Below are 57,671 nucleotides of genomic sequence, written 5' to 3' on the forward strand. Positions count from 1 at the left end.
CGATTGAAGCAAATACAAATAAACTTGCTGCTTATTTGCAAGGCCACTCTCAAGTAGTAGCTATCTACTATCCGGGTTTGCCGAATCACCCAGGTCATGCAATTGCTAAAAAACAAGCGAGTGGTTTTGGTGGTATGATATCCTTTGATGTAGGAAGTAGGGAAAAGGCTGAGCAAGTGATTGAACGAATTAAGTTCTTTACATTAGCTGAAAGCCTTGGTGCGGTGGAAAGCTTAGTTTCTGTTCCAGCCCAAATGACACATGCCTCGATTCCTAGAGAGCGAAGACTTGAGTTGGGAATATCAGATGGTTTAATTCGTCTTTCTGTAGGAATTGAAGACGCTAATGACTTATTGGAAGATATAGAGCAAGCATTACAATAGAACATAGGGATGCCGTTCATTCTTGGACAGCGTCCTTTTTTGTAGTCTAGTAAATTATAAAATTAGCCGATGTGGATAAATATGGACGTGTTGAGCTTTTTATTCTTCTCGTTATTGAAAAACTTTCGCGTTTCATGGATGTTGCTTCTCTCCATGTGCTAAAATAAATATAAAGAAAATTACCAAATGGAGGAACAAATATGAGTGAACAGGCTTTGAATTATTTAAAAGATAACCGTGAAAGGCTACTTGCTAAACTAACCGATTTTCTTGCTATTCCAAGTGTGAGTACAGATAGTGCGCATAAAGATGACATCGAAAAAGCAGCGGACTTTATTGTTACATATCTAAAAGATATTGGTTTTGAAAATGCTGAGAAACAAGCAACGGCTGGACATCCACTTGTTTACGCTGAATATAATGGAGCTGGTCCAAATGCCCCAACTGTTCTTTTTTATGGTCACTATGATGTACAGCCTGCAGATCCCCTTGAATTGTGGGATAGTGATCCTTTTAAACCTGAAGTACGGAATGAAAGATTATATGCACGTGGTTCAAGCGACGATAAAGGACAAGTGTTTATGCATTTAGCAGTATTTGAAGCATATATGAAAACAGAAGGTAAACTACCTTTAAATGTAAAGGTTTGTATTGAAGGAGAAGAGGAAATTGGAAGTGAGAGTTTGTATGAAGTTCTTCATAAGAAGAAGGAACAGTTTAATGCAGATTTTGCCGTAATATCTGATTCAGGTATGGTAGCTAAAAACCAACCAACTATTCTATATGGATTAAAAGGGTTTACTGGGATTGAAATAACAGTTACCGGTCCTGATCATGATTTACACTCGGGAATGTATGGCGGAGCCATACGTAACCCAATTATGGCTTTGAGTCATATCCTCTCTTCTATGAAGGATAAAAAAGAAGTCGTTACCGTGAAAGGTTTTTATGATGATGTGGAGCCATTAACGTCAGAAGAGAGAGAGCTTATTGAGAAGGTTCCTGGTGAAGATTATACGAATGCAACAGGTGTTGATCAGACTATTTCTGAAAAAGGTTATACAGCAAAAGAACATACAATGGGAAGACCAACATTAGAAATAAATGGAATTTATGGTGGATATCAAGGAGAGGGTACGAAAACGATTATTCCTTCTACAGCGGTTGCGAAAATAACCTGCCGTTTAGTACCTGGACAAGATCCTGTTAGAATACAGAATCTACTTGAAGATCATATCAATAAAGTGGCCCCAACAGGAGTGACGGTAGAAGTAACAAAAGAAAAGCTCTCTGCAAAGGCGTACAAAGTTGAACCGAACCATCCGCTAATTAAAAAAGCAGCAACTGCCTATACAAAAGCATTCGGTAAGGAGACTATATATGTAAGAATGGGAGGCTCAATTCCAGTTGTAGAATGGCTGGAGGATATCTATAATTTTCCAATTGTATTGTTAGGATTTGGAACTCCAGATGATCGACTTCATTCACCGAATGAAAGTTTTCCAATAGATAGCTTCGATAAAGGAATGGAAACCCTTATGTATTACTGGAATGAAGTGGGATATTAAAAATAGTATAAGCGGAGTTTCGTATGAATTACTTACACTTCATGTGCTAGAAATGGTGGAAGGGAGGAGTATTCATGAAATATGCTATTGTGACGGGAACATCACGGGGATTAGGTGAGGATATTGCAAGACTACTTTTAGAGCATGGGGTTCATGTTATTGGTATTTCTCGTAGTCCATCTCAAGCTCTAGTAAACGTAGCACAAAAAAATCATAGCACTTATACGCAACTACACGGTGATCTTGGAAACATAAATGAACTGGAGCAGATGAATACGCAGCTAAAGGAGTATTTACTTCATCGGAGTATTACGGAGCTTTATTTGGTAAATAATGCAGCAGTTGTTCAGCCTGTTAATCAAGCGAACCAGATAGCTGCGAATAACTTATCCTACCACTTCCATGTAAATGCGATTGCACCAATGGCTTTAACCAATTCTCTTATAGATTATGCAAACAATAATGGAATTCCCATGATTGGGCTGACAGTGACATCAGGAGCTGCAGAAAGGCCAACATATGGATGGAGTGCTTATTGTAGTTCCAAGGCAAGCATAAACATGTATACACGAACTGTTGCTCTAGAGCAAGAACAACTAGGTAGTAAAAATAAAATAGTTGCTTTTAGTCCAGGTATAATGGATACAGAAATGCAAGAATCGATACGTTCGAGCTCGAAGGATGAATTTGCAGATATTGAAAGATTTGTAGCCTTCAAACAAAATAACCAGTTAAGAAGTACCAAGAACGTAGCAGCGATTCTGGTGGAATTAATCTTGGAAAAAAATCAGATAGAAAATGGAAAGATTTATAACATCGGTGATTTTCTTTAAAGTTAGACGCCCATATCGCCTAAATCCCCTTCCATATTTCACTTTTTCGCATAAAATGGATTATCTTGTGAAAGAGGAGGCGAATGAAATGAGTGAAGGCGGATCTGCATATGGCGGAGGATTTGCGCTATTAGTCGTATTGTTCATATTATTGATTATAATTGGAACTGCTTATACAGATGGTGGTGGCTATGGCGGCTACGGTGGTTACGGCTGCTGCTAAACATAAGTATCCGCCCGTTTAACGGGCGGATACTTATGTTATCCCGCATATAACTGGCAGTAACTGTCCAATTGGCTCCAGGGCCTTTTAGGTCATACCCTTGTGGTACTAACCATCAGTGGGGGATAAACAAAATCCACTTTGTAGATTGTTTACTTTACTACAATGAATTGGTTTGACGTAACTTTAAACGGAAAAGTATTCCAATTGTAATTATTGCAATGATTAGCCCTAATAATAAGCTAAACACTGTAAGAATGAAGCTTAGAATTGATGTGTTCCATAAAATTAACACAAGTGCGCCAAAAATACCAAATGTAATACATATAGCTGTTAAACCGATTAACCGAGATTTGAAAACCTCTTGTTCATCTGTCCAATTTAATTTTGGTTGTATAAAATCCAAATAAGTTCCTAACATGCTTGTAAACCAGTTAGCGACCAGCATTAATAATAACCAGATGAGACTGTAAGTTAAGGGTAACTGTAATAATCCTATACCTACAATTAAAAGTAGTGTAATGGTAATTAAGTTGATGATCCAAGCAGTTGAAATTTTATAAAGTAATATCTGTTTCATAGAAAGGGGAAAGTAAAATTGAACAAACCAATTTTTTCCATCCCTTGATACTGATGAGATCGCAGTCGCATTAGAACCAATTAGAACAACAGATGCCAGAAATAATACTAGAATGGACTGTTTTTCTGAAAAATTGTTCATGAGAGTAGCAAGACCTTGTGTTCCTGAGTCCATAATAAATATAATGAGAAGAAAGACTGGACCAAATAAGCTCTGAATAACGCATTGCATTAAAAAGGTAGGTGTACGAAATATGATTCGTAATTCTGTTTTAATATAGGATAGCCATACAGCTTGCTTCTTTACATTTTTTGCTGATTTTTTCTTGGGAAGTGTTAGCTTTCTTCCTACTCCACCAGATCCTAGCATCCCTTTTATATAAAAACGTTGACCGATCCATAAAAAGAGCATAAAGCAACCAACTGCAAGAACAACTGTCATGAGAAAGTAGATAAATCCCTCCCATGTACTAGCATCTGTTAAAGCTTTTGTTTGTAAAAAAGCAGGTGGATAGTAATTCGTTATCTTAATAAGTAGCCCGTCTTTTTCCTTTAACAAATAAGTTAAACGTTGAAGCATTGCCTGAGAATCTGTATTTAAACGGACAATCACATTGATAAAGATTATAAACGCCAATGTAAGTATCCCTGTAATAACTTTAGAGCGATCCTTGTTTTTAGAAATGTTTATAAATCGCATTGCTACCATTAAGATGATGGCTGCAAGCGTAAATGGAACCATTGGCACGAGTAAGAAAATAGGTACCCCTTGAAGGTAGTAATGTATAGGTGCTTCACTAACATTTCCATACGCATAAAACCAAGGAATGAACAGAAAGCCAGAAGTAATGTATAAATATATAAACGGATTAGCAGACTTTCCTAATATCAATTGGTATGGCTGAAATGGAAAAGGAATAAAGGACTTAATGTCTTCTGCAAAGAAAAATGCATTTAGAATAGTTACTAAGCTCATGATAAATAGGATCGTATGAAGACCTATGAATAAGAGACCTAAAATGACCGATTCCTGACCTACTGATTGTAGTGTCTGATATAATGCTGATACGGTAGCATTCGTAATGGTAATATATAAATATAAGAATGGGATAGAAAAAAGAATGATTGGAACCAACAGCCATATTTGTGAATGGTTTGCTCCTGCTTTTGAATATTGCATTTTTAAGATTATCTTTACTAGAAGCCATGTCTTATTCATCATTCGTTAACTCCAAGAACACAGCTTCTAACGACTGATCTGTTTGGTATTCTTCATGGAGTTGCTTCATGTCACCGTAGAAAAGGAGTTTTCCTTTATTAATAATAGCAACCATATCACATAATTGTTCCACTACTTCCAGACCATGACTTGAAAAAAACACAGTGTTACCTTTATCCGCATGCTGACGCATCATATCTTTTAATGTATATGCCGATTTTGGGTCGAGTCCTGTCAGTGGTTCATCCAATATCCAAATAGATGGATCATGCAGTAAGACACCTGTTACGATTATTTTTTGTCTCATTCCATGTGAATATGTTTGGATATAATCTTGAAGTGACGTATGAATTTGAAATTGTTTTGTCAATGTATCAATTCTCTCTTGACGAATAGTTTGTGGGACATTATAAATATCACCGATAAAATTCAAATATTCAATTCCTTTTAAGCGTAAAAACATATCTGGCTGATCTGGTACATAGCCAAAAGTTTTCTTCGCTTCGATGGAATTTTTATCAATTGGTATCCCATTTAAAGTGATACTTCCTTTGTCAATAGGTAAAATTCCAGTCATCATTTTAATTGTAGTTGACTTTCCAGCACCATTAGGTCCAAGGAAACCAACAATTTTTCCATCTGGAATAGTCAAACTTAAATCCTCAATTGCTCGACTATTTCCTGGAAAACCTTTTTGAACATTTGTTATTTCTATCATTGTTACCCTCATTTCTAATTGCTTTTATGAATAGAATAAACTATGGTACACTTTATGTTGGATATGTTCATTCATGAACGATAGGGTTATTTTAACATATAATTTATGGAGATTTTGTAAGAAGAGAGGAAGTATTTCATGATAACAAGAAAAAGTAAACGTGAAATTGAAAAAATGCAAGCAGCTGGAGACATTCTTGTTAAGTGTCATAAGGAAATTGCTAAATTAATCAAACCCGGAATTACAACAATGGAAATTAATAACTTCACGGAGTCATTTTTAAAAAAACATGGTGCGACTCCTGAACAAAAAGGGTTTAATGGTTATCCTTACGCGATATGTGCATCGATAAACGATGAAATTTGCCACGGATTCCCACGTGAAGAGAAATTAAAAGATGGTGACATAGTAACAATTGATATGGTAGTAAATTTAAATGGTGGTCTTGCTGATTCAGCGTGGACATATGCAGTTGGAAATGTCGACGAAAAAGGGCTTCGATTGATGGATGTTACAAAAAAATCCATGGATAAAGGTATTGAACAAGCACAAGCAGGTAACAGAATAGGTGATATCGGCCACGCTATTCAGCAATATGCAGAAGGCGAAGGTTTCTCCGTTGTTCGCGACTTTACTGGTCATGGTATTGGTCCAACCCTTCATGAAGACCCACATATTCCCCACTTTGGCTTACCAAATAAAGGATTAAGATTAAAAGAGGGTATGGTAATTACGATTGAACCAATGATTAATGAAGGTAGCTGGCATAGTCAAATGGACAGTAATAATTGGACAGCAAGAACGATTGATGAAGGTCGATCAGCACAATACGAACATACGATTGTTATTACGAAGGATGGTCCATTAGTGCTTACAGATCAAGACAAATAAGGTGCTATATTTTTATCCCGCAGTAAGACCCTCATTTCCAGCAATAAAGTGAAATCAATATGGATAAATGGGGATCAACTGCCAGTAAATGCCCGATTGAATTCAAGGCCTTTAAGGCACATCCTAGTTACCAACAATCAGTGGAGGATAAACAAAACACTCCTCGGATTGAAGTTTTATTTTATAGGATAGATACACCAATAATGTATGCGAAGATACTGTACCTATAGATAAATGAAGTGGTTAGTGATTTTCTATGGTGACCATATGAAAATCAGATCCATAGATGGACACGTTTGAAGTTCCTGACATATAAGAGTGAGCAGCAAACGCAAGTAGTAAAACAAATAAATTAGAAGGCTGTACTTAGGGTTCTAAGTACAGCCTTTCGTATAGATATGAAATTATTAACCTAAGGAATAGTTATGGTATTTACAAGTAACTGTTATGAAACCCTCTTTTTTTCGAATGATTTACCACTGAAAATCATCGTTATAATTGGACTTAATAAACAGAAGAAAGCAAATGGTAAATACATTAATACAGGAACTCCTAGAACGTCAGCGATAAATACGCCACAAACACTCCATGGAACTAGTGGGTTAATCACAGTTCCAGCATCTTCTAATGTTCGTGATAAAACCTTATTAGGCAAGTTAGCTTTATGATATATTCCTTTAAATGTCTCACCAGTTAGCATGATCGATAGATACTGCTCGCCAATTAGTACATTAACACCAATTGCAGTAGCAGCGGTTGAAATGATAATGGAACGAATTTTTATTAGCTTTTGTTGCAAGGCAGTAAGTAATGTCGGAATAATACCTGTAACAAATAGTAGACCCCCAAATCCAAGAGCTAGAATAACAAGGGATATCGTAAAAAGCATACTATTGACACCGCCTTTTGTAAGCAGGTCATTTACTGGTTGAAAGTTAGTAGATGCTGTATATCCATTAAACCAGATAGACCATATGTCATTCCATGATAAGCCGTTCATAAAACGAGCGAATACCGTTGCTACTAAACTGCTTATTGCAATCGAAATAAAGGCAGGTACTTTTAATAAGGTACAAATGATGAGAGCAATTAATGGTAACCAAGATGTCCATGCCATTAATCCAGTTGATTGTAATGCTTGTTGATATGCAGCACCATTTTGAAACGACACCGTCTCTTCAGGTGACAAAATAGCAAAAATAATAAAGGAAATAACAAAAGCAGGTATCGTTGTAAGGCTTATATGCTTAATATGATCAAACAGATCAACCCCTACTACTGTGGAAGCTAAATTGGTTGTATCGGAAAGTGGAGACATTTTATCTCCAAAAAACGCTCCTGAAACGATGGCTCCAGCAGTGATAGCCATCGATGCATCTAAAGCACTTCCCATCCCGATAAATGCAACACCTATCGTAGCTGTAGTTGTTAATGAACTTCCCATTGATACACCGATAATTGCTGTAATTGCAAAGACAATGGCGTAAAACCACGTACCTCCAATAAAAGAAAATCCAGTATTAATAAGTACAGGTATTGTACCACTAATCATCCAACTGCTAATTAAGATACCAATTAGGAAGAATAGAAAAACGGCACCCATTCCTGTTCTTGCTCCCTCTATAAGCCCATTTTGTAGTTCTAGAAAAGGTATTTTTTTAATTATTCCATATGCGACTAATAGGAAGATACCAAGTAATATAGGAATATGTGGTACTGTTCCCAATCGAATAATGAAATAACTGATATTACCTATAATGACAATGAAAAATATAATAGCCTCTGATAATAATGGATGATGCTTTGGTTGTATTGGAAACATCAACTATTCCTCCTTCTTGTTTGAAATAAAATAAAAGCGCAAGCGCCCCAATAGAAATATAGCGACTGAAGCACTCAACGGAGTTAAAGGAATCACATGTGCTTGCGAGTCGATGATGACTTAGATTAGGGAGATTCGTGAAGTTGCCTCGTTTCTGGGCGCTGGAGCCGGACGTGGCTCAACACGCCCAAATCTATCTACAGGCTCAAATTTTATAGTTTCCTAGACAATAAAAAAAGCTCCGTCCCCTGTACTAGGGACGAAGCTTGACTCCGCGTTACCACCCTGATTGCTGAAATAACAAGTTTCAGCCTCTCATTGTTATGGACTCTATTTCATGAATGTGTAATTCAATGCTTTTCCTGCCAGAGTTTTCACCAACCACTCTGTCTCTTTCTTCTGCTTAGAAGGCATTTACTGCGCATTCTGAGTCACCTATGAATTTTTAAAAAGATTAATATTGAATATAAAGGGGAAAGTTCGATTTGTCAATATAAAAAAACAACGATCTAATCTTTTTAATTTTAAAAATATAAGATATAATAACAGGAATTGTACTAGGGGGTAGAAAAATTGATGGCAAAAGCAGCAAGTAGAAATAATACATCATCTATACAAATGATACAAAAAGGATTAGCATGTGGCTTCCCTATTATGGTTGGTTACTTACCTATTGCGATTACTTATGGTGTGTTAGCTAAGCAATCAGGTATGTCGGTATCTGAGTTAACATTGATGAGTGTGATGGTATTTGCAGGTGCAAGTCAATTTATGGGAGCAAATATGATTGCAGTTGGGGCAGGAACTATTGAAATCATTATAGCTACATTTGTTTTGAATTTTCGTCATTTTGTAATGAGTCTATCTTTTATGAACCGGTTAAGAGGCATTGACTTAAAATGGAAACTTCCTTTATCTATGGGATTAACGGATGAAACGTTTGCTGTCGCCTCATTACATACGAAGGAAGCAAAGATGGAAAAAGGAGCTTGGTTTTATACGGTTATCATATTGGCCGCCTATTTATCATGGGTTATTGGATCTTTCATAGGAGGTATGCTTGGAGAAATCATTCCTGATAAATTAAGTCAAAGTATGGGAATCGCTCTATACGCAATGTTTATCGGTTTACTTATTCCATCGGTTAAAAAGGAGCTAAAAGTTGGAGGTATTGCAATTATAGCTATGCTTATTCATGCATTATGTGTCCAAGTAGGTATGAGCACAGGCTGGGCAATTGTATTAGGAACGATCTTAGGAGGTATGAGTGGAATAGTACTGCTGAGGGGGGAAGAGACATGATTTTACTTATCATTATCGGTATGTCACTAGTGACGATGCTACCAAGAATGATTCCAGCATTTATTGTAGACAAATTGCAATTTCGAGATTGGGTGAACAGGTGGTTAAATGCAATCCCTTATGCTGCATTAGGTGCACTCATTTTCCCCGGGATTATGACCGTTCGGCCAGACCAGCCTCATATTGGATTACTGGGAGGTCTAGTTGCTATAGTATTGGCTTTTTTAGGTGTCAACATCATTCTTGTAGTTATGGCAGCAATAGCTACAGTCTATGTCTTAACCTAACCTATGGTTGATTTGGTATAACTTGCAGAGAGTTTTGGTTTGTTAAGCTAATTTGAATGTAGGTACACAAAGGCTTAACCTTTGTTATAATGGTTTTTAGCCTTTGTTCCTATTCCTTAGTAAGGGGTAGAAATTTCTCTTTATTTCATAGATAACTTATTCGAAATGTATGTCTATTTATTTCTTATAAGGCTCTATATGAATATGAGCATGGGTAATATTGTGTTTTTTATAAAGATGGTTTTCCAATCGCTCTGTGATAGCGTGACTTTCTTCTACGTTCAATGTTGGATCTACAAGAATGGTAATATCGATGAAAGCTTGATTTCCATGGATACGTCCCTTTACCTCAATAAGCTCCTTGACCTCAGAGTCTTTCTCGATGCTTGTTCGAATCTTCTTAATCTGCTTCTCATCAAATCCATCTGTTAATGTATGGGTGGAATCCTTAAAAATATCCCATGCTGTTTTACAAATGATTAATCCAACAATTAATCCGGCTAATGGATCTAACCAAAATAACCCAAACTGTGCACCAATGATACCAATAAACGCTCCAATACTTACAAGTGCATCAGAACGGTTATCCTGTGCGGCAGCATAGAGGGAGCTACTTTCAATTTTTCTTGAGAGCCGTACATTATACAGATAGACAAGCAACATAATGCAAGCAGCGCCTAATGCTGTCCATGCAGTAATCATATCTGGTTGGGAGTAATTGCCCATCCATACTTTTTTACACGTATCAAAAATGACTTGCAAACCTACAAACATCATAATGAAGGCAGCAAATAAAGAAGCAACCGTCTCTGCACGAAAGTGACCGTAGTGATGATCCTCATCAGGTGGCTTACGAGAGATTTTTAAACCAACTAGCACTGCAATAGAGGCTATCACATCTGTAGAATTATTTAACCCATCTGCACGTAATGCATCTGAATTACCCTTATAAGCAATAATTAATTTAGCGATTGCTAAAATAATATAGGCAAAGATGCTAATCCAGGCACCTTTCTCCGCTTTTTTTAAATTATCCGAATGACTCATGCTTATAGCCTCCGATACATCTATTTAAAGACCGCTGTTTTTACTTTAAATAGTCTATCAAAGTTGTATGTGGTGAGTCTAGAGAAACATTGAAGCGTCTATCAATAGTTATTGAATGGAGTTAAGTAAGTTTCATGAGGTAAAAATAGGAAATAAATATTTTAATTTTTCTTTACATTACCTATTGCAATTATTCAAAAAATTTAGGATAATAGTAAAAAGGAACAAGGGGGAAGTGTTCCATGAAAAAGCAGAAAACAGTTTATCAGTTTTACCGTTATAGTGGGGAAAAGATTCAAGCTAAGCGGGAAATACCATTTGAGCTTCGTTTTTCATCCCGTCTGCTTTTAGATGAGTTATGCTTTAATTATAATAAAGCATTGTTGGAAGACAATATTAATAATTCGATTGATGAGGGAAACAGAGATCAATTTTTGAAGCTAAGTGAAGATTATAGACACTTTATTTGGGAATAACCATCTCACAAAATATACGTTGCCTTGCCGTATGGTAAGGCATTTTTTTGTAGTCAAGGAAATTAAAAATTAACCCATGTGGATAAATATGGGCGTGTTGAGCTACGTCCAGCTCCAGCCCCAAAACGAGGCGACTTCACGAATCGCCCTAATCTAAATCATCATCGGATCACAAGCTCACCGTGATTCCTTTATCCACCAGTCGCTACGTTTCTAATCGGGCGCTTGCGCTTTTGTTCTAAGTTAAGAAAGTATAAAATCAGTGCAATGACTGCGTTAAGCCAAGTAGTTATTTTGAAATGTTAGATGTATATTGGCAATGCTCCGACTAATTACTTCGCTTTCCGCGGGCACGGCCTCAACTAACTTTGCAAAGAAGAACACGTTGCAAAGTGGATTTTCGGCTCGCGCTAATCCCGCAGGAGTCTACGTAATTCGTCTCCGCTATGAGAAGGTGCAACAATTCTTGTCATAAGTAATAGGTTGACTTTTTTTACAATGGGTAAAGTGAAAATCGCTATCCGTGAGATAAAAGCAGCTGTGTTACTTCATGCTAGCGTTGTAGAGCCTGATAATAGCGAAGGGCGGCCACTTCAACTCCTGTGGGAAATGTTTGACCTGAAGATCCACTTTTTTGAGCGGGTTTTGCTAAAAAAGTTAGCTGAAGGACAAACCCCACGGAAAGGGAAGTGGGCAGCCGGAGTGGTGGTCAAGCAAGCGGGGCTGGGACAAAACCCAGTAAAATAAAAAGTGGTACTCGCCAATAATTTGGTAAGTACCACTTTTTTTGAGATTTATGTACGCAAAAGGGATACCTTCTGGTAAAGTTAAAGTAATCACACCCAAACAGAACCGGAGGTATCCCTTATGTTTAAACATTATACCATGAATCAAGTCGTTTTGCCTTTAGATTTTGAAATGAAATTACAAGAAAATGATATCGCCTATGCGGTTAACCATATTGTAGAACATATCCCAGAAGAATCATTTGTGGGATTTTTGCGCGAAACAGGTTGTCCTGCATACCATCCTCGAATGATGATGAAGATTATCTTATGTGCCTATACCCAATCTGTTTTTTCTGGCAGAAAAATAGAAGGCTTACTTAAAGATAGTGTACGGATGATGTGGCTAGCACAGGGTTATGAGCCGAGCTATCGTACCATCAATCGATTCCGTGTTCATCCCGAAGTAAAAGAGTTACTACGCCAATGTTTTGTCCTATTTCGCTGTCAACTTGTTGAAGAGAAGGCAATTGAAGAAGAGGCCATTTTTATTGACGGCACGAAATTAGAAGCGAATGCCAATAAGTTCACTTTTGTATGGAAAAAATCCATTGAAAAATACAGCTCCGATTTAGTAGAGAAGTCGAATCAAATGTATGAGGAGCTACTGGAAAAAGAAATTATCCCCGAAATAGAAAGAGAAAGTTCTGATGAAATTTCAACGGAAGAACTCAATGAAGTAGTAAAAAAACTAGATGAAAAAGTGAAGAAATACGATCAAGAAATCGAGGAAAGTGAAAAAGCAAAAGATCGCAAACAACTCCGTTCTATGCGAAAAGAACCCAAGCAATACCGTAAACAATTCCAAGACTATGTAATTCGTAAACAGAAATATCAAAATGATATGGAGATCTTTGGCAACCGCAATAGTTATTCTAAGACGGATCATGATGCCACTTTTATGAGAATGAAAGATGACTATATGAAAAATGGCCAACTTAAGGCGGGTTATAATGTACAAATTGCGACCGAAGGCCAGTACACATTAGCTTATGATGTATTTCCAAATCCTACGGATACTCGCACGTTTATTCCTTTCCTCAAGAATATTGAAGAAAGGTACTTCAAGTTACCCAAGTATATTGTCGCTGACGCCGGTTATGGTAGTGAACAAAATTATAGTGAGGTATTACATCGAAATAGAACTCCACTCATTACGTATAATTCCTATCGGATGGAAAAGAAAAAGAAATATAAAGAAAATCCTTTTTATGTGTCAAACTGGGACTATGATTCAGACAGCGACTTCTTTACTTGCCCAAACGGAAAGAAGGTACCTTTTCAATATCTATCGAATCGAACAGATAAAGCCGGATTTAAACGAACCTTTCGTGTCTATGAATGTGAAGATTGTTCGGGATGTCCATTACGCGTTCATTGTACCAAAGCAAAAGGAAATCGTAAGATTTTCTATAATGCCCATTGGGAACAGCAAAAAGCATATATAAGAGAGCAGCTTTCAAAAGAAGAAACGGGAGAAATCTATGGAAAACGTAAAATAGATGTAGAACCTGTCTTCGGATTTTTGAAGGCTAATTTGCGTTTCACTCGTATGTCAGTGAGAGGCAAATCGAAAGTGGAAAATGAATTAGGATTCGCCTTTATGGCGGTGAATTTAAGAAAGTACACCGCCTTCAGGCAAAATACAAGCCTAAATTATAACAAAAAAGATTCCAGCTATCATTTTTTGATAACTGGAATCTTTTTTAACTTCATAAGGGCTAGTTATGTCCCAGCCCCTATAGGAAGCGTAGATCTGAGCATTTAGTGATAAGGACTGAGCGAATTTTGCTCAGTTTTTCTTAAACTGGTTTTGAAAAAAGGGTCTGGGACGAAGTTAAGAGAGTTAACCCAAAAGTCGAACGATAAAACAAATATTACTATAAAGCTCAGTAAAAAAATACGTTAACTCCATGAAAAAAGAGAAACGCTTTTTCTACGTACAATGTATTGCTGCGGAAGCCTTTCTTATCCTGGGAGATGTAAAGGTGGTTACTCGATAGATAATTATTTTAAAATTTTTGTAAAAGTAGTACTGCATAGATGGTAATTTTGATATTCTTTACAGAAAGGGGGATGGAGATGAAGAAGAAAACAACCCTTAGCTGGGTCCTTTATGATTTTGGGAATTCTGCTTTTGCAACTACAATTATGGCTGCAGTTTTACCCGTTTTTTATTACGACGTAGCAGCTGTTGGTGTTGATGAGAATCTTGCAGCAAGTTTTTGGGGATATTCGCAGTCAATTGCTGTATTAATTGTGGCAATCCTAGCACCTATTCTAGGAGCTATAAGTGATTATTCTGCAGCTAAGAAAAAGTTTTTACGATTTTTTGCCTACATGGGTATGCTAGCAAGTATTTTACTTGCTTTTGTAGGCGAAGGTGATTACCTTTTTGCCTCGTTTTTGTTAATTATTGGAACAATTGGATTTTCTGGTGGTAATGTATTCTATGATGCATTCTTACCAGAAATAGCAGAAGAACAGGAAATTGATAAAGTATCATCAGCAGGTTTCGCATGGGGTTACATAGGTGGGGGAATATTATTAGCTATTAATATTCTCATGATATTAAAGTTCGATTGGTTTGGACTACCTAATGCTACCGTTGCAAGCCAAGTTTCTTTTGCTTCCGTAGGTTTATGGTGGTTTCTATTTTCACTTCCGCTATTTAGAAATATTAAAGAAGAGAAAAAGAAGGTTGTGAAGCGGGAAAAGTCTTATGCAGTAATTGGATTTTCCAGAGTAGCTTCTACGTTTAAAGACCTAAAGCATTATAAGCAATTATTACTTTTTTTACTTGCATTTTGGATGTATAACGATGGGATATCCACCATTATTAAAATGGCAACAATATACGGTAGAGACATAGGTATTGATGGAAACAGTTTAATTGCAGCACTTTTAATTACACAGTTTGTAGGTATACCATTTACATTTTTCTTTGGGTGGTTAGCGAAGAAAATAAGTGCTAAAAAAGCATTAACGCTTTCATTATACGTCTACATGGGGATTGTAGTATTAGGTTATTTTATGACTTCGGCGATCCACTTTTACCTACTTGCTATTTGTGTTGGTATGGTACAAGGTGGAGCACAATCACTTAGTAGATCCATTTTTGGCAGAATGGTCCCTGATAATAAACATGCTGAATTCTTCGGGTTCTACGGAATTTCTTCTAAATTTGCAGCAATCTTCGGCCCTTTCCTATTTGCCTTTGTTGGGCAACTTACAGGTTCAAGTCGAATAGGAATCATTTCGTTAGTTATATTTTTTATTGGCGGAATTATTCTTCTTAAATTTGTCAATATAGAAAAAGGTATGGAAGATGCAAAAAGATTAACCAATGACGCTGAAAAGGTAAAAGTTATCACAAAGTAAGTGAAAAAGGGTGAGACAAAAGTGTGTTAATTAAAGAATAAAAAGAATAAAACGAACAATTTGAAATGATGGTCATGAACGAACCCGGTTCACAAATATACTGCGTTTTCCGCCGGCGGCTGGTGAGTTTCCGAGTGCTGTCACACTGTGGGACTCACCGATGCATTTCCTACCACAGGCGGAGGGAGGTAGTGTCGTTTATTGTTCAAAGATAAGAAAGTATAAAAATTTGGCTATACCAGAGTGTTTCTTACTGTGGTATTTTAAGTATATGGAAAAAAACATCTTGAAACGAATCTTTTTTGATAAACATCAACATTGGGAAGCATTTAAGAAGAAACATGGAGAGCGAATTCGTCCAATTGTCATTAAAGAGGTGGAAAAATTTCGTGACTGTGGAGATCCCAAAAATGGATTCAAACTCTATGTTTGTGAAGGATGCCATGACGTTCGACATGTCCCTTTTCGATGTAAAGGGCGTTTTTGTACAACGTGTTCTGTAGGAGAAAGTGAAGAATGGAGTCGCGTCCTTACAGAAGATATAGTACAAGTGAACCATCGGCATGTAATCTTTACGATAGATGAAAAATTACGGGCTATATTTCTATGGCATCGAGAGCTTTTGAACCCCCTTATGGATGAAGCTGCGAAGCTAATCACGGGTTATTTTCGAAAGAAGGCAAAAGTGAAACCGGGGATAATTGCCGGATTACATACATTTGGGTCAAGAGTGAATTTCAATCCCCATGTTCATATGTTAGTGACAATGGGAGGAGTTACGAAAAAAGGAGAATGGAAAGCGTACGACTATATACCGTTTACGATGCTTCGAAAGCAATGGCAGACGGTGGTGTTAAAATTCATTCGTAACCACTTGTCAAATAAGGAAAAGAAAAGAATTCAACCAAGATTACAACAGGCTTTTTCTAATAATGGGGAAGGCTTCTATGTGTATGCCCCAAAACAAAGAGGAAAGGTGAAGGACCAACTGCGTTATATTGGCCGCTATATTCGTCGACCAGCGATTGGGAACAATCGTATCGAGGAATATGATGGTCAACATGTGACATTCAAATATATGGATAAAGTAGACGGTAAAGAAAAACATGAGACCGTAACGGTAGAAGAATTTATTATTCGATTAATACGTCATATTCCTAATGAACAGTTCAAGACAATTCGTCACTATGGGGTGTATTCTAGAAGGAGTAAGAGCTTAAGCAAAAAGCTATTAGCTACATGGCAACAAGGTACAAGGAAATGGATAGTAAAAGTGAAGAAGACATTACGCCGCCAAACCTGGAGAGAGCGTATTATTTCTAGTGGTCAAAAAGATCCCCTTGTGTGCTCGCATTGCGACAATTACTATGAATACAAGGGAGAAGTGTGTCTAGAGAATGGGAAATTAGAAATAAAGATTGCATTAACAAAAGAAGCAAGGAATAATTTAGAAAGGTTGATTCACTATCGCACAGACCAACAAACGACGCAAAAAAGGGAAGAAGAAAAAAGGAACCGACCACTTACGTCCAAAGAAGACCTACGTCAACTATCATTGTTTCATGTGTCATGAAGAAGAAAAGATACCGTATAACGTAGTAGAAGAGTTTGATTTGATGGATGGCGGAGACCCAACTACGCCACCAAGATTCAGCTGTGAACAATGTGGAGGAGAAATGTATCCGGAGTATTATAAAGGAGTACAAGGACACGAATACAAACTATCGGATGTGCTCTAGCTATGGCAAACAGGAAAGGACCGGGCTGGTTTTTGCCCGGTTTTTCTTATAAGTAAGTTAAGAAAGTATAAAATCAGTGCAATGACTGCGTTAAGCCCAGTAGTTATTTTGAAATGTTTGATGTCTATTGGCAATGCTCCGACTAATTACTTCGCTTTCCGCGGGCACGGCCCATAGCCGTCAAGCTAATAAAAAAGAAGTACGGTGCAATGAAAATATAAACATATTTTTCCAGTTTAATCCGTATTCTTTTATGGGTACTTGTTTTTCTTTTTTACACTTTTACTTACGCGGCACGGAAATGTACTTTATACGCAATGTTTAAGACATCAAAAGGACTTTTATGCTGACAACGATGATCTTTCCTTCCATGCCGGTATATGTTCTGGTAAATATTATCGATGAGAGCTTTCAAAGAAGAAAGGTGATAGAGTGAATACCCCTTCGTCTCTACTATTGCGTTTCTCGCATGGTTGATACATTTGTACTCACTTCCTTCTAGTTGATACTTTTCGTAAAGGCAGTAACGGCACTGAAAAGCAATCATCGAAGAAAGAAGAATATGAATGAAAGTCCCATACAAATGACAGTAAAAGCGGTCGGTATTCATTGCCTGCACATCATCAATTTCAAATAACGATTTCCATGTTTTAAAGAGAATCTCCACTTGCCAACGCAAGGAATAGATAGGATACAAGGTTTGCTCATCCATTTCTTCTTGTGTTATATTGGTAGCAAGAATTTGGATATGATTCTTCTTGTTGGCGGATTGGGTATGCCCCCCCTTTCCGTCTTCTTTCTTTTAAATAGGTATCTCTCTGTTTTTGTTGCTCTTCGGTTAATCGTTGTACGACTACACGTGCATGAAATGTATTTTTTCCCTTAACACCTAATTGAATGAACCCATAATCCTGTATCTCTCCTGGAGCTAGATGCATGGCATCTTCTTCAGGCTTTATTTGGATTCTTCGTTGCTTGTCATCCAATGTCCAATAGGTCATATTGGCAGGAACACGAGTAATATAATAGGCTCCTGCTCGATCTATTTTTTTAAAGTGATCTCCTGAGAAATAGCCGAGGTCACGCAAGATAAGGTCCTCTTCTCCTATTGTATCTGCCAATTCTTCAGCTGCATCGTGATCACTGTCTCTTGGTCCATAGAACAACGTATGCAAAAAATTCCCTTGATACAGCTCATATTCTAATTGTATTTTCACTCCATCCCAATAACTCGCGGTGTTCTTTTTTACTTGAAAGGATGTGCCATCCAAGATACGGATCCGAGAAAAAGGATAATCAGATGGAGATGGTAACGATAATATCTGTTGTTTTTCCGCTAACTGCATAAAAACTTGTTTTAAAAAAGCCACTCCTTTCTCGTCTAATCGTTGATGTAAGGCTTGTTTAGATATGGATATTTCTGATTCACGAGAAAGGGAAGCACAGAGCTGTCCTAGCCCCTCCGTACCAACTTTTTCATGTAAGAAGGCACATATACTTAAGAAATCTTCCGGCATTATCTTCTTCAATCGTTGTACAAAACCTGATTCTCGAGCAACATTGCGAAGTTCAGAAATAGATAAAATATCGTGCACACTCTTTACAAACGAGTCAAAATGATATTGCTTAGCCATACGTAATCCCTCCAAATTATTCCATTTATAATGTCAGGATAACGAATAACTTTTTGGTTTTTAAAATATCCTGCTTAACTTGACGGCTATGGGGCACGGCCTCAACTAACTTTGCAAAGAAGAACACGTTGCAAAGTGGATTTTCGGCTCGCGCTAATCCCGCAGGAGTCTACGTAATTAGTCTCCGCTATGAGAAGGTGCAACAATTCTTGTCATAAGTAATAGGTTGACTTTTTTTACAATGGGTAAAGTGAAAATCGCTATCCGTGAGTATAAAAGCAGCTGTGTTACTTCATGCTAGCGTTGTAGAGCCTGATAATAGCGAAGGCCGGCCACTTCAACTCCTGTGGGAAATGTTTGACCTGAAGATCCACTTTTTTGAGCGGGTTTTGCTAAAAAAGTTAGCTGAAGGACAAACCCCACGGAAAGGGAAGTGGGCAGCCGGAGTGGTGGTCAAGCAAGCAGTAGCTATTATTCCATAATAGCTACTAGAGGAAGCGTAAATCTGAGCATGTAGTGATAAGGACTGAGCGAATTTTGCTCCGTTTTTCTTAATCTTCAAAATGAACCGTTTTCGTTATATCTCAGCCTTGTGTACATACTTTAAGGAGATATTGCTAACAAGTTACGAAAACGGAGGTATATTTAAAGGACCACTGGATTCGATAGCTATACCAGCTTTTAATGTGATTTGGGCGCTTATTTTTAAGCACTATTCTTAGACAATCGGTTCACAATATCTATTTTCTAATTCTAAATGTAATGGCTCGCCTGTATCATAAGAAATATTGCCAATCTTTTCAGTTAACAAGGTTACATATTTGAAATCATTTGTTTTCCAATAATCATATACAAGGGTTAAGATATCAATACCTTCCATTCTTGCTTGCCGGTATAGATCAAGAAAGCTTTGGTTGCTCGGCTTTTTTGTAGCTGGGTGATACCAAGTTTTTTGATTCAAATTAAGATAATCTGTATTTTCCTTGATAGGCTGATGTGAAAAAGGGGATATAAAAGATTTTAAAATTGTATTCTTCCACCCATGAGGATCAGATAATACCTTTAAAGCTAACTTCATATGGCGATAAGATTTATGAATATATGATGACGAATGGCGATTTAGCTCAGGAAAGTGCTTTTCAATCGTGTTATACAAAAGCAAGCTAATGTTTCTATCCAGAGACATACCGACATCTATTTCTTTATAAACTGGTGCTTTCCATGTTTTTAAATTATGATATTTTTCCATCATTATGGTGTCAATCAGAACTTCAAGCTTTTGATGTTTATTTTCTTCATACCCAGCTCGATAATGGATATATGGATGAGTATTTCTATCCAAGATATGATGAGTGACAAATCCGAAAACATACGCTTTTGCTTTTGCATTCATTTTTCCAGCTTCCATTAGCAAGTCAATGAGAAAGTCCCCACAATGCCTTGTATGAAGAGCATTTCCGATATTCTGTATATGCTCCTTCTTCATTCCTGGCCAGAAATTATAATAGAAAAAAGGGTCTGGACCCTGTGCACCAAGTTTCATATATGCTTCGTAATTAGAAAATAGATAAGTTTGGGTTACAGCATCTGCCACGTCCTCACAAAAGAGTATATGTGTCCATATATTTGGCATAACGAAATCCTCCTTTATGTAATGTTTTAGAAGACTTCTGTTCTGCTTTCGAAATCGTTTTAGATATGATGAATGAAAAACTATGTCTTCCCACACTTTAACTATCGTTTCCTATCTTACATATTATAAAAGAAAAGCTAGATGGATTGGAACCATAAACGCGTACAATTTTGTGTCAGTGTACAAAAAGAACAAGTAAATTTGTCAACTTGGTTGAAAATCCGTACATTCTATATATTTTCATCTGTCAATTTTCTGATACAATAGAAGGAGGTTATATGAATGAATGTACATAGGGAGGAAAGCGTAATGGATTATCGTATAGAAAAAGATACAATAGGTGAAATTCAAGTATCTGCTGATAAATATTGGGGTGCTCAAACACAACGAAGTAAGCAAAATTTCCCAATTGGTAATGAAAAAATGCCGACGGAAATAATTAAAGCGTTTGCTATTTTGAAAAAGAGTGCTGCCCATGCAAATATGGAATTAGGTTTATTAGATGAAAAAAAAGCGGAAGCAATCAATTTTGCAGCAGAACAAATTATTAGTGGGGAAATTAGTGAGCACTTTCCTTTAGTTGTTTGGCAAACAGGTAGTGGAACACAATCTAATATGAATGTAAATGAAGTTATTGCCTATGTCGGCAATAAGTGGTTAAGTGAGCAGAAAAGTGAGTTAACATTGCACCCGAATGATGATGTTAATAAATCACAAAGCTCCAATGATACGTATCCTACAGCAATGCATATTGCGTCTGTTATGAAATTGGAAGATACGGTGTTACCAGCTATTAAGACATTGAAAGATACCTTCCGCTCAAAAATGGAAACCTACAAGGATATTGTTAAAATCGGGCGTACCCATTTACAAGATGCTACACCATTAACATTGGGACAGGAAATTAGTGGTTGGCATCGTATGCTAGAAAAATCAGAAGCTATGATTAAAGAAAGTGTTCAGCATATCAAGGAGCTTGCTATTGGTGGTACTGCTGTTGGGACAGGCTTAAATGCTCATCCTGAGTTCTCTGAACGTGTTTGTGCAGCAATTAATACCTATACAGGTAAAAATTTTGTTTCTGCACCAAATAAATTCCATGCATTAACAAGTCATGACGAAACGGTATATGCGCATGGAGCTTTAAAAGGATTAGCGGCGGATATGATGAAAATTGCAAATGATGTTCGGTGGCTTGCAAGTGGACCTCGTTGTGGAATTGGCGAGATCACTATACCGGCAAATGAACCTGGAAGCTCGATTATGCCTGGAAAAGTAAATCCAACACAAAGTGAAGCAGTTACAATGGTAGTAGCTCAGGTAATGGGAAATGATGCAACGATTGGTTTTGCTGCAAGTCAAGGTAATTTTGAGTTGAATGTGTTTAAGCCAGTTATTGCTTATAATTTCCTTCAATCTTGTCAAATTCTATCAGATAGTATACTTTCATTTGATGAGCGCTGTGCCAAGGGAATCGAACCAAATTTGGAGCAAATCGATAAAAATCTAAAAGATTCATTAATGCTAGTGACAGCACTTAACCCACATATCGGTTATGAGAATGCAGCAAAAATTGCTAAAAAAGCATTTAAGGACAATGCTACATTAAAAGAAACAGCTGTTGAATTAGGGTTGCTTACTGAAGAAGAATTTGATCAATATGTGAATCCGAAAGAAATGACGTATCCAAAATAAAATGCATACTGTTTCATCAGCAACCTTTAGGCTGCCGAGAAAAATTTTCTCGGCAGCTATTTTTATCTATGAAAAATTATTATGTTAATTATATGCTTGCCAACAAATCTACAATTTACCAGTGAAAACTTATGATAAGTTTTTTGTAATCTGCTCACACTATGATTACAGGAGGTGATAAACATGGCTAACAACAGTTCAAACCAATTAGTTGTTCCTGGAGTACAACAAGCTCTTGATCAAATGAAATATGAAATTGCTCAAGAATTTGGTGTGACTTTAGGTCCTGATTCTACTTCTCGTTCAAACGGGTCAGTTGGTGGAGAAATCACTAAAAGACTTGTTCAAACTGCTCAACAACAACTAGGACCAAAAGCTTAATAATAATGGTGGAAAAGACGGGGAAGCCAATTGGCTTCCCCGCAATTTTAGTATATATAAAATTTAACGAATACGAAGCTCTGTTTCAATGTCAAAAAAGTGGGCTTTGTTCATATCAAAGGCAAGCTCAATATTTTCGCCAACATTTATATCTGTACGAGAATCGATACGTGCAATGAAATCCTGCTCTCCTATTTTAGAATAGAGGTACGTCTCAGCACCCATCAAATCAGCCACTTCAATGTTAGCTGTTATTTTAGTGTTTGGTGATGATTCAATAAATACTGGTTCATCGTGGATATCTTCTGGACGGATACCTAAAGTGATTTCTTTATCTTCGTAACCTTGGTCTCGTAATATTTTAAGCTTTCCTTCAGGTATTTCTATTTTCGTTTCTCCGACTTCCACAGTATTTCCATTTAGTTTTCCAGTGAAGAAGTTCATAGATGGAGATCCAATGAATCCACCGACAAAAACATTATCAGGGTTATCATAAACATCTTTAGGAGCTCCTATTTGTTGGATAATTCCATCCTTCATTACAACAAGGCGTGTTGCCATAGTCATCGCTTCTGTCTGGTCATGGGTTACGTAGATGGTTGTTGTTTGCAGTCTTTGATGGAGCTTTTGAATCTCTGCACGCATTTGTACACGTAATTTAGCATCTAAGTTTGATAATGGTTCGTCCATTAAGAACACCTTGGCATCACGGACAATTGCACGACCAAGTGCTACACGTTGACGTTGCCCACCTGATAATGCTTTTGGTTTACGATCTAAATAAGCTTCAAGGCCGAGAATATTTGCAGCATTCTTAACACGTTTCTCAATTTCATCCTTCTTGAATTTACGTAATTTTAAACCGAAAGCCATATTATCGTATACATTCATATGTGGATATAATGCATAGTTTTGGAACACCATAGCAATATCCCGATCTTTTGGAGCCACATCATTCATTTTTTTATCATCGATGTATAATTCACCATCGGTTATCTCTTCAAGACCAGCAATCATTCGTAAGGTTGTAGATTTACCACAACCAGAAGGTCCAACAAAAACAATAAATTCTTTATCTTGAATATGTAGGTTAAAGTCGTCTACGGCAATCGTCTTTTTATCGTACGATTTTTGAATGTGCTCTAAACGAAGTTCTGCCATTCCTCTATTCCTCCTTTATTTTTGTAAGCGTTTAATTAGTTATAGTATAAAAAAAGCCTGGACAAATAGAAACAGCAAATATGCACAAAGATATTAATCTTCTTTGTGCATATTTGCTAGTAATGCTAAATATACAGTTGTGGCTTGGTGAAATTGCCGAATATCGATACCAGTCTTTTCAATAAATTTATCCAACCGATATTGCAGGCTGTTTCGATGCATATATAACTCCTTCGCAGCAACAGAAACATTTAAATTACATTGAAGGAAGGTGTGAATAGTCTGTAATAAGTCGGTGTCATCGGTGAATTCCTGTAGAATCGTTTCAGCGATATATTCTCTGAATGCTTGATCTGAGAAGCCAACCAGAATGTGAGGAATTGCTTCTTTGTAGCTTATTACCGATTTATCTGTATAGGTTAATATCCTATTAGCATAGGTTAACAAGCTCTTATACTGATGCTTAGCATCTTTATAATTCTTGGAATATGGACCAACAAAGAAGTGAATATTAACGTATAAATCACTCATTAATATATCAATAATCTGTTCGTAAGATATACTCTCCTCTGCTATGATGGGCTTCTCTTCGATAAGAATACCTTCATGTTCGTTTTCCCATATGATGGGAACGGAATAGTCGAACAATGTTTGTATTGACTCTTTAAATACTCCCGGATTTATCTGGTTTTTATTCATAGAAAAGTAAACAAAGCGATAGGGAGAAGTAATTGAAGTAGGAGCTTCCGTGAAATTTTGATCAATGATTTGCTTCCATACTTTTTCCTTTTTAGTGAGAGGTGGTCCTTGATACGGTGTTAAAAATGTACGCATTAATCGACCATCTTTTTCCGATAGTTCCTGCTTAGCAATGCCGATTTTTTCCCCATTATGTGTTAAAAACCATTGATAGGTTTCACTAACATAACCTTTTTCTTCACTATCGACAATAAGAGAAGGGAAAATATTTTTTAGTTGTTCAATCATTGGCAAACCCTCATTTTCTTCAGTGCTTTTTTTTATTATAACAGTCGAAAAATTATTTAAAAATAAATAATTGAATTGACTGCAAAATTTGAAACGCTATACACGACGTATTTCGTTTGTTATAGTAAATGAGAGTAAGAAATATGAAGGAGGATTTGTCTTGCCCAATATTTATGATAGTGCTTATGATTTAGAAAAAGCAATTCGAGAAAGTGAAGAATTTAAGAGCTTAAAAACTGCCTATGATGCAGTAATGAATGACCCATCTGCAAAGCAGATGTTTGATAATTTTCGTGATACTCAAATGGCCTTGCAAGAGAAACAAATGCAGGGACAAGAAATTACTGAAGAAGAAGTTGAAAAAGCAAGACAAGTTGTTGAATTAGTTCAGCAGCATCAAGATATATCTAAATTAATGGAAGAGGAGCAACGCCTTAATCTAGTTATTAATGATGTGAGCAGAATTATTACAAAACCTTTAGAAGAACTCTATGGTACATCAGAGGATAAAAACGAATAATAAGTTAAAAGCTGCATGTAGAGCGTAGAAAAAGTGTATTTTTCTACGCTCTTTGACGTTTATTAATTAAACTGTTAGCATCCAAGCTTTTAAAACGGTGAGCAAACATGAAACTCCTTTTACTGAAATTCCTTTCCATTTAAAAATTAAAGTAATATTGCTAAAAGCAGGATAATCGGTAGATATTAGCGAATGGTTACATATAGAAATCAGAAAGGGGTAAAGAAGATGGGAGACACGATTATATACGAAAGTAGAGATTGCATTTCATATATTTACTTCAACAGGGCAGCACGTTATAATGCACTAAATGAAGAAATGTTGGAAGAACTGTTACAAACTATAAAAGAAGTTGAAAAAAATGATGATGCAATTGTGATTCTTTCAGGAGAAGGAAATGCGTTTTGCTCTGGTGGAGATATTTCAATGATGAAGGGTTTTTCAGATAAATCGTACTTTGATAATATTATGGAAATGATTGAACAAATTGTATTGAAACTATATATGATGCCTAAAATTATTATTTCATCTATACATGGATCGGTAGCTGGATTGGGTTTAAGTATTGCTTTAACTGCTGACTTTGTTGTTGCACAGAAAGAGGCAAAATTAGGCATGCTATTTATTGGTGTAGGACTTGTACCTGATGGCGGTGGTCATTTTTGGTTACAGGAACGGCTTGGTACACAGCAAGCAAAGCAATTTATTTGGGGATTAAAACAAGTGGATGGGATAAAGGCAAAACAAATGGGGTTGGTTGACATTACAGCAGAGGATAAAGCGATGCCTCATGCGACTAAGTTGGCCAATCAACTATTAGAAACACCATTAGCTGCCATGCTGCAAACCAAAATGATATATCATTCCAAGCAAAAGGAAGTATTACGTTATTATTTAGAAGAAGAGAAGCAATCGCAATGGGAACTACGAAACACGGAAGATCATCAGGAGGGGGTTAAAGCCTTTTTGGAGAAACGAAAACCGGTATTTAAAGGGAAATAAGTACATGTTGAAACCGACTTTCTAGTTATAGAAAATCGGTTTCGTTGTGAAAACAGAGCTTATGGATCTTTGAAGAAAAAACGGCGGGAATTTATCGATGAAATAATATTAATTTAGCCTCTGGAGTAACACAGCGATGTGTATATTCAAGGTAACCTCCCTCTTCTAGTTTAGCTGTTCCAATTTCTTTTGCTTCATCATCACTAGCGGCGGTATATGTTTCATCCAATAGCTTTTCACCTGAACGGTTAAATACAGTTAGTGTATAGTTTCTCATAACATATGCTCCTCCTTGAAGTAACTTACTTATATATATTCGACAGGACTGCGTAAATTCCTTCATTAAAACCCCTTTTCTTTAACGTGTAAGTAGACTTGATAATTTAAAAGATTAGTATGTATACTGTGTGTAAATTTTACCTTATTATAAGGTGAAATAGCTAACTTTGAAAACATAGATCCGAGAAAAACGGGAGGATTAACGGTTACGTAGGGTGGATTTAGTATAAAAGTCACAAGTTTCCCGATGAGCAAATATTTTAAGAGAGAAAGGTGAAATTAAGTTTATTATTACTACTTGCGAAGATATTTGATTGAATTTTATATTTGATAGGGATGATAGGTGTTAAAGGAGGATTTCTCGCTAATCGAGCAGGACTCTGATATCTATTTGGTACAGAGTGTTATTCCACATATGGCATTAAGGTTCTTACTTGAAGCAATCATGTGAAACCAATATTGGGGGATAAACCAAACCCCCAATTGATTGAATTTTCACTATTACAAGAAACTAATCAACTTAAGGCAAGGCTTTAGGATAGCATGTAATATATATTTTCTCTTGGTTTATAGTCATGTTATTCGTAGGATGTTGCACATTACGTTTCTGCTTTCGTAGCAAAAGCTCAGGCTAAAATGAAACAATTAACCATTTGGATCGTAGTACAGATTAAAGAAAAGGGGGAAGGGTTTTAATGACGCTAAAAATAGAAGATGTGACAAAGCGATTTGGCTCACATACGGCTGTAGACGCACTTTCTTTAGAGATCCCTGAAAAGGAAATGTTCGGCTTCCTTGGGGGAAATGGTGCAGGTAAGACGACAACATTTCGAATGATATTAGGCTTATTAGATCGAACAGAAGGAAATATTTCTTGGAATGGTGAAGCCATACATTATGATAAAAGTCATTTAATAGGGTATCTCCCAGAAGAAAGAGGACTATATCCAAAGCTAACCGTTAAAGACCAGCTTATTTATTTAGGAAAGCTTCGTGGTATGAAAAAAATTGAAGTAGTAGATAAACTAACGGGATGGCTTGAACGATTCAAGATACCAGAATACATGAATAAGAAGGTGGAAGAGCTATCCAAAGGTAATCAGCAAAAAATTCAATTCATCTCATCCATCATTCATCAACCTAAATTAGTTATTTTAGATGAACCGTTTTCTGGACTTGATCCGGTCAATGTTGAAATGCTTAAAGAAGCAGTAATCGATTTAAAAGACAAGGGAACATCTATAGTATTTTCTTCTCATCGCATGGAGCATGTGGAAGAGCTATGTGAGCATCTCTGCATTCTTCATAAAGGAAAGCAGGTTGTTCAAGGGTCATTACAGGATATTAAACGCTCATATGGTAGGAAAAATTTAATTATTCATGCATCGTTTCCATTGGATTTTCTGCAAAGTTTTCCTGGAGTGGTGACCTATAAGAATGTAATGGAAGGTTGCCGCTTACAAATAGAAAGTGAAGCAATTTCGCAGGATATATTTCAAGCGCTGCAAGGAAAAGGATTTATTCGTAAATTTGAATTAGAAGAACCTTCGTTAAATGATATTTTCATAGAGAAAGTGGGTGCGTCTTATGAATAAGTTCTGGATTATCCTTGGACACACATATATGACTCGAATTAAAACAAAGTCATTTATTATTACCACCTTACTTTCGTTACTATTAATTATTGGCCTGGTGAATATTCAGTCCATTATAGACATGTTCTCTAATGATAAAGCAGATCAGATAGTCGTTATCGATGATTCCAATGAACTTTTTGAACCGTTGAATGAGCTTGTAGAACAATCGAATGAAAAAGTTGAACTAACTTCCTATAATGGAACGGTAGAAGAAGCAAAGCAGGCAGTACAGAATGAGGAATATAAGGCATTTATAAATTTATCGATCAATAAAAAGCAATTACCCGAAGCGACCTATTATGCAAATAATGTATCGGAAACAGGAAATCAGCTGTTTATAGAGCAACAACTCCAGCAATTGAAGGTATCCTATGCGACGGAACAAGCAGAGATTGATGCAGCTACATTAGCGGAGATTAATGCCCCGGTATCCTTTCAAACAGTTGCACTAGATAAAACGGCAAAGACAGATGAAGAGTTAAATCAAGCACGGGGAATTGTTTATGTGATGATGTTCGTATTATATATGGCAGTCATCATGTATGGAAACATGATAGCTACTGACGTAGCGACAGAGAAATCGTCAAGGGTGATGGAAATTTTAATCTCAAGTGCGTCACCAGTCACTCATATGTTTGCTAAAATTATTGGAATCGCATTGTTGGGATTGACTCAAATTGGTTTACTGCTCGTAGTCGGTTATACACAAATTCGTTCAAAGCAAGATGAGCTTACGGAGGGAGTCTTCACGTATTTTGGAATTGGTGACATGTCTATATCTATTTACGTGTATGCCATTGTATTTTTTATCTTAGGGTATTTACTCTATGGAACCCTTGCAGCTATGCTTGGTTCATTGGTGAGTAGGATTGAAGATGCACAGCAGTTAATTATGCCGATGACTTTTTTAATCATGATTGCTTTCTTTATCGCAATCTATGGATTAAGTATGCCAGAGTCGAGTTTAGTACAAATTACATCGTTCATACCATTTTTCTCACCTATAATTATGTTTTTAAGAGTTGGAATGCTTGATATACCTGTTTGGGAGGTAGCTTTATCTATCGGTATACTTGTAGCCACGATAGTATTATTAGCATTACTAGGTGCAAAAGTTTATAAAGGCGGAGTGCTGATGTACGGTCGATCCAGCTCTTTAAAAGATTTTAAAAAGGCAATCGCGCTATCAAAAAAAGAATAAATGTTAATCGTTTGCCTATTGATAGACCTTTACTTGTAGAAAACCTTTACGTTTTCTACAAGTTTTTTTATAGTCCAGGAAATTATAAAATTAGCCCATGTGGATAAATATGGGCCTGTTGAGCCGCGTCCAGCTCCGGCGCCCAGAAACGAGGTAACTTCACGAATCGCCCTGACGATAAGTCATCATCGGCTCGCAAGCACACCGTGCTTCCTTAATCTCCGTTGACTCGCTTCAGTTGCTACGTTGCTAACAGGGCGGTTACGCTTTTGTTCATGTTAGAAAACCCCTGGCTATGCCGGGGGTTCATACACTCGTTATTCATTAAGACGGTAAGCTAACAAATCGTTTGCCATCTTGAAAAGCTTTGTAAGCAGCAGAAATTGCTTGATTATACGGACAGCTATCTTTTTGTATGTAATTAATCGAACGTGCATTCTATTCGGTTGTTTGCTAAAATGAAGAAAGATGGAGGAATTTATATGTCAAAGCAATTATCGTTTATTCATGCTGCTGACTTGCATTTGGATAGTCCGTTTAAAGGATTAGCAAATACACCTGACCCTATATTTAAAGAGGTGAGGGAGAGTACATTTGTAGCATTAGATAACTTAGTACAAGCCGCTATTAATCAACGTGTTGATTTCGTGTTAATCGTTGGAGATTTGTTTGATAATGAAAAACAAAGTTTAAAAGCTCAAATACGATTAAAGAAAGCATTTGAAAAATTACAGAATCATGAAATTTATGTTTACATGTCTTATGGAAATCATGATTACATAAATGGGAATAAACATCCTGTAGCCTATCCCGATAATGTATATATATTTTCAAAGGAAGAGGTTCAACCTTTTCCGTACCAACGAAATGGAGAGGTATTAGCTTTGATTTACGGTTTTAGTTATGAGAATCGTGCTGTAGTAGCAAATAAAGTGAATGAATTTCAAATAACCGATACTTCAGTTCCATTTCATATCGCAATGCTACATGGAAGTGTTCAAAGTAATACAGAACATGATAGGTATGCGCCATTTCAAGTACAAGAACTATCTGAAAGGCACTTCGATTATTGGGCGCTTGGTCATATCCATAAACGACAAATTTTAAAAGAAACTCCTGCAATAGTCTATCCTGGAAATATCCAAGGCAGAAATCGAAAAGAAACAGGGATGAAAGGTTGTTATCATGTTGTATTAAATGAAGGAACGACTGATCTGGCTTTCATTCCACTGCAAGCCATTCAAATTAATCCACTTGTTGTTAATGTATCCCCATGTAATTCCGTACATGAAGTGGAATCGGTATTAATGGAGCATGTAAATAATCTTACCTATTCAACACCACAATTAATTGATTTAACTTTAATAAATACGGATCAACGAATAACTAAATGGCAACAGGATGGTAGGATGGAAGAAATGATGGAGTTAATAAATGAGGCAACGATACAATCATCGGTTTGGAGTTATATTTTTCGATATAGCGTGAGTAAAAAGGTAGCTAGCTTTGATCGAGAATTATACAAGGGAGATCATTTCATTAGTGAATTACTCTATGAAATTGACAATCAATCCATTCAACCGTTTATTGCCGAAATATATCAACAGAAACGTGCTCGTAAATTTGTGGAACGATTAACAATAGAAGAAGAGATGGCATTGAAAACAGCTGTTAAAGAATTACTTATTTATGAGCTATTAAAGGAATGAGGGAAGAGCGTGAAATTTGAACAAGCTACCATATTTGGCTTTGGTAAATGGGTAGACGATACGATCGATTTTTCAAACCAACAGGTAACGTATATTTATGGAGAAAACGAATCAGGCAAATCAACCTTACATACTTTCATTCTTTTTATGCTTTTTGGTTTACCACCTAAGCAACGAGAGTTTTATCGACCAAAAACGAGTGGGAAAATGGGGGGAAGACTTACCGTTGTTGATAAGGGAGTACGATTTACTATTGAGCGATTTCATGAAGTACGAAATGGTGCTGCTGTTTGTTACACTGCTGATGGCAATGAAGAAGAGGAGCAATGGTTAAAAGAACGTTTAAAAGGAATGAATTATGCTATCTACCAATCAATCTTTTCATTTTCTGCAAATGATTTAGCTACTATAACAACGATGAAAGAAGATGATCTGGGGGATGTTATTTTAGGCATTGGTATGACGGGCTCTACGAATTTGTATACCGTTGAGAAGCAATTGGATTCTAAAATAGGTGAGTTATATAAACCATACGGCAAAAAACCAGCGATTAACCAGCAATTAAGTAATTTACAGCAAATGCAAGAACGTTTAGATAAATGGAAAAAATCGGAAGGTTCCTATCGAAATAAGAAATTAGAAGCTCAGCAAATAGAAAAGGAACTACAGGCGCTTCGAATTGATTTAGAACAAGAAACGGCAAAGCGAATTAAGTTGGAAAAGAAGCATCATGCTTGGCCAATTATTCAGGAATATCAAGCAGTTATGGAACGGTTACAACACTTACCTGAAGTGTTAGCTTTTCCGGAGAGTGGCAGAGAGAGATTGGAAAAGCAAAAAGAGTTGTTACTACCACTTAAAAGTGAAAATGCAGTTTCACATGAAAATATACGTCGGTTATCCGAAACGATTCATTCATTAGAGGAGAGAAAAGTAAACGAAGTTATTATACAGGAAGCAAAGGATTTATTAGCGGATAAAGCTTCTTATGAAGCGTACCAACAAGAAAATAACAGACTGCAGGTTGCATTACAAAAGCAACAGCTACATATTGAAAAAACGTTAGAAAATCTAAACATTTCTTTAAATGAAGAAGACTTACAAAACACTCATCTATCCTTTCACACAGAAAAGCATTGGAAGCATATAAAAAACGACTTGGATAAGCTTGATCTTGAAAAAGAGCAATTAGATATAGAACGTAACCAACTTAACAAACAGCGAACGATCTTATGGAATCAAATAGATACTGGAAGAGAAAATCTTTATCCAGAGAGAACAATCGATGAATGGCAACATCAGTTGAAATCTGTTAAGCATTCGGAAATGCTACAGCAAATAAACCATGTTCAAAACCAACGAAGTAAAGACTGGCAGTATAAGAAATTAATGAAAGAAAGAAAAGCAAAATACATTGTGTTAGCAGCAATTTCAGCAGCTTTGATTTGTTTACTGGTCGCAATAACAATAGAACGAAATTTATTCTTGGTAATTGCTATGTTTGTGTTGATGACAGGTGTAGGTCAATGGTTTTGGCAAAAAAAATCAATAGCTGAAATTGATCATATGCTACATTCAGAAAAACCGCAGCCAAGTAATAACGTCACGGAGAAGGAATGTTTAGAATTAGAAAGTAAGCTTGAACAGCAACAGCAGTTAAAGAATGAGATTCGGTTATTACAAGAGCAGCTAAAAACAACCGAAATATCCTTATTACAATGGGAAGAAAAACAGTTCCAGCATATGGAAAGATATCAACGGATCGAAAATCAAATGAAGGAACAACACGAACAATATCCCTTTTTACAGGAGATTAATCCGACTTACTGGCCGGAATTTTTCCATGAACTAAAAAATAGTATTAGAATGTCGAAGCAATTGCAGGAATATAGAGACAGAATTACGGAAAATCAAGAAGCATTAGAAAAAATGTCAGATAGAATATCAATGTTTTTATCAAAAGTAAATCGGGATGGGAAAGGTAAACCCATTAAACAGCAGTATGATTGGATTATGCATATCGTTGAGGAAAACGATGAAACGATAAAGCAACTAGACTTTAATCAGCAACTACTTCAGGAGACAATGGAAAATCAATATAATCTGAATGAAAAAATGAAAACCTATGAACAAGAAATGGCAAAGTTATTTACAATTGCCGAGGTTAATTCAGAGGAGGATTTCTATAAGAAGGCCAAAATAGTAGACGAAAAACGTACCTTAACTAATAGCAGAGCAAAGCTGGAAAGTCAACTCTCTGCCTTGTTTAAGGCTACTACTTGGCAGCATTATACGCAAGAGGACATGGATGCAGATTCCTTACGAATGGAGTTAGAGCAAACAAAAGAACGCATAAGCAATTTAGAAGAAGCTCTAGAAAAAGGCAGACAGACTTTGGCAGATCGTAATGCCATGATAACCTCAATAGAAATGTCTGAAGAATATTCAGATTCCATACATCTTATAGAGCAAGATAAGGAAAAACTAAACCAGTTAGTAAAAAAATGGGCTGTTATGAAAACGGCCAAAGAATTACTACTCAGAACGAAGCGGTCTTACCGCGATAAATATTTGAGCGAAATTATCGAGGAAACGTCATTATTTTTTGCAGAATTGACCGGAAATCGATATCAAAAAGTATATCCTCCATCACAGGATGTTCCGTTTAAGGTAGAGAGAAATGATGGCACGCGCTTTACGATAAAGGAGTTATCACAGGGAACGATTGATCAGTTATATGTTTCCTTGCGATTAGCGATTAGTAGTAGTATGAGTGAAAGGCATGCACTACCGTTTATGATAGATGATGCATTTGTCCATTTTGATTCTATTCGTACGCAACGTATAATAAACATTTTAAATCGTATTGCTAAACAGCAGCAAGTCCTTGTTTTTACATGTAAAAAAGAAATGGTTGAAGCTTCAGAAAATAAAAGTTATATACATCTATGAAATTCTGTTCGCATTAATTAACAAATAATGATAAACTATTTGCAGATTATATATATATGCAGGTGGAGGGACATCCATTGCCAGAGGAAAATGTATCAAAAGATTGGGAATTATATGATGAGACAATAGAAAAATTCATTCAAGTCATTGCTAAAAATATGAATTTATATGGTATCACATCTTCTGTTGGAAGATTATACGGTGTTTTATATTTTGCAGATCAACCGATGACGTTGGACGATATGCGCGATGCCTTAGAAATGAGTAAAACAAGTATGTCTACAGGTGTTCGATCATTATCTGATATGAAGATGGTTGAATCAACATTTAAGAAAGGCATACGAAAGGATTTGTATCAATCAGAAGAAGATTGGTATAAATCATTTACTTCATTATTTGGTAACCGTTGGCGCCATCATACAGAGACAAACATCGAGGAAGCCGATGAAGCTATTGCGGAATTGGAAAAGATTTATGAAGAGACAGATGATGAAAACCTAAAAAATAAAATAAGTAAAGATATTGAACGTCTACGATATGCACAGAATTATTATGAATGGTTAATGAAGTTTATTCAGGTAATTGAATCCGGAAAGATCTTCGACTATATTCCAAAACATTAATGGACAACGGAGATTGACAGATAAATGGGCTTTGGCTATTTAATGTCAGTCTCTTTTTGTTTAGATAATCTAGAACAGGCACGAATATCTAAGGGGGAGAATCAAATGAATAGTGACCTTAAAAAAGGAATTGGCCAAGTCACCATTGGCGATTCCTATGATGGATTTCTACTTATAAGAGAAGCTACAAAAGGATTAACAAGTAATGGAAAACCTTTTTTGACACTTATACTAAGCGACGCAACGGGAGAGATTGAAGCAAAGCTTTGGGATAGTACAAAAGAAGATGAAGCCACCTTCATTGCTGAACAAATAGTGAAAGTCTCAGGAGAAGTGAATCAATTTCGCGGAAAAGCACAGTTGAAAATTTTGTCATTACGTCCTGCACAGCCTACAGACGGTGTACATGTTTCTGACTTTATAGAAAAAGCACCTATTGAAAAAGATAGATTAATAGAGAAGTTAACAGAAGCTATATTTGAAATGCAAAACCCTACGTTACAACGAATAGTTCGGGCTTTTATAAAGAAGTATCAGGAAGCATTACTCATCTATCCAGCAGCTGCTAAAAATCATCATGACTATGCATCAGGCTTAGCCCACCACATTGTGAGTATGCTGGCAATTGCGAAAGAAATGCATAAATTATATCCAGAATTGAATAAGGATTTACTGTATGCGGGAATTATCCTCCATGATATTGGTAAGGTCAAAGAATTGTCTGGTGTTGTGACAACGACATATACGCTCGAAGGTAAATTACTTGGACATATTCCCATGATGGTAGAGGAAATTGGAATGATAGCAAAAGAAATGCAGATTGAGGGAGAGGAGGTTGTGATCTTACAGCATCTCGTATTAAGTCATCACGGAAAACCAGAATGGGGGAGTCCAAAGCCGCCATTAGTTCGTGAAGCTGAAATATTGCATCTTATTGATTTATTTGATGCTAAAATGAATATGCTTAATCGGGCACTTGATAAAGTGAATCCAGGGGAATTTACGGAACGGCTATTTGCTATGGACAATCGTTCATTCTATAAGCCGTTATTTGAAGAATAAACAGAAATGAAGTTACGGGCATTTTTTTCATGTTCTTTTCATATATATTTTGTAGAGAAGATGGACAAGGAGGCCTAAATGATGATACTAGGAGTGCCTTGGTGGGTATTCGTAATGATCATATTTATTTTTCTAAGCGGTTTTATGGCATTTCGAGCAATGCATGCCGAGAAAAAATTGGAGCACCAATTTATTGAAAAAGAGGGAAAGGTGTATATGGATCGTTTACGGGCAGAAAGGGAAAGGAAGCAAAGGCAGGAGCAAGAAAAAGAAACATCTTAATTAAGGGCTTCTGTTTAACAGAGAAATCTTGACATATGGTATGCAAAAGGACTAGTCCACGAATTGTGACTAGTCCTTTAAAGTTTGAAAGTTATCCTTTAGCTTCGGTATCCTCTTTAGATTCCTTTGCTTCTTCCTTTTCGAACATATCCTTATATTTATCAATCTTCACTTCAATGTCTGCATCTTTAAGAATATTATCAATTTTCTCTTGCGCTTTTGTTGCATCCATTTTTTGTGATAATAGTTCACGACGTAAATCTTCTTTTACATCTTCATATTTCCCAATATTTTCTTCTTTATCACGAATATCATTTACTTTAATGATATGGTAACCATGTTGGGTTTTAACTGGATCACTTACTTCGCCCTTTTTCATGCTATAAGCAGCATCCTCAAATTCGGGTACCATTTGACCTGATGAGAAGTAACCAAGGTCACCACCCTGTTCGGCGCTCCCAGTATCAGTAGAATATTCTTTAGCTAACTTTGCAAAGTCACCACCGTCATCAACTTTCTTTTTGACTTCTTTTGCTGTTTTTTCATCTTCTACTAAGATATGCTGTGCTTTAATTTCAGTGTTTTTTCGTTCATAAAGATCTTTTAGTTCTTCTTCTTTAATGTCTACATCTTCTGAGACAGCAGCTTCTTGAAGTAGACTGATTTTGATGACACTACGTAATGCGTCTTCACTGCCAAATTGCTGTTGTACGGCAGCGTCAAACTGATCACCAAGCTGGTCTTTCATTTTCTTGATTTCTTCATCTACTTTGTCATCGGATACATCGTACTTATCTTCAAGTACTTCGATAGTTACCATTTCTTGAAGAATCTTTTCACCATAACGATCTTTTAATTCTTGGTAAAATTCTTCCTTTGTCACATCTCCTGCGTTAGTTTTCACGACCGCTTCATCGTCACCTGAGCTACATGCTGCAAGTGTGAATAATCCTGCAGTCAATGTGACAGCAATTGCTGTTTTCTTCATACATGAACACTCCTAATCTGCTTGTACAATAATCTCCCCTAACAATAAATATAACATATTAGGATATAAAAAATACAGCCTTATATGAAACAGTAGGGTGTGCTTATACCATTACATTCATTACTCGTACGTAGGAACACACAAGTAAGACGGTTACCATAATGTTTATAACTCGAAACATTTTTCCTTGCTTTAAGGTCTCCATTTCCATTTTTAGACAGAATTGATGCGTTAATGAATTAAAAATAAGTAATATAATAAATCCATATAAGAGAAAGATAATATTCATCGTAGGACCCCCTTGTCGTACTTAACAAACAACTTGTTTTTCTCCTCTATAATTACATTCTACAATATCCTATTCATTACTGTATCAAAAGATTAACATTCTGAACAGAGAAGAATATTCTAAGTTTCAAGAAAAAAGGAAAGAGGATGGGACAAATTACTATAAATATGTATAATCGTTTTATTAATATAGGTATCATCGCCATATCCTGAGAAATATACTCGCTTTCCGTAGATGGCCTCAACTAAGTTGATAAAGGAAAAAGTTACAAGTGGTCATCGGACTTGTGCTGTTCCCGTAGGGTTACGAAGACTTCGGAAGCAATACATCACTCAGAGAAGAAGCGCGCTTCTTTTTCAAAAGATAAGAAATCATAAAATTTGTTCATGTGGGCGTGCTCCAACTCTGGCGCCCAGAAACTAGGTGACTTCACGAATCGCCCTAATCTAAATCATCATCGGCTCGCAAGCACACCGTGATGCTTTTATCTCCGTTGACTAGCTCCAGTCGCTACGTTTCTAATCGGGCGATTACGCATTTATTCAGGAGTCAGATGCTAAATCATTTATTTTAATTAAAAAAGAACTATAATTAATATCACAACTAATTATAGTTCTTTTTTATTGTTTCTTATTTACTTTTGTCTCAGAAGAATCTTAGTGTTGATGCGCTCTTATTAAAATATCAAATCCATTACCATCTTCTCTATTTTCTATTAGTGATCGCTTAGGTGCTTTCCAAAGATATGCTACATAAAGTAAATCAATAAATGCGATACCGATATTGGCCGACGTCAATATGATAATATAGACAGAGTAATCGATAAAATAATAGCTTGCAACTAGCCCAGGTATCGTAATTAAGATAGTAGGTGCTAGCGCAACTAATAAATATGCTTTTTTTGTTAAGTGATATTTCGTATAATAATAAAATACAGGAAAAACGTTATATTTCATCTTAAAAATTACTTTTATTCGTTTATTCATCAGGATCAAAGGAAGTATATGCATACATGAATGAACTGTCGGTAACAGCACAAGCAATAGCAGGAAAGGAATAATACCCTGTTCATTCACTTCATTTGTTCCTTGGGCCAATGTAATAGGTACATAGAGAAAAATAAATGAGAGTAAGGCAGTTAAAAAAGACACAAGGTACAAACGACTTTTGCCAAATTCTTTTGCAAGGTTGATTGATTTCCAGCAATTCATTTTTGATCCCTCCATCATGCTTCTTAGAAGTTTTTATCCTTCAAGAATGATAGTACGATTAAAGGGAAAAATCAATACTTTTTTTATACTTTTTTTGGACGTTAAGAAAAGTTTATAATACAAGTAAGGACATGCTGCTATAGATCGTTTAATATTAAGCCTATGTAAGGTAGACGTAAAGCGTGCTAGTAGGGGAGGAGTATGATAAAGTGGGCACTTTCAATGAGGCTGAGACAGCAGCTTTTCATTTACAACTACTTTCCAAAATAATTGATATGGATGAATATCCATTTACGAAATTAGTGATTGAAAGAAATTTAACAAGAGAAGAATTTGCTATTCTAATGGAGCGCCTCGAGAAGCTTAACGAACAATATGAAGCACAAAAAGAAGAAGGTCTGATTCATTTCTCATCATTACTTATTCATTTTGCAGGTATGTTAACAGAAAAGCTTGAACCGGATAGTACGATTAATGCGCTGCAACGAGAAGGCTTCTACCCCTCTCTCATGAATGAATTTATTCGTATAATCAAACAAAATAATAAGGGTTAGAAAAGAAGATAATGTACTGAAATTATCTTCTTTTTTATTGATGTTTTTTAAACCACAGGCTCTGCCTGTGTGAGAATTAAACTTGTAGAGTTGTAACAGAAAAATCTCCTTTCGATATAATAGAGTTGGCCGTCAAACCGACTCTATATATAGAAAGGAGATCTACTCATGTCGAGTGACAATAGTTTATCACACACCCGATGGAATTGTAAGTATCACATAGTCTTTATACCCAAGTACAGAAGGAAAGAAATTTATGGCAAGTTCAGAAGAGACATCGGGGTGATCTTAAGACGTTTATGTGAGATGAAAGATGTAGAAATTATTGAGGCTCATGCCATGACTGACCACATCCATATGCTGGTTAAAATACCACCAAAAATGTCAGTGTCTTACTTTATGGGCTACTTAAAAGGTAAAAGCTCTTTAATGATCCATGATAGACATGCCAACTTAAAATACAATCATGGAAACCGCACATTTTGGGCTAAAGGTTACTATGTCAGTACAGTAGGGCTCAATCAAAAAACTGTGGCAAAATACATTCGTGAACAAGAATCGGAGGATAGACTACGAGACAACATGAGTAAACGTGAATACGTCGATCCATTTAAAAATAGGTAGGAAGATAAACGGTTGACGGTCAATTCAGAAGCCCCTTTAGGGGTCTCGTTGGTAAAGTGCCCTTATAGGGCGAAACTAAAACCGCCCGTTTTACGGGCGGATAGTTATTGTCTGGAAACTATAAAAATTAACATGTGGATAAATATGGGTATGTTGATCCGCGTCCAGCGCAAGCGCCCAGAAACTAGGTGACTTCATGAATCGCCCTAATCTAAGTCATCATCAGCTCGCAAGCTCATCGTAATTCCTTATCCCCCGTTGACTTGCTCCAGTCGCTACTTTTGTTCTGCTATAAACAATGGTCCGCGATTATTTCTTTTCATGCTTATTGCACCTAAATACTATTCCTGCTTCATCTCGCGAAATAAATCCTCGACTTGCTGATGGAACTGTATTAAATGATGTAACCTTGATTCCATATGAAGATAAAGCTTAGCATTGGAATCAGAATCCTTTCCTTCTTTAATGATGTCATTAATATCTTCTAGAGATACTTTTTGCTGATTCGCTGCATCTATCCATTTGCTAATATAGGAATTCATAAATGACTTGAATAATTGCGTATGTGCTTCATAAAGATCTTTTCTGACCCCTTTTTTCCAAACACGTGTTACAAGATTCTGATCTGAAAGTGAGCGTATGCTCGTACTCATGGAAGTTTTGCTTTTTCCGAGGGCTTCAGCCATTTCGTCTAATGTTTTTGGCTTTTCTGATAAGTATAAAAAGGCAAACAATCGTGACTCTAACGGGGTAAATCCGAACATCTCTACCGTTTTTGAAAATTCCAACATGATTTTATTGGTGATTATTTCTGTTTGAGGTCTATTCATAAAATCCTCCTAAAGCCTTGATATATCAAGATTACACTAATTACCCAATGATTAAAAACTGTTTATCTACTAGTATTTTAAAGGAAATCGGAGGTATACAAAGCAAATTTAATGTAATGTTCGTACAGTATAAACTGTACAAAAAATATATACAAAACTAATAGAATTTAAAGTTTGTATTGTATCTTTAAAATCGTTATAGTAGATAAAGTAATTGAATAATTTGTTCGGAGCTCGTGGAAATCTATATAACATGCAAGATAGTTTTGCACGCGTATTTTTGTGTAGCTATCCTGATAGAAAAGTATTAGTCCCTTCATCATGGGTCATGGGCTGAAATAGAAAAAAGAGGTGAATGAATTGCCAGTAATAGAAGCGAAAAATCTATCAAAAGTTTTCGGTAAAAATCCGAAGCAAACGCTAAAGCTTCTCGATAAAGGTTTGTCAAAGGATGCCATCTTAAAAGAAACAGGCAACACAGTAGGGGTGAATCGGGCGTCCTTTTCTGTTGAAGAAGGGGAAATCTTTGTCATTATGGGGTTATCTGGAAGTGGTAAATCAACATTAGTACGGCTAATCAATCGCTTGATAGAGCCTACTGAAGGAACCATTATGATAGATGGAGACAATTTAGCAACGATGGATAAAAAATCATTGCGCGAAGTCCGTCGAGAAAAGCTAAGTATGGTATTTCAAAAGTTTGCATTGTTTCCACATCGTACCATTCTAGAAAATGCTGAATACGGTTTGGAAATTCAAAAGGTTCCAAAGGAAGATCGTAAGAAAAAAGCGCAGGAAGCACTAGAGTTAGTAGGTTTAGGAGATTATATTCATCAGAAACCAAGTCAGTTATCAGGTGGAATGCAGCAACGAGTTGGTCTTGCTCGAGCATTGGCTAACGATCCTGAAGTCCTTTTAATGGATGAGGCTTTCTCTGCATTAGATCCATTAATTCGTAAAGAAATGCAAGATGAATTACTAGATTTACAAACGACTATGCAGAAAACGATCTTGTTTATTACGCATGATTTAGATGAAGCATTACGGATTGGAGATCGGATTGCACTCATGAAGGATGGATCAATTGTTCAGATCGGAACACCTGAAGAAATCTTAGTCAATCCTGAAAATGATTATGTTGAAAAGTTTGTTGAAGACGTTGACCGTTCAAAGGTATTGACTGCACAGCATATTATGAAACGCCCAGAAACAGTAAACATGGAGAAGCATGGTCCACGTGTAGCTTTAGAACGCATGCGCGAAGAAGGATTATCTAGCATTTTTGTAGTAGATAGCAAGCGTAACCTGAAAGGCTATATAACCGCCGATGATGCATCAGAAGCTCGCAAAAAAGAAATTAATAACTTAACAGAGGTTTTGAAGAATGATATTCCGAAAGTCGAAAGAGAAACCCCGATGCATGAGATTTTTGACATTATCCATGATTCACCAATTCCAGTAGCTGTAGTGGAAAATGAAAAATTAATTGGAATTATTGTTCGAGGTGCAGTTCTTGCTGCACTATCCAGTGATGGAGAGGTGAATTTAGAAAATGCTTAATAATGTATTAGATTTTGTTCCAAAATTACCGATTGCAGAGAAAACGAAAGACGCAACGGAATGGATTACGGAGAAGTTTTCCTTTTTATTTGACCCGATCAAAGAACATTTCGGAAGTTTTATGGAGAGTACATCTGAATTTCTAATATCTGTTCCGCCGGTTATCATAATTCTTTTAGTTGCAGTTATTGCATTCTTTATTTCCGGTAAGAAATTTGGTCTAGCTACTTTTTCGATTGTTGGACTTTGGTTTATTTATAACCAAGAATTATGGGAGCACTTAATGAGTACCTTTACACTTGTATTACTTGCTAGTATTTTATCGGTAATTATTGGTGTGCCTGTAGGAATTCTGATGTCAAAAAGTAGAATAGCATCAGCAATTATTACGCCGATTCTTGACTTTATGCAGACAATGCCAGCCTTTGTATATTTAATACCGGCTGTTGCCTTTTTCGGAATTGGTATGGTCCCTGGTGTTTTTGCATCACTGATTTTTGCAACACCACCAACCGTTCGATTTACAAATTTAGGAATTCGTCAAGTTTCTCAGGAATTAGTTGAAGCTTCCGAGGCATTTGGTAGTACAGGAGCACAAAAGTTATTTAAGGTAGAATTACCAATGGCAAAAACGACGATTATGGCAGGGATAAACCAAACCGTGATGCTTGCACTATCTATGGTAGTTATTGCTTCTATGATTGGTGCACCTGGGCTTGGTAGAGAAGTACTATCTGCATTGCAACGAGCTCAAGTAGGAACTGGTTTTGTTGCTGGAGTGGGAATTGTAATTCTTGCGATTATTATCGATCGAATTACTCAAAATATGAATAAGCAAAAACAATAACCTATGTTGGTATCTTTTCTAATGAAAAGTTTCCATATATAAATTTTAAATAAAAGGGGAGATTAGCATTATGTTTAAACGTAATTGGAAACGCCTTGGTCTAGTAGCAGGGCTTTCATTATCATTATTTGCAGCTGGTTGTGGCTCTGATGATGAGTCAACAGGTAATGGTTCTGATGAAGGAACAGCTTCTGAAGGTGAAGCAAAAGAAATTGAATTAGCTTATGTTGAATGGGATTCAGAAATTGCTTCTACACACGTCGTTGGAAAGGTTTTAGAAGATCAAGGCTTTGATGTGAAATTAACACCACTTGATAACGCTGTAATGTGGGAAGCTGTCGCAAATGGTGAAGCAGACGGTATGGTGGCTGCGTGGTTACCAGCAACACATGCTGACCAATATGAAGAATATGGTGATCAAGTAGAAGAACTTGGTACAAACCTTGAAGGTGCAAAAATTGGATTAGTTGTGCCTAAATATATGGATGTAAATAGCATTGAAGACTTAGATGCACAAGCCAACAAAACGATTACTGGTATTGAACCAGGAGCTGGTGTTGTTGGAGCCGCTGAACAAGCCTTAACAGATTATGACAATCTGAAGGGATGGGAAGTACAAACCTCATCTAGTGGAGCAATGGCAACGGAATTAGGTTCAGCTATTGAAAACGAAGAAGATATTATTGTTACTGGTTGGACTCCACACTGGAAATTTGCTAAATATGAATTAAAATATTTAGAAGATCCAAAAGGTACATTTGGTGAAGCAGAAACCATTGATACGATGGTTCGTAAAGGGCTTAAAGATGATATGCCAAATGCATATAAAATTCTAGACCAATTTAACTGGACTACTGAAGATATGGAAGCTGTAATGCTTGAAATTTCTAACGGAACCTCTCCTGAAGATGCAGCTGCTGCATGGGTAGAGGAAAACCAAGAAAAAGTAGATGAATGGGTTAAAGGAGTAGAATAAGTAAAATGACAAGCTGATACAAATCGTATCAGCTTTCCTATTGATATAAATTAATGAGAGGATGTTTAGGTGAGTAATAAGAAATGGTTAGCCATGTTATGTGTTGGATTACTATCTGTATTTGTATTAGCTGCTTGTGGTTCAAGTGAATCGGAAGATAAGCAAGCAGATGGTTCAAAGGAAGCTAGTGAAGAAACGAATTATAGTGAAGCAGTGAATTACACGATCACTGGTATTGAACCAGGAGCAGGTATAACTGTTACGACAGAAAAAGCAATTGAAGAATATGAAACATTGTCTGGCTGGGAATTAGAGCAGTCATCAACAGCTGCGATGGTAACAGAGTTGGAAGATGCTATTAAAAATGAAGAGCCGATTGTTGTTACTGGCTGGAATCCACATTGGATGTTTGCGAAATTTGATAATATTAAATATTTAGAAGATCCAAAAGGAATTTATGGCGATGTAGAGGTTATCAAATCATTAGCTCGTAAAGGATTAAAAGAGGATAAGCCTAATGCTTATAAATTAATTGATCAATTCAATTGGAGCGTTGAAGACATGGAAGGTATCATGTATGAAGCCTCTGAAAGTGGTAAGGATATTGCAGAAGTTGCGAAGCAATGGGTAAAAGACAATCCTGAAAAAGTAAAAGCCTGGACAGAAGGCGTAGAAGATGTAGATGGCGTATCCATTGAGTTAGTGTCTACTCCATGGGATTCAGAACGCTCATCAGCAAATGTTGTAGCAGAGGTATTACGTCAAAAAGGATTTGATGTGACCATCACTCCGGTAGATGTGGCTGTTGTATTTGAGGCTATTGCCAATGGTGATGCAGATGCTACCTTAGCTGCATGGATGCCTATGACACACAAAGATTTCTATGATGAATTCAAGGAGGACTTTGTAGATATGGGTGCAAATCTAGAAGGAGCAAAAATAGGGCTTGTTGTACCAGAATACATGGATATTGATTCGATTGAAGACTTGCAAGCAAAGTCAAAGTAAGTAGGAGAAGAATATCTTATGCAAGATAGTGACGCTGAAGTTCCTACATTTGTTCAAAAAGCACAAAAAGCTTACTGAGGGGGAACCTTGCGTAAGCTTTTTGTGCTTTTCCTATTGATTTAACCTTTTGGGATTACTGTGTTTTTACTTTTTCCTCTAAATCTTTTAAACTCGACTCAATTTGTTCTAAATAATGGTGAATATTTTCTTGATGGGGTTCTACAGTTGCTTTCCAATCACCTACAGATTTTTTCATATCTTGGGTGAGCTCCTTAATTAAGGTCGCACCCTCCTGAGAAGTGGCACGAATTTGTTTTTTTAAACGAAGTCCATCTTGTTTTAAATTCAATAACATGTCTTTCCATTCTAGACTTTTGCTTTTTACTTGGCTGCGAAAGTCTCTACCTGTTGATGGAGTGCTTAATAAAGTAACTGCTGCACTAACACTCCCTCCAACTAGGATACCTAATAATAATGATTTACTGTTAGTCATTATTTATTCGCTCCTTTCCCCTCATAGTTATATTTACCTTTAAGGGGTATAGTGTCAAACGTAATTAATAAGTAATTTTTAAAAAATCCTCCGACATTGTGCCAGAGGATTTGATATCGATTAAGTAGATACAAGTGGCTGTGACCTCTTTATAATACGCTGTACAATCGGAAAAACGACAGCCATAATAATTGTATTAAGTAATGCAGCTGGTAATACAGCAAGCCCAAATAATGCCAAGAATGAGCCATCCATTAAACCGATAATGAATAAAGCTATACTTAAGAAAATTGCACCAGAAATCATGGTACCCACTGCTGTAAGTAGTGGGGCACTAATCGAATTATTTAAGCGATTTTTCAAAAGCAGGTACAAAAGTAAAAAAATAACTGCAGTAATTGGCTTATCAATAAGATTTGCGATTTGCCCTCCCGGTGCTGTCGTCGTTAATGCAGACACAATTCCTGTTACAATCGCTACTATCGCTACATACTTTAACGTAGGAAACAAAAGGATTCCTAAAAACATCATAGAAAGTAGCATGTCGGGTTTAACTCCAAAAATTATCGGCGGAACTACTGTATGCAGTACTGCACCAACACCTACTAATAGGGACAAAGTAACCAGCGCTTTTGTATTCATTTATACCTCTCCTCTTCTCAGCTATCTCTGCTCTAAACAAGTAACGCTTTGCTCCTCAACTGTACACTGATTGTCAGCTGCAGGAGTATAATGCTATTATAACAAATTTGTCATCGAATATAAAGATTCGTAGCTTTATTTTTAGCCAGTTTATTACAATTTAATAGCGCTATTGATTTCGCTTGCAATTTGTTGTAAATCATTTGATGTATAGTCGTCAGTATGCACTGTCCAATTGGAAGAAAATCCGTCATTCTCCACGTAGCGAGGTAAAATATGGATATGTAGGTGAAATACGGACTGATCGGCAGCCTTCTCATTATTATTTAGTAAGTTCATTCCAATCGGTTTATACGTATCTTTAATTGCATTCGCAATTTTGGGTACGCGTTCAAATAGCTTAGAAGCTACTTCTGCTGGTGTTTCGTAAATATTTTTCACATGTGTTTTTGGAATAACCAATGTGTGGCCTTTAGCTACTTGACTAATATCGAGAAATGCATAGACGTCTTCATCCTCATACACCTTAGCGGAGGGTATCTCTCCATCAATAATTTTACAAAAAATACAATCTTCATGACTCATTCGTATCACCATTCCTCTGCTTTTTATTTTATTGTATATAGGAATAGCCGTCATTGTAAAGAATTCTATTGTGAAAATAACAGAAAGTTGAAATAGAAGTGATCTGTACAAAAACAGACTAGCCCAAAGGACTAGTCTGATGAAGGGAAAGAATGTCTTCTAACGCGGGGACATTGTAAACAACTGTCTTAAAAGCAATTAGCTTTTTGCTACGCTCATTTACAAAACCTTTTTGTTGTATCTTCTTAATGGAAGATGTGCTCAAAAAAAGGATTTATATCATTAGATTACCGTTCACAAACACCTCATTTTTGTGTTTAATCCACGAATTCAGTTAGATATCGATCACTAACACCTCATTTGTGTAAGAATACACGAAATTTACATTAGATACTCGATCGCTGACACCTCATTTGTGTTTATCACACGAAAAATACTTGTTTCTGGTGAACTTGGTTACATCCTTATCCCTTCACTAAATAGTGTTTACGCGAGTTTAAAAATTATACAATTTTTTTGTAAATCATTTGCCCTCTACTAGAGAGGGAGTCACCTATTCCTTAACAATGAATGTTAAACAGGCTAGTATTATTCGTTTTGTCGAAAAAAAGCATATAGTTTACTTTGGTTTTCCCTTCCACAAATGATAAAATATACACTAGACGAAGAGGAGGAGCCAATCGTGGAAGCATTATTACATATTAACAATCTATACGGCGGATACACGCATAAAAATGTACTTCATGGAATATCTTTTGACGTGCATTCAGGTGAAATAGTTGGATTAATCGGGTTAAATGGAGCAGGGAAAAGTACGACTATTAAGCATGTCATTGGTTTGATGCAGGCAAAAAAGGGGACAGTCTCTGTTAATGGCAAGACGTTTAAAGAAAATGCGGAAAGTTATCGTAACCAAATGGCCTATATCCCTGAGATGCCAATACTTTATGATGAATTAACGCTTTATGAGCATCTTCGCTTAACGGCAATGGCTTATGATATACCAGAAGAAGTTTTTGAAAAGAGATTACAGCCATTACTTAAAGAATTTAGAATGGAGAAAAAGCTAAATTGGTTCCCGGTTCACTTTTCTAAAGGTATGAGACAGAAAGTAATGATTATGTGTGCTTTCTTAATAGAACCACCATTGTACATTGTAGATGAACCGTTTGTTGGATTAGATCCCTTAGGTATTCAGTCATATTTACAACTTATGGAGGAAATGAAGAATAATGGTTCTGGTGTTCTAATGTCTACACATATATTGGCAACTGCTGAACGATATTGTGATCGCTTTGTAATATTACACGATGGTGAAATTAGGGCAATGGGTACGCTTGAAGAATTACGTGAAAGCTTTAATATGCCAGGTGCAACATTAGATGATTTATATGTTCAATTAACAAAGGAAGAAGATAGCCATGTTTGATTCACATGCTTTCTTTAAAAATCGATTTGCTGCTCATGTAAAAGAGACAAGCCGTTATCTACGCTACATTTTTAATGGACATATTGCTGTAGCTCTGCTTTTTTTCATTTCTGCGCTTGCGTTTTATTATCAAAAGTGGCTCCTAGAAATACCAGAAAATTTCCCTGCTGCAATAATTATTGGTACAGTATTCGGTATGATTGCTAGCTATAGTCCTGTACGCACATTACTTAAAGAGCCTGATCTTGTATTTTTAATTGCTGCAGAACATAAAATGGGTCCTTATTTTCGGAATACCTTGCTTTATAGCTTTATCATTCAACTCTATCTTGTTTTATTAGCTGCTGCAGCATTGGGACCACTGTATAGTACTATCTATGATAGGCGATCAGGTCAAGTCTATATGATTACCATTGCTGTTCTACTCCTATTTAAAGCAGGAAATTTAATTGCAAATTGGTGGATGCTTAAGGTTCGAGAACCTGGCGTACGTCGAACAGATATTACAGTTAGAACAGTGCTAAATGTAGCGGTATTTTACTTCTTAATCGATGGTAATATGCTGTTAGCGGGTATAAGCACTGTCTTATTTACAGCATTATTCCTCTATATTTATCAAACTTGCCGTAAGCAGCCAGGAATTGTTTGGGATTTACTCGTAGAAAAAGACCAGAATAGAATGCAAGCATTTTATCGTCTTGCTAATATGTTTGCTGATGTACCTCATTTAAAGAGTCGTGTACGCAAGCGACAATGGCTTGTAAAGTTGGTAAGCAGCTTGCCATTTATGCAGAAATACACGTATGATTATCTATATCGAGTTACCTTTATTAGAAGCGGCGATTATTTAGGTATGTTTGTAAGGCTAATTGTAATAGGCGGACTGTTTATATATTTTATTCCATCATTCTGGTTAAAAGTAGTTTTTGCTATTTTGTTTTTATACTTAAGCAGTTTTCAGATGATGGCACTTTATCAGCATCATAGAACGGTGATGTGGATAGACCTTTATCCAGTTTCTAAGGCTGTGCGTCAAGCGTCATTAATGAAACTGTTATTTCAGTTAACTGGTATACAAACCGTTATATTTTCCATTGTATTTATCGCTTTAGGTCAATACTTAGGAATGGTAATCGTCCTTATCAGTGGAAGCTTGTTTAATTTTCTATTTATTCTTGGGTATGTAAAGAAAAAATTAATATAAAGAAAAAGAATCTTGGACGAAAGTAAATAAGAACCAATAAAAAACAAACTATAATTAGTTATTAGTTAAAACTAATTATAGTTTGTTTTCTGATTGATGTTTTTTAAACCACAGGCTCTGCCTGTGTGAGAATTAAACTTGTAGAGTTGTAACAGAAAAATCTCCTTTCGATATAATAGAGTTGGCCGTCAAACCGACTCTATATATAGAAAGGAGATCTACTCATGTCGAGTGACAATAGTTTATCACACACCCGATGGAATTGTAAGTATCACATAGTCTTTATACCCAAGTACAGAAGGAAAGAAATTTATGGCAAGTTCAGAAGAGACATCGGGGTGATCTTAAGACGTTTATGTGAGATGAAAGATGTAGAAATTATTGAGGCTCATGCCATGACTGACCACATCCATATGCTGGTTAAAATACCACCAAAAATGTCAGTGTCTTACTTTATGGGCTACTTAAAAGGTAAAAGCTCTTTAATGATCCATGATAGACATGCCAACTTAAAATACAATCATGGAAACCGCACATTTTGGGCTAAAGGTTACTATGTCAGTACAGTAGGGCTCAATCAAAAAACTGTGGCAAAATACATTCGTGAACAAGAATCGGAGGATAGACTACGAGACAACATGAGTAAACGTGAATACGTCGATCCATTTAAAAATAGGTAGGAAGATAAACGGTTGACGGTCAATTCAGAAGCCCCTTTAGGGGTCTCGTTGGTAAAGTGCCCTTATAGGGCGAAACTAAAACCGCCCGTTTTACGGGCGGATAGTTATTAAAATAAATGCGAGATTCCTTGGAAAAGAGGCGCGCTTTTCTACGTGCGATGAATCACTACCGAAACCTTCCGTATCCAGCGAGAGGGCTCTGCCGGTGGAAAACGATTATATTTTAGGTTGCGGCATCGTTCCAAGCTCTTTGAGAGATAAAATCCTTAATTGTAATTATTCCTGTTCCTGATAAGCAAAGTAGGCTTGAATGAGTGTTTTTGCAGCAATCGGCATGGATCTCTCATCAATATCAAATTTAGGATGATGGTGTGGATAAGGATCTGCATGCTTTTGCGCACCGGTAAAGAAAAAGGCTCCAGGCTTTTCCATGAGGTAATAAGCGAAATCCTCTCCTGCCATAGACGGATTAATTTCCTCTGCTTTATAAATATCCTCAATATCTTTCTTGGCAATTCGCAGAACTAATTCAGCTTCTTTTGCATGATTAATAAGCGGAGGATAGCCTTTCACATAGTTAAAGGAGTAGGTTGCTTCACTGCTTATACATACTCCGTTTATAATGCATTTCATATCCTCAATAATCTTGTCTTGGAGTTCGGGATTAATATAGCGTACAGTGCCAACAATCTTTGCTTTGTCTGCAATGACATTAAAGGCCTCACCAGCCTCAAATACGCCTACAGTTACAACTGCCGTATCTAATGGATCTACACGTCTACTTACTATTTGTTGAAGCTGAGTAATTAAATGAGAGCCGATCACAATCGCATCCTTTGTTTCATGTGGGTAAGCCCCGTGACCACCTTTTCCTTGAATAATAATCTCGAATCGATCCGTTCCTGCCATAAATGCTTGTTTGGAAGTCTGCAGAACACCAACAGGTGTTGTTGCCCATAAATGGGTGCCGAATACCGCATCGACGTGATCTATGGCTCCTGATTCAATAATTGGCTTAGCTCCACCTGGTGCATATTCCTCTGCATGCTGATGTAAAAATACAATGGTTCCTGGAAGTTGATCTTGATATTCTTTCATAACCTTTGCCAGTATTAGTAAGGTAGCGGTATGGCCGTCATGCCCACAAGCGTGCATGACACCATCAACTTTGGATTTGTAGGGAACATCCTTTTCATCTTGAATAGGGAGTGCATCAAAATCAGCACGTAACGCGATCGTTTTGCCTGCCTTTTTCCCCTTCAGGGTTGCGATTACACCGTTTCCCCCTACGTTTGTGTCACAAGGAATACCTAGCTCGTTATAATAATTAGCAATAAATGCAGCGGTTTTTGTTTCTTGAAAAGAAACCTCTGGATACTGATGCAAATGTCTACGTATATGAACCATTTCTGAATAGAGCTGATCAATGGACTGATGGACTTTTTCTAACAAGCAAAAGACCTCCTCGATGTTTTTTCACTTATTATAACATTGAAAAATATTTATTAGGCATGTATACATGAAAATTGAGGATAATTTCATGTATGGACGGATATATGTAAATACATATAGAGAAAAACCCCTACCTCCATTTCATTTGAGGTAGGGGTTAATCGCTAATAAATTTTGTTCCGAAAGCAAACTGTTTATTTATGATGCTAATCGAGGGTCAGCTAATAGACGCTCAATTTCCTCTTTATGTTGTGTTTCGTCAGTAATTAGATCCTCAAGCTTAACAACTAGCTCCGTATAACCTAAATTCTCCGCTTGCTTTTTACGTTTTTCATATCGTTCAATGGTAGCAGCCTCTGATTGAAGTGTGGCTTCTAATAAATCCTTTACTTCCGTAGGCTGAGGAATATCTGCAGCTTTTGTTGTCGGATTACCTCCAAGTGATTTTATTTTCTCAGACAAATATAAAGCATGACCTAATTCATCATTGATTTCTGCTTCAAAGAAAGGCTTGAGGGCTGAGCGGTATAATCCGTATACAACGGAAGCACTATAAGTATACTGTATGACAGCTGCATATTCATGCGATAAGTCTTCATTTAGTCCATCGATTAATAATTGTAGTTCTTTTTCCATTTATTACTCACCCTTTATAAAATTTGTTTGTTCTATAGATACATTTCCCTATCTGGTTTTTTTAAAACCTATTTTCATGTATTATAAATAGAAATAGGAGGGATAAGCATGCAGTATAGCCGTAAATATATCCTTCTACTTTTAATGATAGCTCTGTGTATTAACGGTTGGTGGATATATCAAATCATGAATCATAAACTTCCTTATCTAGACCAATGGACAAGGGATCCTGTCATCGGATTAGAAGAAGATTCCATACTTTATGAGGTTTTCCGTTTTCTTACAGATTTAGGCTCTTGGCCATTCACTATTCCATTCGTGATTATTATGGCAGTTGTATTTTGGTTCCTCTATCAGGATTGGTTACCAGCTGTAATACTTAGTGGTGGCACACTCTTAACGCATTACATAAACGTTGCGATCAAACATCTTGTTGATAGAGAAAGACCTAGCATATTAGTTGCCGCAAATGCAGAAGGTCATAGTTTCCCTTCAGGCCATGCCATGATACCGATGGTTTGTTATGGTTTATGCGCTTATTTTCTATCTCAACGATTACAATCGTCCAAGAGGCGGTTTATCATTGAATTTTTCTTTGCTATGCTCATATTTTTAATAGGAATAAGCCGTTATATTATTAATGTCCATTATTTAACAGATGTGCTCGCTGGGTTTCTTATTGGTTTTCTTTGTTTACTAGTGAGTATTAATCTCTACCAGTGGTTACAAAAGAAACGCTGTTATCCGTCTCGAGGCTGAATTAAAAGCATCCTTTGGAAGGTTTCTCTCGTTTATAAATATAAGTAAGTTAAGAATAGTTCGAATTTGACGAGGGGGAGTTTTTTCAATGGATGCTACAGTACAACAAAATCAACAAGAAGGTTTACCGATATTTAAAAATCGTAATTTTATATTATTATTTATTGGATCATTGTTTTCTGCACCAGGATATTATGTCTATTTAATTGGTGCAGAATGGCTTATGCTCTCATTAGATGACAATCGATTTTATTTTGGGATGTTATTCTTCGCAGCCTCTGTACCACGGTTATTATTATTGACAGTTGGAGGAATAGTAGCAGATCGCTTTAATAAGCGTACGATTTTATTTATTTCTGATTTTACAAGGGCAATTTTAATTTTCGTTTTACTATTATTTTTATTTATGGATGCGGTCACCGTATGGCACTTAATTGTGCTTGCTGCATTATTTGGCATTTCCGATGCTTTTAGTTACCCAGTTATTAATTCACTAACGCCAATGATCTTGGAAAAAGAGCAGTTACAGCGAGGTAATTCTCTTATTCAAATGACGACACAGATTAGCCCGATTTTAGGACCTGCACTAGGCGGAACATTAATAGCGTTACTTGGGTTTAAAGGCGTTTTTTCTGTAGCATTTGTCATGTTACTTATCGCTTCTTTGACTGTATTATTTATGCGATTGAAGCAAGCGGACGCGACAGGGGAGAAGAAGACACCGTTGGAGGATTTAAAGGAAGGCTTCTCCTACGCTAGAAAAAATGAACTGATTATGTCCATTGTTTTTACTGCATTCTTCTTGAACTTCTTTTTTACAGGGCCATTTTCAATAGGGATGCCTATCATTGTAAAGGACATTTTTGCTGGTAATGCAATTAGCTTGGCCACTGTACAAACAGCAATGGGGATAGGTGCATTGATTGGTGCTATTTTCCTAGCATCGATAAAGCTAAAAAAGCAGGGATTAACTGTCATTATTAGTTTAATCGTATTAGGAGTTATCTATACTTCTATCGGTATGTCATCCTATCTTTACCTAACTGCTGGCTTAGTTGCTAGCCTGGCATTCCTTTTACAATTAGTAAACATACCAATCATGACGATTTTACAAAAGTCGACGGAGAAACGAATGCTTGGCAGAATGATGAGTCTATTAATGACTGTATCAACAGGACTTGTTCCAATCTCTTATGTTATTACATCATTATTAATTGCTGTCGGCGTGTCGATACAGACAATTATTATCGTCAGTGGAATCGTCGTTATGTTCATTGCCATATATAATTTAAAGAACAAGAAACTACGAACATTAATCTCTTCATAAAAGGGTGAACAGAATGAAAAATATGGTGCGCTATTTTATTGCGATTACTTTCATTGCAATAGGCGTCATGCTCGTATTAGCTAATATTGGAGTAATTCATTTCAATTTTTCTTTGGCTTGGTCATATATTTATCCAATATTTTTCATCGTAATTGGATTAAAGTGGTTATTTGATTTTTTAAAAAAAATTGGGGGGAGCTGGATCTTTGGCTCCTTTTTTATCCTATTCGGAACGTTACTTCTATTGGATCGATTCGAAATCATTTCCTTTACATTTGGGGATATATTTAAGTTATGGCCATTATTAATTATTTATATTGGCTTTATGCTTGTAGGTAGAAAAAAAATGAAGGTTGAATATAAAGGAGATCATGGGGATCATACCTCTATGTTTTCGTTTGGTAGTCATGAATTTATTAATCAGAATTGGAAAGTAGAGCCAATGAAGCTAAGTAACTGGGCTGGTGATTTCTACTTTGACTTTTCCAAGGCATTTATTCCAGATAAAGAAATACCGATAACCATTCATTCACTCGCAGGTGATGTAACAATTCTAATGCCTGAAAGTGTTGAGTTCAAGGTGTACGCTTCTGTGAAGGCAGGGGAAGTAAATGTTATTGGTCAAACGGCAGAGGGGATTAATCGTTCCTTAACCTATGAAACAAAAGCTTATGATACATCCCTTCGAAAAATTGACTTTAATATCAAATTAAAAGCTGGATCGATTCGAATAGATTATGTGTAGGAGGTTAACCACATGAATCAGCGGTTTGCTAGTATTCGTTACAGTTATATTCGTTCACATATATATGGATTGTTTCTAACATGTGTAACGATTTTATCTATATTACTCTCTATCTATGTATTATTTCATCCAAATTGGTTATCTGCTGCAAGTATATTTTTATTTATCTCGTTATATATTGGATTAGCACTAATTATTTCGGTATATGCAGGGTTTAAGTCTGGTGGAGATGTTAAGGATCGTTTTGACTATCTTTCTGTACAAATCACCCAATTTGCTAATGGTAATTATACGACAAAAGTTTATTTTAACGAAGGAGACGAGATTACGCGTATTGGTAATGAAATGAATGAGCTCGGTGAAAAATTACAAAATCAAGTACGTTCCTTACAACGAATGGCGGATGAAAAGTCTGAATTTGCTAAATCAGCACATAAAGCAGCTGTTATAGAGGAAAGGCAGCGAATTGCTAGAGATTTGCATGACGCAGTCAGTCAACAGCTATTTGCGTTAACGATGTTATCGGAAGCGGCGATTAAGCAATTTGACAAACACCCAGAAAAAGCAAAAACACAAATGATTGAAGTGTCTAAAGCCGCACTTCAATCACAGGCAGAAATGCGTGCATTGTTATTGCACTTACGTCCCGTATACCTTTCTGGAGAGTCATTGTCAGATGGTATTTCTAAATTAATAAATGAATTACAACAGAAAAGCAATATTGAATTCCATATTAGTATTCCTAATCAGTTATCGGTTTCTTCAACAATTGAAGAACAAGTTTTCCGAATAGTTCAAGAATCATTATCAAATATCTTGCGTCATGCAAATGCAACCGAAGTACGTATTGATATTGCGAAACGATCCAATGAGTTATTTATGCATGTTCGTGATAACGGAAAAGGCTTTGATGTATTACATGAAAGAAAAACATCCTATGGATTAAAAACAATGAAAGAGCGTAGTGAAGAGCTAGGAGGGACATTCTCTGTTCGTTCTAATTTACAAGAAGGAACTTACATTGATATTCGAATTCCGTGTTAAAGGGGGAATGAGGCGATGATACGAGTGGTTGTTGTAGACGATCATGAAATCGTGAGGAAGGGATTAACTGCATATTTGCAAACAGACGATGCTATAGATGTAGTAGGGGAAGCTTCAAGTGGTAATGAAGGAGTAGAACTTATTCGTGAAACCAAGCCAGATGTCGTGTTAATGGACTTAATTATGGAGGATGGAACTGGTATTGATGCCACACAGAAAATCATGGCTACGAATCCTCCATGTAGGATCATTATCTTGACAAGTTACTATGATGATGAGCAGGTATTTCCAGCACTAGAAGCAGGTGCTTTTAGCTATCTATTAAAGACATCTTCAGCTACTGAGATTACGGACGCAATTAAAAAGGCTGCTGCAGGTGAAACAGTGATTGAGCCGAAAGTAGCTGGAAAAATGATGTCGAGCTTTCGTTCTGTTGAAAAAAAACGGCATGATGAATTAACAGAACGTGAATTAGAGGTGTTATTATGTATTGGCAATGGAATGACCAATCAAGAAATTAGTGAGAAATTATTTATTGGTATTAAAACGGTAAAGACACATGTGAGTAATATTTTATCTAAACTAGAGGTCCATGATCGTACACAAGCTGCTGTGTATGTTCATCGTAATCATTTGTCAGGTAATTAACTAGCAAATTTCATAAAATTGTCACAGAATAGGAGTGATTTTAAGCTAGCCTTTTGTCATTCACCCCCTAGATTTGTATAATACATATGTAGTAAACTAATAGGATAGTATTCGATAGTGCGATAAGACTGACTTTATAGTTCCTTGACTGCATATTATCCACTGTTGTGCTTTTAAAGGGTGCTTACTTATAAAGAACAGTATTTTGGTGTCGATCCTATCAAAAAAGAAAGGACTTCTTCGATGGGGAAAATTTCTAAAAGAGCAGAGAATTTATTATTACTTATTTGGGCTCAGGCTTTTATTGCACTGCTAGGAAGCTTATTTTTTTCAGAAGTTATGAACTATGAACCGTGTGAGCTTTGCTGGTTTCAGCGCATATTAATGTATCCATTAGTCATTATCTATGGTGTTGCAGCAGTAAAGAAAGACCTTTCCATTGCTTTGCCCGGATTAATTATGAGTGGAATTGGAATGTTTGTTTCAACCTACCACTATTTGGTGCAAAAGTTACCAGCATTGCAGGATACAGGAGGAGCTTGTGGTCTTGTTCCGTGTAACCTTACTTATGTAAACTACTTTGGTTTTGTATCCATACCGTTTTTAGCAGGTACTGCATTCATCATTATTTTTGTGTTACACCTTATTTTATGGAAAGAGCAAAAGGAGATGAAATAAGTGAAGAAAAAAATGCTAGTATTTATTGGCGTTATCGTACTATTATTTGCCGGTCTATATTTTGTTATTGATTATAAAAATAATAAAACGGTTGAGTCAAATGAAAATCCTTATGGTGACAAGGAGCTTCATCAAGGGACAATTGATCAGTTAGATGATCCAAATTACGGGAATCAAATTCTACCAGATGACTTAAGTCAAAAGGTGGAGAGTGGCGATCCAGTTACTGTCTATTTTTATGATCCATTATGTGTACATTGTCAGAATACAACGCCTTATCTTGTGCCATTGGCTGAAGATAATAACGTGGATATGAAAAAAATGAATCTTCGTGAATTTAATGATCAGTGGAGTGCGTATGGAATAGAATCAACTCCAACCTTAATTCATTTCGAAGGTGGTAAAGAAGTAGCTCGTATTGTAGGAGATAAAGGGGAAGAAAATTTTCAAT

General features: G+C 36.4%; 60 protein-coding genes (2 of these 60 only partly in view). 41 read left to right on the plus strand and 19 right to left on the minus strand.

Features of this window, described 5'->3' with window-relative positions; genetic code table 11:
- The 4 genes from D9782_RS11705 to D9782_RS11720 form a co-directional block, all read left to right on the plus strand.
- On the plus strand, positions 1-383 hold the 3' end of the coding sequence (locus D9782_RS11705; protein WP_026679654.1) for a bifunctional cystathionine gamma-lyase/homocysteine desulfhydrase. 751 nt of this gene lie to the left of the window's left edge; only the last 383 of its 1,134 coding nucleotides appear in the window; the start codon falls outside the window, past its left edge; its stop codon occupies positions 381-383.
- Positions 384-583: 200 nt separating this feature from the next.
- Positions 584-1,951: a dipeptidase gene (locus tag D9782_RS11710; RefSeq protein ID WP_026680551.1), complete on the plus strand. Its 1,368-nt coding sequence runs from the start codon at positions 584-586 to the stop codon at positions 1,949-1,951.
- A 74-nt stretch (positions 1,952-2,025) separates the two neighbouring features.
- Positions 2,026-2,784, plus strand: coding sequence for a (S)-benzoin forming benzil reductase (locus D9782_RS11715; RefSeq protein WP_121604842.1), 759 nt, complete (start codon positions 2,026-2,028; stop codon positions 2,782-2,784).
- Positions 2,785-2,872: 88 nt separating this feature from the next.
- Positions 2,873-3,007, plus strand: coding sequence for a YjcZ family sporulation protein (locus D9782_RS11720; RefSeq protein ID WP_080668644.1), 135 nt, complete (start codon positions 2,873-2,875; stop codon positions 3,005-3,007).
- A gap of 160 nt (positions 3,008-3,167) precedes the next feature.
- Here D9782_RS11720 and D9782_RS11725 read toward each other — a convergent pair whose 3' ends face one another.
- Complete coding sequence (locus D9782_RS11725; RefSeq protein WP_162986390.1) at positions 3,168-4,805, minus strand: putative ABC transporter permease subunit; 1,638 nt, start codon at positions 4,803-4,805, stop codon at positions 3,168-3,170.
- Entirely contained in the window at positions 4,798-5,523 is a 726-nt protein-coding gene (locus D9782_RS11730; RefSeq protein WP_026680554.1) for an ABC transporter ATP-binding protein, read from the minus strand. The genes D9782_RS11725 and D9782_RS11730 overlap by 8 nt, the downstream gene beginning before the upstream one ends.
- Positions 5,524-5,661: 138 nt before the next feature.
- Here D9782_RS11730 and map point away from each other — a divergent pair, with 138 nt between their 5' ends.
- Positions 5,662-6,414, plus strand: coding sequence for a type I methionyl aminopeptidase (gene map, locus D9782_RS11735; protein WP_121604844.1), 753 nt, complete (start codon positions 5,662-5,664; stop codon positions 6,412-6,414).
- A 445-nt stretch (positions 6,415-6,859) separates the two neighbouring features.
- Here map and nhaC read toward each other — a convergent pair whose 3' ends face one another.
- Complete coding sequence (nhaC, locus tag D9782_RS11740; protein ID WP_121604845.1) at positions 6,860-8,236, minus strand: Na+/H+ antiporter NhaC; 1,377 nt, start codon at positions 8,234-8,236, stop codon at positions 6,860-6,862.
- A gap of 576 nt (positions 8,237-8,812) precedes the next feature.
- Here nhaC and D9782_RS11745 point away from each other — a divergent pair.
- Positions 8,813-9,538: an AzlC family ABC transporter permease gene (locus tag D9782_RS11745; RefSeq protein ID WP_026680558.1), complete on the plus strand. Its 726-nt coding sequence runs from the start codon at positions 8,813-8,815 to the stop codon at positions 9,536-9,538.
- A complete protein-coding gene (locus D9782_RS11750; protein WP_026680559.1) occupies positions 9,535-9,825 on the plus strand; it encodes an AzlD domain-containing protein in 291 nt (96 codons plus the stop codon). The genes D9782_RS11745 and D9782_RS11750 overlap by 4 nt, the downstream gene beginning before the upstream one ends.
- 177 nt (positions 9,826-10,002) lie before the next feature.
- On the opposite strand, the gene D9782_RS11755 is transcribed toward D9782_RS11750, so the two are convergent.
- Positions 10,003-10,872, minus strand: a complete 870-nt coding sequence (locus D9782_RS11755; protein ID WP_026680560.1) for a cation diffusion facilitator family transporter — start codon at positions 10,870-10,872, stop codon at positions 10,003-10,005.
- A 242-nt stretch (positions 10,873-11,114) separates the two neighbouring features.
- On the opposite strand from D9782_RS11755, the gene D9782_RS11760 reads away from it, so the two are divergent.
- The 6 genes from D9782_RS11760 to D9782_RS23335 all read left to right on the plus strand — a co-directional run bounded on the left by D9782_RS11760 (position 11,115) and on the right by D9782_RS23335 (position 17,253).
- Positions 11,115-11,348, plus strand: coding sequence for an IDEAL domain-containing protein (locus D9782_RS11760; protein WP_026680561.1), 234 nt, complete (start codon positions 11,115-11,117; stop codon positions 11,346-11,348).
- Positions 11,349-11,846: 498 nt separating this feature from the next.
- Complete coding sequence (locus D9782_RS11765; RefSeq protein ID WP_121604846.1) at positions 11,847-12,095, plus strand: hypothetical protein; 249 nt, start codon at positions 11,847-11,849, stop codon at positions 12,093-12,095.
- Between the two features lie 120 nt (positions 12,096-12,215).
- Positions 12,216-13,901, plus strand: a complete 1,686-nt coding sequence (locus D9782_RS11770; RefSeq protein ID WP_121604847.1) for an IS1182 family transposase — start codon at positions 12,216-12,218, stop codon at positions 13,899-13,901.
- 314 nt (positions 13,902-14,215) lie between these two features.
- Entirely contained in the window at positions 14,216-15,514 is a 1,299-nt protein-coding gene (locus tag D9782_RS11775; RefSeq protein ID WP_121604848.1) for an MFS transporter, read from the plus strand.
- Positions 15,515-15,785: 271 nt separating this feature from the next.
- The gene (locus D9782_RS11780) at positions 15,786-17,087 is read left to right on the plus strand and encodes an IS91 family transposase (protein ID WP_121605873.1); all 1,302 of its coding nucleotides are present in this window, start codon (positions 15,786-15,788) and stop codon (positions 17,085-17,087) included.
- Positions 17,077-17,253 (plus strand): hypothetical protein, encoded by a 177-nt coding sequence (locus D9782_RS23335; RefSeq protein WP_205388397.1) that lies wholly within the window; start codon positions 17,077-17,079, stop codon positions 17,251-17,253. Before D9782_RS11780 ends, D9782_RS23335 begins: the two co-directional genes overlap by 11 nt.
- A 286-nt stretch (positions 17,254-17,539) precedes the next feature.
- Here the strand turns inward: D9782_RS23335 and D9782_RS23800 are convergent, their stop codons facing one another.
- Together D9782_RS23800 and D9782_RS11790 are read right to left on the minus strand one after the other, a co-directional pair.
- A complete protein-coding gene (locus tag D9782_RS23800) occupies positions 17,540-17,965 on the minus strand; it encodes a transposase (RefSeq protein ID WP_226983497.1) in 426 nt (141 codons plus the stop codon).
- Positions 17,958-18,887, minus strand: coding sequence for an IS4 family transposase (locus D9782_RS11790; protein WP_121604850.1), 930 nt, complete (start codon positions 18,885-18,887; stop codon positions 17,958-17,960). Before D9782_RS11790 ends, D9782_RS23800 begins: the two co-directional genes overlap by 8 nt.
- 266 nt (positions 18,888-19,153) lie before the next feature.
- Here D9782_RS11790 and D9782_RS11795 point away from each other — a divergent pair, with 266 nt between their 5' ends.
- A complete protein-coding gene (locus tag D9782_RS11795; RefSeq protein ID WP_121603973.1) occupies positions 19,154-19,369 on the plus strand; it encodes a hypothetical protein in 216 nt (71 codons plus the stop codon).
- Between the two features lie 236 nt (positions 19,370-19,605).
- Here the strand turns inward: D9782_RS11795 and D9782_RS11800 are convergent, their stop codons facing one another.
- Positions 19,606-20,520, minus strand: a complete 915-nt coding sequence (locus tag D9782_RS11800) for a zinc dependent phospholipase C family protein (protein ID WP_121604851.1) — start codon at positions 20,518-20,520, stop codon at positions 19,606-19,608.
- A gap of 309 nt (positions 20,521-20,829) precedes the next feature.
- Between D9782_RS11800 and fumC the strand changes: the two genes are divergently transcribed.
- Both fumC and D9782_RS11810 read left to right on the plus strand, forming a co-directional pair.
- Entirely contained in the window at positions 20,830-22,215 is a 1,386-nt protein-coding gene (fumC, locus tag D9782_RS11805) for a class II fumarate hydratase (RefSeq protein ID WP_121605874.1), read from the plus strand.
- A gap of 183 nt (positions 22,216-22,398) precedes the next feature.
- Positions 22,399-22,596, plus strand: a complete 198-nt coding sequence (locus tag D9782_RS11810; RefSeq protein WP_026680565.1) for an alpha/beta-type small acid-soluble spore protein — start codon at positions 22,399-22,401, stop codon at positions 22,594-22,596.
- Positions 22,597-22,659: 63 nt separating this feature from the next.
- On the opposite strand, the gene D9782_RS11815 is transcribed toward D9782_RS11810, so the two are convergent.
- Positions 22,660-23,757, minus strand: coding sequence for an ABC transporter ATP-binding protein (locus tag D9782_RS11815; protein ID WP_121604852.1), 1,098 nt, complete (start codon positions 23,755-23,757; stop codon positions 22,660-22,662).
- Between the two features lie 93 nt (positions 23,758-23,850).
- Positions 23,851-24,744, minus strand: a complete 894-nt coding sequence (locus D9782_RS11820; RefSeq protein ID WP_026680567.1) for a PucR family transcriptional regulator — start codon at positions 24,742-24,744, stop codon at positions 23,851-23,853.
- A gap of 160 nt (positions 24,745-24,904) precedes the next feature.
- On the opposite strand from D9782_RS11820, the gene D9782_RS11825 reads away from it, so the two are divergent.
- Together D9782_RS11825 and D9782_RS11830 are read left to right on the plus strand one after the other, a co-directional pair.
- A complete protein-coding gene (locus D9782_RS11825; RefSeq protein WP_026680568.1) occupies positions 24,905-25,264 on the plus strand; it encodes a YlbF/YmcA family competence regulator in 360 nt (119 codons plus the stop codon).
- Positions 25,265-25,492: 228 nt separating this feature from the next.
- Positions 25,493-26,266 carry an enoyl-CoA hydratase gene (locus tag D9782_RS11830; RefSeq protein WP_121604853.1) on the plus strand — a complete coding sequence of 258 codons (774 nt, stop codon included), beginning with the start codon at positions 25,493-25,495 and terminating at the stop codon, positions 26,264-26,266.
- A 91-nt stretch (positions 26,267-26,357) separates the two neighbouring features.
- On the opposite strand, the gene D9782_RS11835 is transcribed toward D9782_RS11830, so the two are convergent.
- Positions 26,358-26,543, minus strand: a complete 186-nt coding sequence (locus tag D9782_RS11835; protein WP_026680570.1) for a YhzD family protein — start codon at positions 26,541-26,543, stop codon at positions 26,358-26,360.
- A 697-nt stretch (positions 26,544-27,240) separates the two neighbouring features.
- On the opposite strand from D9782_RS11835, the gene D9782_RS11840 reads away from it, so the two are divergent.
- The 7 genes from D9782_RS11840 to D9782_RS11870 all read left to right on the plus strand — a co-directional run bounded on the left by D9782_RS11840 (position 27,241) and on the right by D9782_RS11870 (position 36,011).
- The gene (locus tag D9782_RS11840) at positions 27,241-28,140 is read left to right on the plus strand and encodes an ABC transporter ATP-binding protein (RefSeq protein WP_026680571.1); all 900 of its coding nucleotides are present in this window, start codon (positions 27,241-27,243) and stop codon (positions 28,138-28,140) included.
- Positions 28,133-29,383 carry an ABC transporter permease gene (locus D9782_RS11845; protein ID WP_026680572.1) on the plus strand — a complete coding sequence of 417 codons (1,251 nt, stop codon included), beginning with the start codon at positions 28,133-28,135 and terminating at the stop codon, positions 29,381-29,383. The genes D9782_RS11840 and D9782_RS11845 overlap by 8 nt, the downstream gene beginning before the upstream one ends.
- A 482-nt stretch (positions 29,384-29,865) precedes the next feature.
- Positions 29,866-31,092, plus strand: a complete 1,227-nt coding sequence (locus D9782_RS11850) for a metallophosphoesterase family protein (RefSeq protein ID WP_121604854.1) — start codon at positions 29,866-29,868, stop codon at positions 31,090-31,092.
- 9 nt (positions 31,093-31,101) lie between these two features.
- The gene (locus D9782_RS11855) at positions 31,102-34,044 is read left to right on the plus strand and encodes an ATP-binding protein (protein ID WP_121604855.1); all 2,943 of its coding nucleotides are present in this window, start codon (positions 31,102-31,104) and stop codon (positions 34,042-34,044) included.
- A 77-nt stretch (positions 34,045-34,121) separates the two neighbouring features.
- The gene (locus D9782_RS11860) at positions 34,122-34,667 is read left to right on the plus strand and encodes a GbsR/MarR family transcriptional regulator (RefSeq protein WP_026680575.1); all 546 of its coding nucleotides are present in this window, start codon (positions 34,122-34,124) and stop codon (positions 34,665-34,667) included.
- 105 nt (positions 34,668-34,772) lie between these two features.
- Positions 34,773-35,729, plus strand: coding sequence for a 3'-5' exoribonuclease YhaM (yhaM, locus tag D9782_RS11865; protein ID WP_034678769.1), 957 nt, complete (start codon positions 34,773-34,775; stop codon positions 35,727-35,729).
- Between the two features lie 81 nt (positions 35,730-35,810).
- Positions 35,811-36,011: a sporulation YhaL family protein gene (locus D9782_RS11870; RefSeq protein ID WP_121604856.1), complete on the plus strand. Its 201-nt coding sequence runs from the start codon at positions 35,811-35,813 to the stop codon at positions 36,009-36,011.
- A 91-nt stretch (positions 36,012-36,102) separates the two neighbouring features.
- Here D9782_RS11870 and D9782_RS11875 read toward each other — a convergent pair whose 3' ends face one another.
- The 3 genes from D9782_RS11875 to D9782_RS11885 form a co-directional block, all read right to left on the minus strand.
- A complete protein-coding gene (locus tag D9782_RS11875) occupies positions 36,103-36,999 on the minus strand; it encodes a peptidylprolyl isomerase (RefSeq protein WP_026680578.1) in 897 nt (298 codons plus the stop codon).
- Positions 37,000-37,102: 103 nt separating this feature from the next.
- The gene (locus tag D9782_RS11880) at positions 37,103-37,288 is read right to left on the minus strand and encodes a hypothetical protein (protein WP_026680579.1); all 186 of its coding nucleotides are present in this window, start codon (positions 37,286-37,288) and stop codon (positions 37,103-37,105) included.
- Between the two features lie 656 nt (positions 37,289-37,944).
- Complete coding sequence (locus D9782_RS11885; protein WP_026680580.1) at positions 37,945-38,499, minus strand: DUF3267 domain-containing protein; 555 nt, start codon at positions 38,497-38,499, stop codon at positions 37,945-37,947.
- Between the two features lie 209 nt (positions 38,500-38,708).
- Here D9782_RS11885 and D9782_RS11890 point away from each other — a divergent pair, with 209 nt between their 5' ends.
- Positions 38,709-39,053 carry a DUF1878 family protein gene (locus tag D9782_RS11890; protein ID WP_026680581.1) on the plus strand — a complete coding sequence of 115 codons (345 nt, stop codon included), beginning with the start codon at positions 38,709-38,711 and terminating at the stop codon, positions 39,051-39,053.
- Between the two features lie 168 nt (positions 39,054-39,221).
- A complete protein-coding gene (gene tnpA / locus D9782_RS11895; protein WP_121604857.1) occupies positions 39,222-39,677 on the plus strand; it encodes an IS200/IS605 family transposase in 456 nt (151 codons plus the stop codon).
- Positions 39,678-40,018: 341 nt separating this feature from the next.
- Here the strand turns inward: tnpA (D9782_RS11895) and D9782_RS11900 are convergent, their stop codons facing one another.
- Complete coding sequence (locus tag D9782_RS11900) at positions 40,019-40,507, minus strand: GbsR/MarR family transcriptional regulator (RefSeq protein WP_026680582.1); 489 nt, start codon at positions 40,505-40,507, stop codon at positions 40,019-40,021.
- Positions 40,508-40,867: 360 nt separating this feature from the next.
- On the opposite strand from D9782_RS11900, the gene D9782_RS11905 reads away from it, so the two are divergent.
- From D9782_RS11905 to D9782_RS11920, 4 genes are all read left to right on the plus strand, one after another.
- Positions 40,868-42,067, plus strand: coding sequence for a quaternary amine ABC transporter ATP-binding protein (locus D9782_RS11905; RefSeq protein ID WP_026680583.1), 1,200 nt, complete (start codon positions 40,868-40,870; stop codon positions 42,065-42,067).
- Complete coding sequence (locus tag D9782_RS11910; RefSeq protein ID WP_026680584.1) at positions 42,060-42,914, plus strand: ABC transporter permease; 855 nt, start codon at positions 42,060-42,062, stop codon at positions 42,912-42,914. The genes D9782_RS11905 and D9782_RS11910 overlap by 8 nt, the downstream gene beginning before the upstream one ends.
- A 70-nt stretch (positions 42,915-42,984) precedes the next feature.
- Positions 42,985-43,890: a glycine betaine ABC transporter substrate-binding protein gene (locus D9782_RS11915; RefSeq protein ID WP_026680585.1), complete on the plus strand. Its 906-nt coding sequence runs from the start codon at positions 42,985-42,987 to the stop codon at positions 43,888-43,890.
- Positions 43,891-43,983: 93 nt separating this feature from the next.
- Positions 43,984-44,898: a glycine betaine ABC transporter substrate-binding protein gene (locus D9782_RS11920; protein ID WP_034678821.1), complete on the plus strand. Its 915-nt coding sequence runs from the start codon at positions 43,984-43,986 to the stop codon at positions 44,896-44,898.
- Between the two features lie 133 nt (positions 44,899-45,031).
- On the opposite strand, the gene D9782_RS11925 is transcribed toward D9782_RS11920, so the two are convergent.
- The 3 genes from D9782_RS11925 to D9782_RS11935 all read right to left on the minus strand — a co-directional run bounded on the left by D9782_RS11925 (position 45,032) and on the right by D9782_RS11935 (position 46,618).
- Complete coding sequence (locus D9782_RS11925) at positions 45,032-45,391, minus strand: YtxH domain-containing protein (RefSeq protein WP_026680587.1); 360 nt, start codon at positions 45,389-45,391, stop codon at positions 45,032-45,034.
- A 120-nt stretch (positions 45,392-45,511) separates the two neighbouring features.
- Positions 45,512-46,033 (minus strand): tryptophan transporter, encoded by a 522-nt coding sequence (locus D9782_RS11930; protein WP_121604858.1) that lies wholly within the window; start codon positions 46,031-46,033, stop codon positions 45,512-45,514.
- Positions 46,034-46,186: 153 nt separating this feature from the next.
- Positions 46,187-46,618: an HIT family protein gene (locus D9782_RS11935; protein ID WP_121604859.1), complete on the minus strand. Its 432-nt coding sequence runs from the start codon at positions 46,616-46,618 to the stop codon at positions 46,187-46,189.
- Between the two features lie 682 nt (positions 46,619-47,300).
- On the opposite strand from D9782_RS11935, the gene D9782_RS11940 reads away from it, so the two are divergent.
- The 3 genes from D9782_RS11940 (at position 47,301) to tnpA (D9782_RS11950) (ending at position 49,931) form a co-directional block, all read left to right on the plus strand.
- Positions 47,301-48,047: an ABC transporter ATP-binding protein gene (locus D9782_RS11940; RefSeq protein ID WP_121604860.1), complete on the plus strand. Its 747-nt coding sequence runs from the start codon at positions 47,301-47,303 to the stop codon at positions 48,045-48,047.
- On the plus strand, positions 48,040-49,251 hold the full coding sequence (locus D9782_RS11945) for an ABC transporter permease (RefSeq protein WP_121604861.1): 1,212 nt from the start codon (positions 48,040-48,042) through the stop codon (positions 49,249-49,251). The genes D9782_RS11940 and D9782_RS11945 overlap by 8 nt, the downstream gene beginning before the upstream one ends.
- 224 nt (positions 49,252-49,475) lie before the next feature.
- Positions 49,476-49,931 (plus strand): IS200/IS605 family transposase, encoded by a 456-nt coding sequence (tnpA, locus tag D9782_RS11950; RefSeq protein ID WP_121604857.1) that lies wholly within the window; start codon positions 49,476-49,478, stop codon positions 49,929-49,931.
- Positions 49,932-50,207: 276 nt separating this feature from the next.
- On the opposite strand, the gene D9782_RS11955 is transcribed toward tnpA (D9782_RS11950), so the two are convergent.
- Positions 50,208-51,383 carry an amidohydrolase gene (locus D9782_RS11955; RefSeq protein WP_121604862.1) on the minus strand — a complete coding sequence of 392 codons (1,176 nt, stop codon included), beginning with the start codon at positions 51,381-51,383 and terminating at the stop codon, positions 50,208-50,210.
- Between the two features lie 198 nt (positions 51,384-51,581).
- On the minus strand, positions 51,582-52,019 hold the full coding sequence (locus D9782_RS11960; RefSeq protein WP_026680593.1) for a ferritin-like domain-containing protein: 438 nt from the start codon (positions 52,017-52,019) through the stop codon (positions 51,582-51,584).
- A gap of 186 nt (positions 52,020-52,205) precedes the next feature.
- Here D9782_RS11960 and D9782_RS11965 point away from each other — a divergent pair, with 186 nt between their 5' ends.
- The 7 genes from D9782_RS11965 to D9782_RS11995 form a co-directional block, all read left to right on the plus strand.
- On the plus strand, positions 52,206-52,778 hold the full coding sequence (locus D9782_RS11965) for a phosphatase PAP2 family protein (protein ID WP_240455730.1): 573 nt from the start codon (positions 52,206-52,208) through the stop codon (positions 52,776-52,778).
- A gap of 88 nt (positions 52,779-52,866) precedes the next feature.
- Entirely contained in the window at positions 52,867-54,105 is a 1,239-nt protein-coding gene (locus tag D9782_RS11970) for an MFS transporter (protein ID WP_026680595.1), read from the plus strand.
- A gap of 13 nt (positions 54,106-54,118) precedes the next feature.
- Positions 54,119-54,850, plus strand: a complete 732-nt coding sequence (liaF, locus tag D9782_RS11975) for a cell wall-active antibiotics response protein LiaF (RefSeq protein WP_026680596.1) — start codon at positions 54,119-54,121, stop codon at positions 54,848-54,850.
- A 12-nt stretch (positions 54,851-54,862) separates the two neighbouring features.
- On the plus strand, positions 54,863-55,894 hold the full coding sequence (locus tag D9782_RS11980; protein WP_026680597.1) for a sensor histidine kinase: 1,032 nt from the start codon (positions 54,863-54,865) through the stop codon (positions 55,892-55,894).
- A gap of 15 nt (positions 55,895-55,909) precedes the next feature.
- Positions 55,910-56,542 carry a response regulator gene (locus D9782_RS11985; RefSeq protein WP_026680598.1) on the plus strand — a complete coding sequence of 211 codons (633 nt, stop codon included), beginning with the start codon at positions 55,910-55,912 and terminating at the stop codon, positions 56,540-56,542.
- Between the two features lie 243 nt (positions 56,543-56,785).
- Positions 56,786-57,220, plus strand: coding sequence for a disulfide oxidoreductase (locus D9782_RS11990; RefSeq protein WP_026680599.1), 435 nt, complete (start codon positions 56,786-56,788; stop codon positions 57,218-57,220).
- Positions 57,221-57,671 carry the 5' portion of a thioredoxin family protein gene (locus tag D9782_RS11995; RefSeq protein ID WP_026680600.1) on the plus strand. It continues 29 nt past the right edge of the window, so 451 of the gene's 480 nt are visible here — the first part of the coding sequence; its start codon is at positions 57,221-57,223; its stop codon lies off the right edge, out of view.

Origin of the sequence: Virgibacillus sp. Bac332, assembly GCF_003667785.1 — a bacterium.
In the GTDB taxonomy this organism is placed as follows: domain Bacteria; phylum Bacillota; class Bacilli; order Bacillales; family Amphibacillaceae; genus Virgibacillus; species Virgibacillus salarius.

Coding starts and splice junctions, on each gene's coding strand:
- tnpA (WP_121604857.1), top strand. CDS start 49,476: ATGTCGAGTGACAATAGTTTATCACACACCCGATGGAATTGTAAGTAT.
- D9782_RS11720 (WP_080668644.1), top strand. CDS start 2,873: ATGAGTGAAGGCGGATCTGCATATGGCGGAGGATTTGCGCTATTAGTC.
- D9782_RS11960 (WP_026680593.1), bottom strand. CDS start 52,019: ATGGAAAAAGAACTACAATTATTAATCGATGGACTAAATGAAGACTTA.
- D9782_RS11710 (WP_026680551.1), top strand. CDS start 584: ATGAGTGAACAGGCTTTGAATTATTTAAAAGATAACCGTGAAAGGCTA.
- D9782_RS11885 (WP_026680580.1), bottom strand. CDS start 38,499: ATGAATTGCTGGAAATCAATCAACCTTGCAAAAGAATTTGGCAAAAGT.
- D9782_RS11965 (WP_240455730.1), top strand. CDS start 52,206: ATGAATCATAAACTTCCTTATCTAGACCAATGGACAAGGGATCCTGTC.
- D9782_RS11715 (WP_121604842.1), top strand. CDS start 2,026: ATGAAATATGCTATTGTGACGGGAACATCACGGGGATTAGGTGAGGAT.
- D9782_RS11850 (WP_121604854.1), top strand. CDS start 29,866: ATGTCAAAGCAATTATCGTTTATTCATGCTGCTGACTTGCATTTGGAT.
- D9782_RS11775 (WP_121604848.1), top strand. CDS start 14,216: ATGAAGAAGAAAACAACCCTTAGCTGGGTCCTTTATGATTTTGGGAAT.
- D9782_RS11840 (WP_026680571.1), top strand. CDS start 27,241: ATGACGCTAAAAATAGAAGATGTGACAAAGCGATTTGGCTCACATACG.
- D9782_RS11980 (WP_026680597.1), top strand. CDS start 54,863: ATGAATCAGCGGTTTGCTAGTATTCGTTACAGTTATATTCGTTCACAT.
- D9782_RS11935 (WP_121604859.1), bottom strand. CDS start 46,618: ATGAGTCATGAAGATTGTATTTTTTGTAAAATTATTGATGGAGAGATA.
- yhaM (WP_034678769.1), top strand. CDS start 34,773: ATGAATAGTGACCTTAAAAAAGGAATTGGCCAAGTCACCATTGGCGAT.
- D9782_RS11745 (WP_026680558.1), top strand. CDS start 8,813: ATGGCAAAAGCAGCAAGTAGAAATAATACATCATCTATACAAATGATA.
- fumC (WP_121605874.1), top strand. CDS start 20,830: ATGGATTATCGTATAGAAAAAGATACAATAGGTGAAATTCAAGTATCT.
- D9782_RS11925 (WP_026680587.1), bottom strand. CDS start 45,391: ATGACTAACAGTAAATCATTATTATTAGGTATCCTAGTTGGAGGGAGT.
- D9782_RS11910 (WP_026680584.1), top strand. CDS start 42,060: ATGCTTAATAATGTATTAGATTTTGTTCCAAAATTACCGATTGCAGAG.
- D9782_RS11725 (WP_162986390.1), bottom strand. CDS start 4,805: ATGAATAAGACATGGCTTCTAGTAAAGATAATCTTAAAAATGCAATAT.
- D9782_RS11770 (WP_121604847.1), top strand. CDS start 12,216: ATGTTTAAACATTATACCATGAATCAAGTCGTTTTGCCTTTAGATTTT.
- nhaC (WP_121604845.1), bottom strand. CDS start 8,236: ATGTTTCCAATACAACCAAAGCATCATCCATTATTATCAGAGGCTATT.
- D9782_RS11820 (WP_026680567.1), bottom strand. CDS start 24,744: ATGATTGAACAACTAAAAAATATTTTCCCTTCTCTTATTGTCGATAGT.
- D9782_RS11815 (WP_121604852.1), bottom strand. CDS start 23,757: ATGGCAGAACTTCGTTTAGAGCACATTCAAAAATCGTACGATAAAAAG.
- D9782_RS11945 (WP_121604861.1), top strand. CDS start 48,040: ATGTTTGATTCACATGCTTTCTTTAAAAATCGATTTGCTGCTCATGTA.
- D9782_RS11930 (WP_121604858.1), bottom strand. CDS start 46,033: ATGAATACAAAAGCGCTGGTTACTTTGTCCCTATTAGTAGGTGTTGGT.
- D9782_RS11750 (WP_026680559.1), top strand. CDS start 9,535: ATGATTTTACTTATCATTATCGGTATGTCACTAGTGACGATGCTACCA.
- D9782_RS11990 (WP_026680599.1), top strand. CDS start 56,786: ATGGGGAAAATTTCTAAAAGAGCAGAGAATTTATTATTACTTATTTGG.
- D9782_RS11835 (WP_026680570.1), bottom strand. CDS start 26,543: ATGAGAAACTATACACTAACTGTATTTAACCGTTCAGGTGAAAAGCTA.
- D9782_RS11985 (WP_026680598.1), top strand. CDS start 55,910: ATGATACGAGTGGTTGTTGTAGACGATCATGAAATCGTGAGGAAGGGA.
- D9782_RS11845 (WP_026680572.1), top strand. CDS start 28,133: ATGAATAAGTTCTGGATTATCCTTGGACACACATATATGACTCGAATT.
- D9782_RS11780 (WP_121605873.1), top strand. CDS start 15,786: ATGGAAAAAAACATCTTGAAACGAATCTTTTTTGATAAACATCAACAT.
- D9782_RS11730 (WP_026680554.1), bottom strand. CDS start 5,523: ATGATAGAAATAACAAATGTTCAAAAAGGTTTTCCAGGAAATAGTCGA.
- D9782_RS11755 (WP_026680560.1), bottom strand. CDS start 10,872: ATGAGTCATTCGGATAATTTAAAAAAAGCGGAGAAAGGTGCCTGGATT.
- tnpA (WP_121604857.1), top strand. CDS start 39,222: ATGTCGAGTGACAATAGTTTATCACACACCCGATGGAATTGTAAGTAT.
- D9782_RS11790 (WP_121604850.1), bottom strand. CDS start 18,887: ATGGCTAAGCAATATCATTTTGACTCGTTTGTAAAGAGTGTGCACGAT.
- D9782_RS11800 (WP_121604851.1), bottom strand. CDS start 20,520: ATGCCAAATATATGGACACATATACTCTTTTGTGAGGACGTGGCAGAT.
- D9782_RS11900 (WP_026680582.1), bottom strand. CDS start 40,507: ATGAATAGACCTCAAACAGAAATAATCACCAATAAAATCATGTTGGAA.
- D9782_RS23800 (WP_226983497.1), bottom strand. CDS start 17,965: ATGGATGAGCAAACCTTGTATCCTATCTATTCCTTGCGTTGGCAAGTG.
- D9782_RS11870 (WP_121604856.1), top strand. CDS start 35,811: ATGATACTAGGAGTGCCTTGGTGGGTATTCGTAATGATCATATTTATT.
- D9782_RS11810 (WP_026680565.1), top strand. CDS start 22,399: ATGGCTAACAACAGTTCAAACCAATTAGTTGTTCCTGGAGTACAACAA.
- D9782_RS11765 (WP_121604846.1), top strand. CDS start 11,847: ATGGGTAAAGTGAAAATCGCTATCCGTGAGATAAAAGCAGCTGTGTTA.
- D9782_RS11880 (WP_026680579.1), bottom strand. CDS start 37,288: ATGAATATTATCTTTCTCTTATATGGATTTATTATATTACTTATTTTT.
- D9782_RS11760 (WP_026680561.1), top strand. CDS start 11,115: ATGAAAAAGCAGAAAACAGTTTATCAGTTTTACCGTTATAGTGGGGAA.
- map (WP_121604844.1), top strand. CDS start 5,662: ATGATAACAAGAAAAAGTAAACGTGAAATTGAAAAAATGCAAGCAGCT.
- D9782_RS11875 (WP_026680578.1), bottom strand. CDS start 36,999: ATGAAGAAAACAGCAATTGCTGTCACATTGACTGCAGGATTATTCACA.
- D9782_RS23335 (WP_205388397.1), top strand. CDS start 17,077: ATGTGTCATGAAGAAGAAAAGATACCGTATAACGTAGTAGAAGAGTTT.
- D9782_RS11920 (WP_034678821.1), top strand. CDS start 43,984: ATGTTATGTGTTGGATTACTATCTGTATTTGTATTAGCTGCTTGTGGT.
- liaF (WP_026680596.1), top strand. CDS start 54,119: ATGAAAAATATGGTGCGCTATTTTATTGCGATTACTTTCATTGCAATA.
- D9782_RS11830 (WP_121604853.1), top strand. CDS start 25,493: ATGGGAGACACGATTATATACGAAAGTAGAGATTGCATTTCATATATT.
- D9782_RS11915 (WP_026680585.1), top strand. CDS start 42,985: ATGTTTAAACGTAATTGGAAACGCCTTGGTCTAGTAGCAGGGCTTTCA.
- D9782_RS11970 (WP_026680595.1), top strand. CDS start 52,867: ATGGATGCTACAGTACAACAAAATCAACAAGAAGGTTTACCGATATTT.